Source organism: Paenibacillus sp. JJ1683, from assembly GCF_053006485.1.
Map to the genome: position 1 here is coordinate 3229043 of NZ_CM129820.1, position 57671 is coordinate 3286713.

The 57671-nt window shown below is 46.3% G+C and carries 48 protein-coding genes (2 of these 48 running past the window's edge); 9 read left to right on the forward strand and 39 right to left on the reverse strand.

The features are described 5' to 3' along the window. From ACUC6J_RS13750 to ACUC6J_RS13770, 5 genes are all read right to left on the reverse strand, one after another. Positions 1–417: the start of an aromatic acid exporter family protein gene (locus tag ACUC6J_RS13750; RefSeq protein ID WP_013371555.1), read on the reverse strand. 540 nt of this gene lie to the left of the window's left edge; 417 of the gene's 957 nt are visible here — the first part of the coding sequence; the start codon lies at positions 415–417; its stop codon lies off the left edge, out of view. A 117-nt stretch (positions 418–534) separates the two neighbouring features. Further along, positions 535–1368, reverse strand: coding sequence for an ABC transporter permease (locus ACUC6J_RS13755; RefSeq protein ID WP_016822103.1), 834 nt, complete (start codon positions 1366–1368; stop codon positions 535–537). Positions 1369–1376: 8 nt separating this feature from the next. Next, positions 1377–2189 (reverse strand): ABC transporter ATP-binding protein, encoded by an 813-nt coding sequence (locus ACUC6J_RS13760; RefSeq protein WP_090890250.1) that lies wholly within the window; start codon positions 2187–2189, stop codon positions 1377–1379. After that, positions 2186–3271, reverse strand: a complete 1086-nt coding sequence (locus ACUC6J_RS13765) for an ABC transporter substrate-binding protein (protein WP_340864907.1) — start codon at positions 3269–3271, stop codon at positions 2186–2188. The genes ACUC6J_RS13760 and ACUC6J_RS13765 overlap by 4 nt, the downstream gene beginning before the upstream one ends. A 143-nt stretch (positions 3272–3414) precedes the next feature. Then, positions 3415–4932, reverse strand: coding sequence for a carboxypeptidase M32 (locus ACUC6J_RS13770; RefSeq protein ID WP_017427606.1), 1518 nt, complete (start codon positions 4930–4932; stop codon positions 3415–3417). A gap of 173 nt (positions 4933–5105) precedes the next feature. On the opposite strand from ACUC6J_RS13770, the gene ACUC6J_RS13775 reads away from it, so the two are divergent. The 4 genes from ACUC6J_RS13775 (at position 5106) to ACUC6J_RS13790 (ending at position 7362) form a co-directional block, all read left to right on the forward strand. Beyond that, complete coding sequence (locus ACUC6J_RS13775; protein ID WP_016822107.1) at positions 5106–5669, forward strand: beta-class carbonic anhydrase; 564 nt, start codon at positions 5106–5108, stop codon at positions 5667–5669. A gap of 228 nt (positions 5670–5897) precedes the next feature. Further along, positions 5898–6464 (forward strand): PadR family transcriptional regulator, encoded by a 567-nt coding sequence (locus ACUC6J_RS13780; protein WP_016822108.1) that lies wholly within the window; start codon positions 5898–5900, stop codon positions 6462–6464. A gap of 160 nt (positions 6465–6624) precedes the next feature. Continuing rightward, on the forward strand, positions 6625–7080 hold the full coding sequence (locus tag ACUC6J_RS13785) for a hypothetical protein (RefSeq protein ID WP_016822109.1): 456 nt from the start codon (positions 6625–6627) through the stop codon (positions 7078–7080). Positions 7081–7083: 3 nt separating this feature from the next. Continuing rightward, complete coding sequence (locus ACUC6J_RS13790) at positions 7084–7362, forward strand: YxcD family protein (RefSeq protein ID WP_016822110.1); 279 nt, start codon at positions 7084–7086, stop codon at positions 7360–7362. A 95-nt stretch (positions 7363–7457) separates the two neighbouring features. Here the strand turns inward: ACUC6J_RS13790 and ACUC6J_RS13795 are convergent, their stop codons facing one another. From ACUC6J_RS13795 to ACUC6J_RS13840, 10 genes are all read right to left on the reverse strand, one after another. Next, positions 7458–8327, reverse strand: coding sequence for an STM4011 family radical SAM protein (locus ACUC6J_RS13795; protein ID WP_025365077.1), 870 nt, complete (start codon positions 8325–8327; stop codon positions 7458–7460). After that, a complete protein-coding gene (locus ACUC6J_RS13800; RefSeq protein WP_257125957.1) occupies positions 8324–9751 on the reverse strand; it encodes an STM4012 family radical SAM protein in 1428 nt (475 codons plus the stop codon). The genes ACUC6J_RS13795 and ACUC6J_RS13800 overlap by 4 nt, the downstream gene beginning before the upstream one ends. Positions 9752–9820: 69 nt before the next feature. Then, a complete protein-coding gene (locus tag ACUC6J_RS13805; RefSeq protein WP_447248995.1) occupies positions 9821–10603 on the reverse strand; it encodes an STM4013/SEN3800 family hydrolase in 783 nt (260 codons plus the stop codon). After that, the gene (locus ACUC6J_RS13810) at positions 10603–11937 is read right to left on the reverse strand and encodes an STM4014 family protein (RefSeq protein WP_257125958.1); all 1335 of its coding nucleotides are present in this window, start codon (positions 11935–11937) and stop codon (positions 10603–10605) included. The genes ACUC6J_RS13805 and ACUC6J_RS13810 overlap by 1 nt, the downstream gene beginning before the upstream one ends. A 67-nt stretch (positions 11938–12004) precedes the next feature. After that, positions 12005–12847: an STM4015 family protein gene (locus tag ACUC6J_RS13815; protein WP_447248996.1), complete on the reverse strand. Its 843-nt coding sequence runs from the start codon at positions 12845–12847 to the stop codon at positions 12005–12007. A gap of 223 nt (positions 12848–13070) precedes the next feature. Beyond that, entirely contained in the window at positions 13071–14537 is a 1467-nt protein-coding gene (locus ACUC6J_RS13820) for an efflux RND transporter periplasmic adaptor subunit (protein WP_016822116.1), read from the reverse strand. A 71-nt stretch (positions 14538–14608) separates the two neighbouring features. After that, positions 14609–16126 carry a DHA2 family efflux MFS transporter permease subunit gene (locus ACUC6J_RS13825; RefSeq protein WP_016822117.1) on the reverse strand — a complete coding sequence of 506 codons (1518 nt, stop codon included), beginning with the start codon at positions 16124–16126 and terminating at the stop codon, positions 14609–14611. A 15-nt stretch (positions 16127–16141) separates the two neighbouring features. Beyond that, positions 16142–16795 (reverse strand): HlyD family secretion protein, encoded by a 654-nt coding sequence (locus tag ACUC6J_RS13830; RefSeq protein WP_013371571.1) that lies wholly within the window; start codon positions 16793–16795, stop codon positions 16142–16144. Between the two features lie 358 nt (positions 16796–17153). Next, positions 17154–17966, reverse strand: a complete 813-nt coding sequence (locus ACUC6J_RS13835; RefSeq protein WP_016822118.1) for a hypothetical protein — start codon at positions 17964–17966, stop codon at positions 17154–17156. Positions 17967–17986: 20 nt separating this feature from the next. Next, positions 17987–18445 carry a flavodoxin gene (locus ACUC6J_RS13840; protein WP_016822119.1) on the reverse strand — a complete coding sequence of 153 codons (459 nt, stop codon included), beginning with the start codon at positions 18443–18445 and terminating at the stop codon, positions 17987–17989. Between the two features lie 448 nt (positions 18446–18893). Between ACUC6J_RS13840 and ACUC6J_RS13845 the strand changes: the two genes are divergently transcribed. Then, the gene (locus tag ACUC6J_RS13845; RefSeq protein WP_013371574.1) at positions 18894–19757 is read left to right on the forward strand and encodes a class I SAM-dependent methyltransferase; all 864 of its coding nucleotides are present in this window, start codon (positions 18894–18896) and stop codon (positions 19755–19757) included. Between the two features lie 8 nt (positions 19758–19765). Next, positions 19766–20512: an RluA family pseudouridine synthase gene (locus tag ACUC6J_RS13850; RefSeq protein ID WP_257125959.1), complete on the forward strand. Its 747-nt coding sequence runs from the start codon at positions 19766–19768 to the stop codon at positions 20510–20512. A gap of 94 nt (positions 20513–20606) precedes the next feature. Here the strand turns inward: ACUC6J_RS13850 and ACUC6J_RS13855 are convergent, their stop codons facing one another. The 24 genes from ACUC6J_RS13855 to ACUC6J_RS13970 all read right to left on the reverse strand — a co-directional run bounded on the left by ACUC6J_RS13855 (position 20607) and on the right by ACUC6J_RS13970 (position 54199). Continuing rightward, the gene (locus tag ACUC6J_RS13855) at positions 20607–22109 is read right to left on the reverse strand and encodes a DHA2 family efflux MFS transporter permease subunit (RefSeq protein WP_447250297.1); all 1503 of its coding nucleotides are present in this window, start codon (positions 22107–22109) and stop codon (positions 20607–20609) included. Continuing rightward, entirely contained in the window at positions 22093–22578 is a 486-nt protein-coding gene (locus tag ACUC6J_RS13860; protein WP_025365084.1) for a MarR family winged helix-turn-helix transcriptional regulator, read from the reverse strand. Before ACUC6J_RS13860 ends, ACUC6J_RS13855 begins: the two co-directional genes overlap by 17 nt. Positions 22579–22838: 260 nt before the next feature. Continuing rightward, a complete protein-coding gene (locus ACUC6J_RS13865; RefSeq protein ID WP_016822123.1) occupies positions 22839–23309 on the reverse strand; it encodes a MarR family winged helix-turn-helix transcriptional regulator in 471 nt (156 codons plus the stop codon). A gap of 275 nt (positions 23310–23584) precedes the next feature. Continuing rightward, on the reverse strand, positions 23585–26047 hold the full coding sequence (gene gyrA / locus ACUC6J_RS13870; protein ID WP_017427593.1) for a DNA gyrase subunit A: 2463 nt from the start codon (positions 26045–26047) through the stop codon (positions 23585–23587). A gap of 22 nt (positions 26048–26069) precedes the next feature. Further along, positions 26070–28049, reverse strand: coding sequence for a DNA topoisomerase IV subunit B (gene parE / locus ACUC6J_RS13875; RefSeq protein ID WP_017427592.1), 1980 nt, complete (start codon positions 28047–28049; stop codon positions 26070–26072). A 98-nt stretch (positions 28050–28147) separates the two neighbouring features. Next, the gene (locus ACUC6J_RS13880; RefSeq protein WP_016822125.1) at positions 28148–29137 is read right to left on the reverse strand and encodes an ABC transporter permease; all 990 of its coding nucleotides are present in this window, start codon (positions 29135–29137) and stop codon (positions 28148–28150) included. Further along, positions 29130–30206 (reverse strand): ABC transporter ATP-binding protein, encoded by a 1077-nt coding sequence (locus tag ACUC6J_RS13885; RefSeq protein WP_016822126.1) that lies wholly within the window; start codon positions 30204–30206, stop codon positions 29130–29132. The genes ACUC6J_RS13880 and ACUC6J_RS13885 overlap by 8 nt, the downstream gene beginning before the upstream one ends. Next, a complete protein-coding gene (locus ACUC6J_RS13890) occupies positions 30206–31153 on the reverse strand; it encodes a GDSL-type esterase/lipase family protein (protein ID WP_126666203.1) in 948 nt (315 codons plus the stop codon). The genes ACUC6J_RS13885 and ACUC6J_RS13890 overlap by 1 nt, the downstream gene beginning before the upstream one ends. Before the next feature lie 176 nt (positions 31154–31329). Then, positions 31330–32010, reverse strand: a complete 681-nt coding sequence (locus ACUC6J_RS13895; RefSeq protein ID WP_016822128.1) for a TIGR00266 family protein — start codon at positions 32008–32010, stop codon at positions 31330–31332. Between the two features lie 226 nt (positions 32011–32236). Continuing rightward, entirely contained in the window at positions 32237–32974 is a 738-nt protein-coding gene (locus tag ACUC6J_RS13900; RefSeq protein WP_016822129.1) for a CAP domain-containing protein, read from the reverse strand. 205 nt (positions 32975–33179) lie between these two features. Next, on the reverse strand, positions 33180–33641 hold the full coding sequence (locus tag ACUC6J_RS13905) for a GNAT family N-acetyltransferase (RefSeq protein ID WP_016822130.1): 462 nt from the start codon (positions 33639–33641) through the stop codon (positions 33180–33182). Beyond that, on the reverse strand, positions 33634–34818 hold the full coding sequence (gene purT / locus ACUC6J_RS13910; protein WP_016822131.1) for a formate-dependent phosphoribosylglycinamide formyltransferase: 1185 nt from the start codon (positions 34816–34818) through the stop codon (positions 33634–33636). Before purT ends, ACUC6J_RS13905 begins: the two co-directional genes overlap by 8 nt. Positions 34819–34947: 129 nt before the next feature. Beyond that, positions 34948–36786: an ABC transporter ATP-binding protein gene (locus ACUC6J_RS13915; RefSeq protein ID WP_447248997.1), complete on the reverse strand. Its 1839-nt coding sequence runs from the start codon at positions 36784–36786 to the stop codon at positions 34948–34950. Then, positions 36783–38558 carry an ABC transporter ATP-binding protein gene (locus ACUC6J_RS13920; protein ID WP_017427588.1) on the reverse strand — a complete coding sequence of 592 codons (1776 nt, stop codon included), beginning with the start codon at positions 38556–38558 and terminating at the stop codon, positions 36783–36785. The genes ACUC6J_RS13915 and ACUC6J_RS13920 overlap by 4 nt, the downstream gene beginning before the upstream one ends. Positions 38559–38814: 256 nt before the next feature. Then, the gene (locus tag ACUC6J_RS13925; RefSeq protein ID WP_447248998.1) at positions 38815–42480 is read right to left on the reverse strand and encodes a dynamin family protein; all 3666 of its coding nucleotides are present in this window, start codon (positions 42478–42480) and stop codon (positions 38815–38817) included. A 184-nt stretch (positions 42481–42664) separates the two neighbouring features. Then, entirely contained in the window at positions 42665–43210 is a 546-nt protein-coding gene (locus ACUC6J_RS13930; protein WP_019687820.1) for a glutathione peroxidase, read from the reverse strand. Positions 43211–43387: 177 nt separating this feature from the next. Beyond that, the gene (locus ACUC6J_RS13935) at positions 43388–43660 is read right to left on the reverse strand and encodes a hypothetical protein (protein WP_013310628.1); all 273 of its coding nucleotides are present in this window, start codon (positions 43658–43660) and stop codon (positions 43388–43390) included. Positions 43661–43727: 67 nt separating this feature from the next. Beyond that, positions 43728–44402 carry an endonuclease III gene (nth, locus tag ACUC6J_RS13940; RefSeq protein ID WP_025365090.1) on the reverse strand — a complete coding sequence of 225 codons (675 nt, stop codon included), beginning with the start codon at positions 44400–44402 and terminating at the stop codon, positions 43728–43730. A gap of 213 nt (positions 44403–44615) precedes the next feature. Next, positions 44616–45266, reverse strand: coding sequence for a GerMN domain-containing protein (locus tag ACUC6J_RS13945; protein WP_290409598.1), 651 nt, complete (start codon positions 45264–45266; stop codon positions 44616–44618). 49 nt (positions 45267–45315) lie between these two features. Next, positions 45316–46815, reverse strand: a complete 1500-nt coding sequence (locus ACUC6J_RS13950; RefSeq protein ID WP_447248999.1) for an N-acetylmuramoyl-L-alanine amidase — start codon at positions 46813–46815, stop codon at positions 45316–45318. Positions 46816–47109: 294 nt separating this feature from the next. Beyond that, positions 47110–48684 (reverse strand): N-acetylmuramoyl-L-alanine amidase, encoded by a 1575-nt coding sequence (locus ACUC6J_RS13955; protein ID WP_447249000.1) that lies wholly within the window; start codon positions 48682–48684, stop codon positions 47110–47112. Positions 48685–48915: 231 nt separating this feature from the next. Further along, complete coding sequence (gene leuD, locus ACUC6J_RS13960; RefSeq protein WP_016822140.1) at positions 48916–49518, reverse strand: 3-isopropylmalate dehydratase small subunit; 603 nt, start codon at positions 49516–49518, stop codon at positions 48916–48918. A gap of 21 nt (positions 49519–49539) precedes the next feature. Then, positions 49540–50964: a 3-isopropylmalate dehydratase large subunit gene (leuC, locus tag ACUC6J_RS13965; RefSeq protein WP_016822141.1), complete on the reverse strand. Its 1425-nt coding sequence runs from the start codon at positions 50962–50964 to the stop codon at positions 49540–49542. Between the two features lie 382 nt (positions 50965–51346). After that, positions 51347–54199: an alpha-amylase family glycosyl hydrolase gene (locus ACUC6J_RS13970; protein WP_044785175.1), complete on the reverse strand. Its 2853-nt coding sequence runs from the start codon at positions 54197–54199 to the stop codon at positions 51347–51349. Between the two features lie 338 nt (positions 54200–54537). Here ACUC6J_RS13970 and ACUC6J_RS13975 point away from each other — a divergent pair, with 338 nt between their 5' ends. From ACUC6J_RS13975 to ACUC6J_RS13985, 3 genes are all read left to right on the forward strand, one after another. Then, the gene (locus tag ACUC6J_RS13975; RefSeq protein ID WP_225164765.1) at positions 54538–55074 is read left to right on the forward strand and encodes a hypothetical protein; all 537 of its coding nucleotides are present in this window, start codon (positions 54538–54540) and stop codon (positions 55072–55074) included. Between the two features lie 129 nt (positions 55075–55203). Then, on the forward strand, positions 55204–57366 hold the full coding sequence (gene fdhF / locus ACUC6J_RS13980; protein ID WP_019687824.1) for a formate dehydrogenase subunit alpha: 2163 nt from the start codon (positions 55204–55206) through the stop codon (positions 57364–57366). 38 nt (positions 57367–57404) lie between these two features. After that, a protein-coding gene (locus ACUC6J_RS13985) for a 4Fe-4S dicluster domain-containing protein (RefSeq protein ID WP_256620844.1) crosses the window boundary here: on the forward strand, positions 57405–57671 show its 5' end (the start). Its footprint extends 321 nt past the window's final position; 267 of the gene's 588 nt are visible here — the first part of the coding sequence; it begins with the start codon at positions 57405–57407; its stop codon lies beyond the right edge, outside the window.

Here is a 57671-nt window from a genome sequence, read left to right on the forward strand (position 1 = left end):
ATAAGCTAAATTGACAACCATCGCAGAACCCAGTCCAATCACCAGCAGAGCCAGCTGGGTCAGCAGCACCTCCATATCAATCACACCGCCGCTGAATACTCGGAAAACTACGACTGAACCCGTGACAATGCCTTCCTTAAAGCCTACCCGTACAATGACCGGAAACGCCGTTAAAATATATAATGCAAGTACCCAATCATGGAATCCGAATACCACAAACAAAACACAAGCAAAAAGAAGTCCCACGACGGATGCAAAAAATCTAGCCGAAATGGTACGGAGACTTCTCTTGCGTGTGACATCCACTCCCAAAATTGCTAAAAGCCCTGCCGAGGTGGCTCCGTGAATGCCTACTCCCTCCGCAATAAGTACGGCCATTAATGCGGCAATAGCCGTTTTAATCGTACGAAAGCCCATGAAAAAATTCTGTCCCCTCTAGATGAAATCTGTTTTCTCATTTTCATAAATATTAAGTATTTCATTTTCATGGTACTTTATTTTCACGTTTTACACAAATATTCAGAAATTTAATAATTACCGATGAGGGCGGCCCGAAAGCAGGCGGTGCTCCACATACACGACTGCCTGATACATCAGTGTAGCTACGACAGCAATGATCAACAAACTGGACATGACCAGCGTGAAATTGAATACCTGAAAACCATAAATAATCAAATAGCCTAAGCCGTTTTTAGCCACCAAAAATTCACCCACAATCACGCCAACCCACGCCATGCCGACATTCACTTTTAGCGTAGAGACAATTGCGGGAAAGGATGCGGGTAAAATTACCTTTTGAAACGTATCACGGCGTGAACCTCCAAACGTGCGAACCACTTTGATCAAATTGGAATCGACTTCCTGAAAGCTGTTGTACACCACTAGTGTCGTAATGATAACCGTAATGGAGAGGGTCGTCATCAGAATCGCGGTAAAACCTGCCCCAAACATGACGATAAAAATCGGGCCCAGCGCTACCTTGGGCATACTGTTAAACACGACCATATACGGGTCAAGCACCCTCGACAAAAACGGCGACCACCAAATAAGTACCGCCAGCAGTGTACCGAGCAGTGTGCCAAGCAAAAAACCTGCCATTGTTTCTCCAACAGTGACACCTACATGCCCCCATAATTCACCGCTGACCGCATCCTTGCCAATCTGCGTGAGAATTTTGCTAGGGTAGCTAAACAACAGTACATCAATCCACTTCAAACGACCTGCAATTTCCCACAATACAAATAAAAGCAGCAAAATAGCTGTCTGCACACCTGTTACTAACCACTTTTGCAAACGCCTGTTACGTAAATACGTCTGATGCAGTCCTTGAATCCATCGTTGCTCAAGCTGATCAGCTTCGTTCTTCATACGTTAACTCACTCCTTTGCTCCCGAAGCCTCCAGTTCCCCCCATAGCTCATGAAAAAGCTCATTAAAGCCCGGCTGCTCGCGTGCATAAAAAGGCTGGGCTTCCCGGATGGAATCCGGAATTTCAAAGGTACGCCGAATATGACCAGGATTTCGCCCCATCACTATAACCCGGTCGCTGACTGCAATCGCCTCGGCCAAATCGTGCGTGACTAAAATCGCCGTTTTCTCTCGCTCCCGCAAGGTTTGCACAACGAGGTCCTCCAGCTGTAGCTTGGTTTGATAATCCAGCGCGGAGAAAGGCTCATCCAGCAGCAGCAGTCCCGGATTAGTCGCCAGCGTCCGTACCAGCGCCACACGCTGGCGCATTCCTCCTGACAACTGGGATGGATGCAAATGCTCCTTTCCTCCCAGACCCATGCCTTCCAGCAATAACCGTGTCCGCTCACGCGCAGCTTCATCTACTCTGTTGCTTAGTTCCAGACCTAACAATGCGTTATCCATTATCGTCCGCCACGGGAAGAGATAATCCTGCTGCAACATGTAACCGACCTCAGGGCTCGGGCCACTTACCGGCTGACCTTGCAGCATAACTTGACCTGCCGCTGGACGCAGCAGCCCGGCGATCATAGACAGGATCGTCGTTTTGCCACAGCCGCTTGGACCGACTAAACTGACAAACTCCCCTGTATTTACGGAAAAATCGATATTCTCAACCGCAAGTGAAGCTTCCCGATCTGTTACATACACATGGGTCACTTGCTCCATTCTCACCATCGGGATCGTCACATCCGCAGTGAGACCACTCTGTTCTTCCATCATGGTGAACCTCCAGCATCGACAGCTGTACCCGTAGCAGTTGCGCTCTTTTTCACATCTGTCTCAGTATTCCCGATAGAGTTGGAGGAGATCGCCTGTTTTGCAAAGCTTGAGTTGACCAGCTTATCTAGTGCAACAGGGCTTTTCAGCTCACCTGCCGAGGCCATGACATCCTGTAAATTCTTCCATTCCTTTTCCTCAATCATCGGGTTCATAGCATAGGTACTCTGTTCCTTGTAGCGCTTGATACTACTCGTCAAAACAGCTAATTCTGTATCTTTAAAATAAGGCATAATTGCTTCGGAGATCTGTTCAGGTGAATGCGCAGCAATCCACTCTTGTGCCCGATATATGGCATTTGTAAATTTCTGAGCTGCCTCGCCATTGGTGTTTAGATAGCTTTGCTTCGCCATATATACCGTATACGGCAACTCGCCACTCTCTACGCCGATGGAGGCAACTACCCGACCCCGACCTTCCTTTTCAAAAATAGATGCCTGTGGCTCAAACAGCTGTACGTAATCCCCTGTACCTGAGCCAAAAGCAGAGGCGACATTGGCAAAATCAATATTTTGAATCAGCTTCAGATCCTTATGAGGATCAATGCCGTGTTTGCGAAGCGTAAATTCAAGTGACATTTGTGGCATTCCGCCCTTGCGTTGTCCCAGAAAATTTTGTTGTTTCAGCTTTTCCCAGTCAAAGCTATCCTGCGTTTGCCGAGCAAACAAAAAGGTTCCGTCCTTCTGTGTCAGCTGGGCGAAATTAATGATAGGGTCCTCTGCTCCTTGCTGATACACATAAATAGATGTTTCTGCGCCGATCAGCGCGATATCCGCCTGATTGGACAACAACGCCGTCATCGCCTTGTCCCCCCCAGGGATCGTAGCCAGCTGAACATCCAGTCCCTCCTGAGCAAACATCCCCTGGCTCAAGGCTACATACTGCGGCGCATAAAAGACCGTACGGGCTACCTCGCCAAGTCTGATCTCAATCGTTTGTTCCCCTTTGGGGGCACACCCACTGAGCAACAGTAATCCGAGTAGTGCCGCAGCCACCACTGCTTTGAAACGAGTGCCGTTTTTCATCCTTGTTCCCTCCCCACCTTTTTGCATCGTTGACTTCATATATTGTTATGCGGCTGTCGATATAATGGTTAATCGCATACAAAAACCCCGCATTTGCCTAAGAACGCGGGGTTTTTGTGTGTGATTATATAACAACTTCTAAATCACAGCTTGTATATGGATGTATATTTCTCTTCCAGATAGTCGGCGAGATAATCGGGATTCAGATCCTCACCTGTAATGGCTACAATCAACTCAGACGGCGTCCGACTCTTGCCGTAACGGTAAATCCGTTCAGTCAGCCATTGCTTAATCGGCTCCAGCTCACCAGCAGCAATCAGCTCATCCAGGTTCGGCAGCTCTTTGCGCAGAGTCGCCAAAATTTGCGCTGCATACATATTGCCAAGCGAGTACGAAGCAAAATAGCCAAAGTCACCACCGGACCAGTGAACGTCTTGAAGTACGCCCAGCCCATCGCTCGGGGGAAGAAGTCCCAGGTATTCTTTATATTTTGCATTCCACACCTCAGGGAGACGCTTTACATCCAGCTTTTCATTAAACAGCATTTTCTCAATTTCATAGCGGACAATAATATGTAAATTATATGTCAGCTCATCTGCTTCAATACGAATCAATGAATTTTCCACGCGGTTGACTGCCCGGTAAAATTGCTCAGCCGTGACCTTCGCCAAACGATCAGGAAAATGCTTTTGCAGATCATCGTAATACCGATCCCAGAAAGCACGACTGCGTCCGATTTTATTTTCCCACAAGCGGGACTGGGATTCATGTATCCCCATAGAGGTTCCTCCGGACAGTAGTGATCCTGCTAGCTCAGGGGCAATATTTTGTTCGTACAGTGCATGCCCTCCTTCATGCAGGGAGCTGAAAATAGCACTGGTTACATCATCTTGCAAATAATGTGTTGTTATACGCACATCACCTGGATTTAACCCTGTCGCAAATGGATGCACACTCTCATCCAAACGACCTGCGTCAAAGTCATAACCCATCTGACCTAAAATGAACAGACTGAACTTTTCCTGCTGCTTTACATCAAATACACCGTCTAAAAAGCTTTTATCCGGCTGATTGGGTGAAGCCTGAATTTTAGACAATAGGGGTACAAGGCGCTTTTTGAGACGATCAAAGACCGCATCCAGCTTTTCAACCGTCATCCCTGGCTCATATTGATCCAAAAGTGTGTCGTACTCTGTATCCTTAACCCCCCAGTAACCGATAAACTCGCGCTTCATGTCTACGATTTTAGACAAGTACGGTTCGAATCCGGCAAAGTCGCTATGTTCCTTTGCTTCCTCCCACTTGCTTTCCGCCTGAGCCGCTAAAATGCTATACTCCCGGTAGCGGTCTGCCGGAACCGAACGATTTAGGTCATAATTTTTGCGACATTCCTCTACCAGTCTGCGATCATTGTCTTCCAGTTGCTCCAGCTTGTCTTTTGCGGCAAAAAATTGCAGCAACTGCCCCATTTCATCCGAGATCATCAGCTTGAACATTTCCGTGGACAGCATGCCCAACGTCTCCGACCGGATGTCAACGCCCTTGCGTGGAGCGCCTGTCCGTAAATCCCAGTGCAGCAAGCCGACTGCTTCGCCGTAACCACTGATTTTGTGTGCAATTTCCTTTAAAGCCGTCCATTGATCCAACGTTTGTTGCTCCATAATTAGGGACACCTCTTTAACTTAAAATGGTTAAAATTTTTAGATATCTATACTTGATGATAATTATATTAAAAAGTATAATCAACACACAACATGTACGACCAGCTCCTAATACCTGGATCAAACGTTGGGCGGTACATATTAAACTTTATTAGAATCTGGAGGGAACAATCGTGGATCACATCCAAGAAATTTTAGAGTACAATCGTGTTTTCGTAGAAAACAAAGAATACGAGGCCTATAGAACAGGCAAGTTCCCTAATAAAAAAATGGTTATCATAACCTGTATGGATACGCGGCTAACGGAGTTGCTCCCCAAAGCCATGAACCTGCGTAACGGTGATGTCAAAATCATCAAAAATGCGGGTGCAATTATTTCACAGCCTTTTGGAAGCGTAATGCGCAGTGTGCTAGTCGCTCTATACGAGCTTGGAGCAGACGAAGTGCTCGTTGTAGGTCATTATGAATGCGGTATGGCTGCATTAAACGCTGATCACATGGTTAATGAAATGCTTGATCGCGGAATTTCGCAGGAAGTGCTGAGTACATTGGAGAATTCAGGTATTAAGCTGAATAAATGGTTAAAAGGTTTTGACAACATTGAAGAAGGGGTACAGACTACAGTGAAGCTTATTAAAAACCATCCCCTTCTCCCTCCGAATACGCCCGTTCATGGCATGGTAATACATCCAGATACAGGAGCGTTAACACTTGTTGTTGATGGGAATAACCAGTAAACACTATATCTAGTTACCGGGGTAGTTCAGGCGCGTACATACGTGCTTAAACTACCCTGTTTCTATGAAAAAAAGCACATATACATACAGAATGCCCCCAGCTAATTTTGGCTAACCTGTGAACGACCAGTGTGAAAGTTGTCAAACCATACAGTTTCAGTGTACACTTTTTATGAAGCCGCAGAGCTGTTACAACCGTCACTAAGATGGATGAAGGAGATAAGATATATGAATTTACTATCGTATGGTCTGTTGGGGCTACTCGCCAGAGAGGAATCCTCCGGCTATGATCTGATGCTGCGTATACAGCCTTTTTGGCAGGCCAAGCACAGTCAGATCTATCCGCTACTGGCCCGTATGGAGAGCAAGGAACTGCTAGCCTCCCGATGGATTCAGCAATCCGACAAGCCTGATAAAAAAATGTATACCATTACCGACAAGGGAATCCATATGCTTCAGCAATGGTCTCAGGAAACGTTAGCTGCTCCGGTTACACGGGACGAATTAAGCCTTCGATTATTCTGTCTCTGGTTGACGGACAAGACGAGTGCCAATCGTATGCTGGAAGAACGTAAACGTTATTTTATTCAGAAAATCCAGCATCTAGAGGATATACTGAACGACATTCCCGCAGAAAATTTACACTTTGGCAGTAAGAATTTCGGTGACTATATTTTAGTGCAAAAAGGGCTTTTAAATGCTAGAGCAGGCCTGGAATGGTGCCAAATGGTGCTGCGCATGCTGCTTGCCGGTGATGTCAGAGCAGACACGAATCCGTTTTTACTTAAACCCTAAAGCTGAACGTTTTTATCAATCCGTGTATGGGATTTATGTACGTTATCGTTTAATTTTTTAAAATTTAAAATTCTTTGAAACCCTTTTCCATGCTATATCGTATTACGGGTAAGCGGTTGTTTGACCTATAACACAAATTACTAAGGGGGATTATATTTACATGAAAAAGACATTCACTTTGAAAAATATGATGATGCTGATGATGGCTTTCACCCTACTCATTGCTATGATCGCACCATCTACAGCTGATGCAAGGCGTGGTGGCGGATTTAAATCCGGACCAAAATCATACCAATCTACACCAAGCAAAGCGAATGACAGCAGCGGCATCAATAAGTCTGATAGTGGAACTAAATCTAGTGCTACTACGGGCAACACAAGCAGAACCGGTGGGTTCCTTGGTGGCGGTGGTGGGTTCCTCAAAGGTATGATGCTGGGCGGCTTGGCAGGTATGCTCTTTGGCGGATTGTTCGGCAACATGGGTGCATTGGGTAGCTTGCTTGGTCTGGTCGTTAACGTTCTAGCTATTTATGTTCTGATTATGGTTGGTGTAGGTATCTACCGAGCTATCAAAAATCGCCGTAGACCAGATGATTCTCGTGGAGGACGTTACTAAGTTATGATTTTAAGCATGGATGAGATTGTCAATGCCATTTGCCTGCATATGGCTGAACGCAAGGGCGTACAACCAACCGATGTGGTTGTGGAGCTAAGCTGGGATGAAGATACAGGCTATACAGCCGAAGTTCATGTCCAGGGACGCAGTCAATATCTAGTGGAAGCTAATATGATAGAAGCGATTCTGAGATATCTTCATTCCGAATACAATATTCGTGCCTATCGCGAGCAGGTCAGATTGGATCTGGATGAAGAAATTACTGCTATTGTCCAAATTTAATTAAATTGCATAGGCAATCGTACAAACTTATTTCCAAACAGAAGAACCGCTCTTTGCCTGATGGCAAGGGCGGTTCTTTTTTTTCTCTTTTTTGTCTAATGGATCATCATGGTTGTATGCGGCACCCTTTCGAGCAAGCCGTTACCGTACATTTCCCGAAATGGCTGCTCTTCCATATGGATATAACCGATATAACAACCGCATTCTTTCATCCGGCACGGACGCTGGGCGCTCAGCCCCTCCAGACCGTCTCTGTACAGGTGTCCAATCACACGGCGATCCTGATAGCAGTGTTTTACTCGTCCGTCACCTTGGACGTAAAATACATCTTCTCCCGCGCGACATGCTCGCCCCTGGCTACTATAATCCTTTAAATTCCATTGGAAATAGGGATCTATCGCAGTTAATTCGGCAACCTCAGCATCCGTATAATAATGGGGGCGGTCCTTGTAGGCGTTGACCCACATATATACTTCTTTTGGAAGTTGCGCCCGCAAAGAACGAATAGCCGGGAACGCCTGTCTCAATCCAACTGTACCGACACTATAGGAAATGCCAAGTTCATATAGCTTCATAGCCTGCGATATAAAAGCTTGCTCTTTGGTTTCTCCAGGATGATATGTAGCCCACAGCGCAGCCGTCTCTGGATTTAGTTCTTTTGTCCAATCCAGCTTAGCCGAAAGGTTCGTCTGTACGGCCACTTTTTCCACATGCGCCATATGGGAGAACTCAATCATGGTCTTACGATACCAGGAATGAATCAAGGCTTCTCCATATGGATTAAAAAAAATGGAGAGCTGGTGCCCCAAAGCGCCCTGCTCTCGTACCCAATCAGCAAAACGTTCCAACTGCGCCCGATCCTTGTTCAACGTTTCCCGACTATCGACGTTTTTACTGAATGGGCAGTAAGGGCAAGCATAGTTGCATGAGGTCAACGAACCACGATAATATAAGGTCGCTCTCATGCGCCTACATATCCTTCCATACGCTCACGTACAGATGTAGAAATCATCCAGTCCCCAATCGCATCGGAATAGGCCATTCCTTCCTCCGTAAGTCGAAGCGTGCCCTCCTCGACCACAGCCATACCCGATTCTAGCAGCAGTGACATTCCTGTAAAATCGTCTTCCAGGGATACACCGAAGCGCTCTGCATAGGCGCATAGTTCCAATCCTTCCCGATGAAGAAGTGCCTTCAGGATAAAGCGCCGCTTACGCTCATCCGCATTTAAAATAAAGCCGTAGTCAGCCAGATCATGACGCTCCGCCGCCACATAATCCGCGATAATACTACGTGTGGCTGCTGTACTGACACCATACCGGCTGGCATAGTGTACATCGCGTGTATAAGAGCGTGCTCCGCACCCCAATCCAGCCATGCCCTCCTCCTGGCAACTGTAGGGCAAAAGCTCTTTGCTGGATGTACCCTCATTTTTAGCAAAACGGCGCATGGAATATTGTACATATCCTGCCTGTTTGAGCCGTTCACGCGCTACTTCATACAAGCTAAGGCGAATATCGTGATCCAGCCCGGTATAGCCGGGCTTTAAAATCGTATTTTCACGAATATATAACGGGTAAAGAAAAATCTCTCCTGGCGAATAAGACAGAGCTTCCTCGAGAGAATACAGCCAGGTTTCCACCGTTTGACCAGGCAGACCATAGATCAGATCCACGTTGAGCAAAGGAAAATTGTATTCTACCAGCCGCTCAAGTGCTTCTCTAACAAGCTTTGGCTTCTGAGGTCGGTATATGGCGGCACTTTCTGATTCTACAAAGCTCTGGATTCCCATGCTGACACGATCTGTACCGCGGCGCTTGAGCACTTCCAGCCTATCCTCAGTTACAGTGTCTGGAGAGGTTTCAATTGAAATAGAAGCTCGCTTGGGGTCCAATCCCATAATATTTTCCGCAATGTCAAATAAACGCTCCACCAAAGGAGCCTCCAATAAGGTCGGTGTACCACCGCCAATCGCAAAACGCGAAAAAGGCCGCCCCCCCATAATTGGAGCCCATTGCCGAGCTTGTCTTTCTAGCGCATCCACATACTCCTTATGCACATCCTGACGCTTGTCCGGCAAAGTGAACAGGTTACAAAATCCACAGCGAGCTGCGCAAAACGGTATATGCATATACAAAAAATAGCTTTCCAACTCTTCTTTCTCCCACAATTCCTGCAATGAGAGCGGTGTATCGAACGAACGATAGGCCGTTTTATGCGGGTAAGAATACAGATAGGAGCGATAGGGAGCTTCTCGGATCGTACGTGCCCATTCTACAGGAGTATCCGGCCACTGAAATCTAGACGTTACTAAATTAGTGTCCATTCCCGGAGAAGTCTGGGTTGCTGGGCCCATTGGATGCAGGTGATTCAGATTCATGGCTTTCATTTCTGCTCCTTCCTCGCGCTGGATTGGATTGTTGATCATTTACCAGTGCAAACTACGTTTCTTTTTGTCCTACAGTATAAATTCGCGGTAAGGCACATTCCACACTACCTCATGCGCCAGGCGATGCCCTTCGTAGCCGTCTTCCCCATAAGCTGTACCATGATCGGAAAAAGCCATGCAAAACGTCTTGCCACGCTTCCGCAAAGCATCAAACAAGCGTCCAAGTTCACCATCCACATACCGCAAAGCTGCTCGTTGAGACCCTACTGAATCTTTTGAAGAGCCCTTTACAAAATAATGATTAGGCCCATGGATGGCTGATACATTCATAAACAAAAACAAGCGCTGTGCAGGGTCTGCCTTTTCTAACAGCTTCAAGGCATGATTCACCTGATGCTCTGTTGAACGAGGGTTGGTAACGCCAAAGTTCATGCGCCAGTAGCTCTCTTGAAAATATCCGGGCAGCACCTTGGCCAGCTTGTTCTTCTTCGTAAAAAAAATAACGCCGCCGATACAGATGGTCCGATAGCCCTCGTTCTCCAGCCCGGACACAATGTCCGGAGCATCGAACAGCCAGGTATGTGGATGCGTACGCAGTCCCGTATCTTTTGTGTGAAACAACCTGACATGTGAAGCCTTATCCGTATTGGCCGGAGTCGGTAAAAATCCGCCAAAAAAAGCATGGTGTGCAGCATATGTAAAGCTCCCTGGTGTATGGCGCTTTTCCCACGACCCGGAGCCGCATAAATTCGGACAGTTTTCTTCCTCCAGCTTGGCTACATCATAACGCAGGGTATCCAGCGTAATCATGACAATATCATGAGAGCCAACAATTTGATTCATATCAGTCATTATCTGTCTTTCCTTTCCAAAACTACGCTCCTATTAGCAAGGTGCAACATTTCCCATTCATATGGATTCCAACCCTGATGTTCAACCCGGTACAGTAAATCACCGAACGGATTAACATCCAATACGTAGGGACGAGCACCGTGAGCCGGAACAAGCACATCCAGTCCAGCAACCATCGACGCCGGAAAGACCCTCATGGCGGCTTTTGCAGTATGCTGAACCGATTCCACCGTACTTTGTGGTAGTCCGGCTTCCTCCAGCAAGAGTCGCTCATTACGCAAATGTAGATTTGTAATGGGGCTGTGGCTCAAACGTAAAACCGCATGACAAGCCTCTGATTCACACACGAGTTGACGCACATCATAAACACGTCCGTTCAAGGTCGCTTTGGGAATCCAGCGTTCCACATGTACCCCTTCCGAACATAGCCAGTTAAGGATGGCATGAATATCCTGCTTGTCTGTATAACGACGCAATCGTCCGGCATTATAATACACACGCTGTCCGTGTATGATCTCTGTTCCAATCGTAGTTACCGCCAGCTCTGCATGCGTTTTGGGATGTACCTGATAAGCCATGACACCAGAAGCGCCTGACCCGCAAAATATTTTCACAAATACGCGGTGAAACCCACTCTCTTTCATAGCTGCATGCAGATCAACAGCATCACGAAAAGCACCGCCTGAAGCTGTAAGCACAGGCGGGACCCTGATGTCTGCCTGGTCTAATACGGCGCTACAACGCCGTTTGTCAAACATGACGGCTACTTCCGCAGGATCGTTCATCCAGCGCGACGAAGGCCAGATCCGATCTACTTCATGCCGCAGCCAAGCCAGCAGTCGGCAATAGCCCCGGAACCATTGTGCCGGGTGCCAAATGCGACCACGCTGTTCCTGCAAACGGCGCGCTTCTGCCGCTAGTATACCTGTGCCATGTGCCCATTCCGGCCATGGTAACAGAGAATCATCTCCCTCGGCATCCGGGGCGCCCAGAGCAATCAACTCCCGCTCTACCTCAAAGTTTTCGCCCGGTGCATCCAGACGTAGCAGCGGGCCTCTGTCCACCCGACCTTTCAACAATTGATCAATGCTCTCTTGCAATTGGACACTGCCATTCACGCTATCTTGCGCAGCTTGTGCAGCTATCCTGACCATCAGTTCGCTCAGACTTTGCTTCTCTCGAATGGCCCCCAACACATCTGTATAGGAGACCTCCAGAGCTGACGGAAGCATTAATCTGCTTCGTGCTTCCTGCAGCCCCGTAGTTCGACGATTCCCCGAATTACCGAACAAGATAAACGGCTCGTTGACATTACTATCCCACATCTTCATCATAGAGCCGCCTCACTTTTATTCTTTTTAATTTTAAAGTCAATCCGTTTTAGAAATCCATTGGAGCAAATTACTCTGTCAGTGATGGATAGCGCCAATCATCTTCTTCATCTGCTTCTTGTTGATCTTCTACGTTCACAGATAAACCTGAGTTCTTCCAGCGCCCCATCATTTCACTAGACATATAATGATAGCTCAAATCCAGATGTTTCAGTCCTTTTATACTTTCACTAGCCAGCAACGCTTCTGCACCTTGATCAGACAAAGTACCTTGTGAGAGATCCAGCACTTCCAGTTGTCCAATCACAGGGGCATTAGCAGCAGCAATGGCAATTTCATCCTGTATCTCACTGTCTTTGAGTCCCAAGTATGTAAGTTTGGGAAAAGGATTGCTGTCCAAAAACGGTAAAATATCTTCCAGTTTACCGTCAAAACCATAATCCTCGACACCCAAATACAGCTCCAGCTTGCGCAGTTCAGGCAGTTCGGCATTACGGATTTGTCGAAGGACGCTCACAGGTAGACCGCCACAAATAATAACCAATTCTTGAAGATGATTATGACGAAGTGGTTCCAAGCTCAGATCCTGGCTTCCTTTAGTATGTAAGGATTCAAGCTTTGGAAACGCTTCTAACAGCGGGGACAGATTCGTTTGGTTAATCCATGATACCTCACACTCATCATATTCCATATCACCAATAAACAGCTTGCGCACCTTAGGAAATTGATCTTTTAGCTTCACTAACACTGGTATAAAATCATCTGGTGAATTTTCATAGGCGCCGCCCCAATCTCCAATGATCAGATCCGTAACTTGGGCACTCTCCGGCTTGGCTGCCAGTTCCTCAATAGATTTAGCCATCGTTTGGCCATTCTCATAAGCTTCATAATCTACAACCAATTTCACTTCCATCTCACAATTCCTCCGATCGCTTGTCTGAGATCTCGTAAACTATCTATTTCCAATTTAGTCTATCCTATTCTACCAATGTTCGTCAAAAAAAGTCCCAGATCGACATTAACCCTATGTAAAATGTGCAAATGAAATAAAAACAAGACAGCCCAATTGCGGGCTGCCTTGGAATGTATCCATAATAAATTTCTACTATTATAAAGAACGCAAGTTTAGAACCAAGTTATTGGGTAATTGTAATCGGTGAGTTATCGGACAGCAATGCCAGATTATTCACGATCACATTCTCTTCCTTGCTCAAGCCACTGGTAATGAGTGTTTGTGAGCCTGTCGTTTGAACAGTTTTCACTTCCTTGCGTTTCGCATGGTCGCCGCTTACTACATATACATATTCTTTACCTTGATCCTTTTGAACTGCCGCAGTAGGAACAACAATGCCTTCTTGCGCATTGGCAGCGACAAAGCTGATATCAGCCAACATGCCGGATTTCAGTTTCATGTCTGGATTGGCTACTGAGATTTTTACAGGATAACCTTTTCCGCTTGCATCCAACGGGCTTACATTTTTTACTGTACCTGTTGTTACAATGTTGGAGGCTGCAACACGAACCTGTACCTTGTCACCTGCTTTTACATTGTTGATCTGTTCCGCAGGGACATAAATCAATGTATTGACCGTACTCAGGTTAGCAATGACTAGCGCAGGAGACTGAGCGGATACCATTTCGCCCACTTCTGCATTTTTCGTACCCACAATACCGTTGATCGGTGATGTAACAACGGTGTCATCCAATGCATCCTGAGCAATGTTTACATTCAGTTGTGCCTGCTTAAGAGATTGTTGGCTAGACTCGATGCCAGCCGTATTTTGAGATACTTTAAGCTGATTCTGCGCATTGCTGTAGCCGCTGTTAGCATTACTGTAGCTATTTTTTGCTGTATCATAGCTGTTACGGGCTGTAGTTAGAGCCTTTTGAGCAGCTATCAATTGGTCTTTTGCATTAGCCTGCGCATTTTGTGCATTATTATAAGCCGCTTCCGCATTCACAACTGCGGTTTTTGCTTGTTCTAATTGTGCTTGGGTGCTCGCACCAGCATCAAACAGACTTTGTGTACGCGTTACATTCTTTTGTGCATCTGCCAAAGCTTGCTGTGTTTGTTTCACCGTATTGGCTGCCGAGGAAACACCATGTGTCGCTTGTTCTACGGCTGTAGTTGCTTGATTAATAGCCCCCTGAGCCTGATTGATTGCGCTTTGGGATTGGATCACACCGCTCTTGGACTGCACTAAGCCCGAAGTTGCTTGAACCATCGTTGATTCATGGGATGCTTGAGCGGTACTTACGCCAGCTGCTGCGGCTGCTGCTGCGGCGCGAGCTTTTGCAACATTGTTACGCATATCCTTATCGTCAAGCTTGAAGAGGACTTGGCCCTTTTTAACCTCAGAACCAATATCCACAGGCAGCTCAACCACTTTACCGCCTACTTTAGGCACAATATTGACGGTTTCCGAAGGTGTTACCGTACCTGTATAAATATTTCCCTGTCCGATAATCCCCTGCTGTGCTTGACTAATTTTAACTGGAACGACCATGTCCTGAGCCGCTCCGCTATTACTGGAGCAGCCTGCCAGCACTGCGCCGCCGAGGACTAAAGCCGCTAATGTACTTTCTACTCTCAATATTTTCATGATAATTCCCTTTCTTTCTGTCCGTGGAAATAATGTAAGCCATCCAGTCGATATTTTTGTGTTTCTCTTTATTAAGCTTCCGGCTGTGTCTTTGCTTTCTTCCTCTGAATAAACAAAAAGATGAGTGGAATCGTGCAAAACAGCGGTATAGATGAAATGAGGAACGTATCCCCAATTCCTCTCGATGTAGCATCCAGTGTGATTAAACTACTTATGGATGACATCCATGAGCTACCCAATGTTGCTTGTAGCGTATGAGCCGAGTCCTGCGTAATGGACTCCGAAATTTGCTGGGCATGAGCAGCTGAACGGCTTTGCATAATAGCGGTCAGTACCGCAATCGCCATAGATGCAGCCACAGTACGTACCAGATTGGACGCTGTAGACGCATTGGCTACCTTGCTCGGATGAACAGCATTCATGCCGACCGTGGACAATGGCATCATGCAAATACCAATTCCCAGACCTCGTAATGCCATTACGGTTTCCAACCAGGCATGCGAAGTATCTGGCGTAAGCTGATGAAGATGATAGGTCATAAAGCTGGTTAGTGTCAGGCCTACAAGTCCCAAAGGCACAATGCCGAACTTATCAAACAGCTTCCCGGCGATAGGCATCATGGCCGCCATGGCAATGGCCTGTGGAATGAGGATAATACCAGTATCAATCGGTGACACGCGCTGAATATTTTGCAAAAACAACGGTGTAAGGAACGTTCCTCCGTACATCCCCATCATGACCAGACTGGAGGCGATAACACTAATCGTATATTTTGAATTTTTGAATAATGAAATTTCAATTACAGCATTATCCTTGCCGCTTTCTACATAGATGAGAAAGACAAGTGCCCAGAAAGAAATAAACAGCAGAGATACAATCCCAAAAGAAGTCCAGCCATCACGCTGGCCGTTTGTCAGTGCGTACAAGAGTGTTCCTGCACAGGTTGCCGCTAGTAAAAATCCTGGCAGATCAAACGGTTTCGGCGTTACCTTAGGCGGCTCCTTGATGAGAAGGATGACCATTAAAATGGCAAATAAAGCAACCGGCAGACTGACAATAAACAAGAAACGCCAGTTAAACCATTCAATTAAGTAGCCACTCAGCGTAGGCCCTACAGCTGGTGCGGCCATTGCGGCGATCCCCCATATACCAAGGGACATCCCGATTTGTTCACGCGGCATGATTTTGTAAATAATCGTCATACTCAGCGGCATAATGACACCGCCGCCCAGACCAGCCAGTACACGCGCTGCAATCAGGGAAGAATCACTCCATGCAAAAATACATATTCCTGTTCCCAACGAGAACACGCTGAGCGCAAGAATCAAAAACTTTTTGTACCCGATACGCTGCTCCATATATCCGGTAATCGGGACGATTACGCCGGATGCAAGCGTGTAACCTGTAATAACCCACTGAATACGTGTCGTCGTTGACCCTAAATCCGTCGTCAATCGTGGAATGGCGACGTTGATCAGACTGTTGTTCAGAATGGCGACAAAGGCGCCTAAAACGATAGCAAAAAAGGCAAGCCAGCGTTCTTTGGAAGAATCTGTCGAAGGAGCAGCAGCAGTTTCATTGGCAGCCACATGGACCCCTCCTTTTTAAGATGTATGAATTTTTACTTCCACGTTCGTCCCAGGGATAAGCTTCATGTCCTTCGGCTTGTTCACAGCAATTTCTACAGGTACACGTTGAGTCACCTTATTAAAGTTACCACTTGTGTTCACAGCAGGAACGAGCGAAAACACTGCATTGGAAGCTTCGCCCACTTTACGAACCTTACCCTGAATGACCTGATCGCCTGCTGCATCAAGCGTAATGTCAACAAGCTGTCCTGGTTTAATACGGTTAATATCGGTTTCTTCAATATTCGTGGATACATACAGGTTGTTCATATCAACCATAGTCGCTACAGCACTACCCGGTGTTCCAATTTCATGCTCTTTCGAATAAATCTTAATAACAGTTCCGTTAATCGGCGCACGCAGTACAGACTTGCTGATCATGCTTGCATCCAGTCCTGATACATCTTGCTCGGCAATCGGTTCATTGCGTTGCAGCACATCGCCTTCTTCAACATCAATGTGGCTAATCTCACCGGAGATTTGCGGCATTACCTTATACTGATCGGCTTGAATGCGCGCATCGTCACTTTTGACAAAGTGTGTTGCCTGATACCAATAATAGTAGCCAATAGCTCCACCACTCAGAATGAGCAGCACGATGAGAATCGGCAATACAGTTTTCTTACTCACTTGTTCCACCCCTGTTGTCCAAAAAATTTTTATTATTCAACGCTAATATTTTAAAATTGAAATATTAGGCCATTAAACCAAATGTAGAGCATAAATAAACACATGGCAGCAAGCCATGCACAAGACAGGACTTATTTATGTACGTAGGACAAGCTGATCCATAGTCCACAAACCGTCTTCATTATATTTAAATATTTTCATATAACTATTGTACATTGAAATATTATAGATATATTTATCTATTCAGGCAATATATATTTTCAGTTTTTTCAGAATTTTTTTTCACAAAAAAGAACCTTGTTTCCAAGGTTCTTTCATGAAAAGGGATAGTTTACATTTAAAGGTTCACACAATAATCCTAAGAGAAAAGCGTAGGTCCAACTGACCGATCCCTACAGTTTTTCGCCTCCCGCTCTTCCTTCTTGTCCTTATTCGCTCTGTTCTGCTGAGAAGCTTGCTGCCCCATACATCCCCTGCAGCGACAGCGTTCTGCCGTACCATGCATATCCTCTCTGGAGTCTTTTAGTAGTCGTACGTAATCCAAAGATTGCTGTAAAGAAGCCAAACCAGGAAGAAAACGAACCTTCTTCCCTTCTAGCAGACAGTAAACTTCGATAAGCTGAGGAAGAGCTCCAAATGCATAATAACAAAATACATTTGTTAAATGATGAAATGTACTAATAACGTTAGGGTTGTAGTCCACCATATACTTTTGAATCAGCAATGAATCCGCTTGTTCTGATTGTTGCCAGGCTGCCTGAACAATCAGCGAAATATCGACCTCCAACTCAGGTACCACTGTACAAAATTGTTCATACAACATCACAGGCACCAATAAGTCATTATTTAAGGCACATATTTTTGACAACTCGCCTGACACTTTATTTTTGACATCCCAGTAATGGAACAAAGATTCAAAACTGTTCGACTGCTTAGGCCACCACTTCTCCAACACATACTGAACAGGGACTTCTCGCCGTACCTCTACTTCCATTCCAAAGTATTCGTTCAGCGCATGCCCTATCGCATATTGAACCCTTTGCCGCCAATTCCAACCCTCACGCCCTCGTTTTCTCTGTGATTGATGGATTGACTGCGGAGTTCTCCACATCTCTTCAAGCTGATAGTCGTGCAGAAGAGGAAAGCCGCTTAAGCTATCGCTATTGCGCATACCTATCCCTCACTCTCTTCTCAGGACACTCCAATGCCAGCCTGCGCAAATTGTCTTCCGTAAGCTCGGCAATTCTCCTTCTCATCATCGAGTGGATTGAATTCAATCTTCAAACTCTCCTGAATGACTGATGCGCCGCGTTCTTTGACTTTTTCCTCTACCAAGTCCACTGCGCCACAGAATTGTGTATAAGATGTATCTCCACTGCCAAATACAGCAGTCTTTTTACCAGACAGATCAAGCTCGTCTAGTTCCTCGTAAAAATCTAAAAATTCATCAGGAAGCTCACCATCTCCCCATGTATATACACCCAACAGGAATCCGTCATATGCGAGCAATTCTTGCGCGCTGCAATCATACGAAGCCTTCAACTCTGCCTCATGCCCTGCCTGACGAACACCCTCGGCGATCAATTCCGCGATTTCCTCTGTATTACCGGTCATGCTAGCATAAGCAATCATGATTTTACCCAAGTTCATCCCTCACCTTTATTTGAAATATGGGATGCTTTCACTCCCTATTAATCAAATAATATTTGATAATGATTCTCATTGTCAAATAAAAATTTTAAGCATGAAATGTATTTTGTTAAACATATACGTAAAAAAGTCGCATTATATGCGACTGTTCACTATTAAAAAATTATGGATTGTTGTAAAATATTATGTACGTACAACCAATTCTTCTTTTCATAAATAGAATGAAAATCGGGAGAGTTGTACGTACAAGTGGGATTGATTTCATTTTAATATGGAAGCGCTCTAATTACAAGTGTATTCGAAAAAATATTTTTGCTCCTTCTAACTACTTACTTATTCATGGAATCATTCGATTGTTGCTAAGGTTTGTTGTACAATAGACTCCATGTGGGGATTTGCGCAGCTTGCTGCCTAAATCCCGAATTGACTGCTGAAGGATGGATTGTACATGTATGTAGCACAAGAGTGGAAAGACTATGAAGTAATGGATACAGGCGGTGGTGAAAAGCTGGAACGTTGGGGTAATATTGTCCTGCGTCGTCCCGATCCGCAAATCATATGGCCTTTGACCCAGGAAACAGCCGAATGGCGTAATGTTCATGGGCATTATCACCGCAGCTCTTCCGGGGGCGGCCAATGGGATATGAAAAAGCCTATCCCCGAGCGTTGGACGATTAGCTATGGACCGCTTAAATTCCACATTAAACCGACCAGCTTTAAGCATACTGGTCTTTTCCCAGAGCAAGCCGCCAACTGGAGCTGGATGATGGATAAAATTAAAGGCGCAGGTAGACCCATTTCCGTATTGAACCTGTTTGCATACACGGGAGGAGCCACTACTGCCGCAGCGTATGCCGGAGCCAGTGTAGTTCACGTGGATGCAGCCAAAGGTATGGTGCAGTGGGCAAAGGAAAACGTTCAATTGTCCGGTCTGGCTGACCGACCGGTACGCTTCATTACAGACGACGTGTTCAAGTTCGTGCAACGGGAACAACGTCGGGGCAACCGTTATGATGCCATTATTATGGACCCTCCTTCTTATGGACGCGGACCTAACGGAGAAACCTGGAAGCTTGAAGAAAGCTTATATCCATTTCTCGAATCCTGCATGAGCATCATTTCGGACCAACCCTTGTTCATGCTGATCAACTCCTACACGACAGGTATTTCACCTACTGTATTGCGTAACATGCTGAGTATGACGATGCAACAAAAGTATGGCGGACAAATTAGCGCCGGTGAAATCGGATTGCCGATCACACGCTCTGGATTGAATTTGCCTTGTGGTATTCTCGGACGCTGGGAGGCTTAATTCCTCTTATGAATCAAGATGAACTTACTCGGCAAGAGCATGCACAGCCGAATATTCCCGTCCTGTATGAGGACAATCATGTCCTGGCGGTTGTAAAGCCTGTCAATGTTCCGACACAGGAGGATGCCAGCGGCGATCCCGATCTGCTGTCTTTACTCAAGGAAGATCTGAAAATCAGACACAATAAGCCTGGTAACGTCTTTTTGGGTTTAGTGCACAGGCTGGATCGACCTGTAGGTGGAGCCATGATTTTTGCTAAAACGTCCAAAGCAGCTTCTCGTTTGTCAGAATCGGTTCGAAGCCGTCATTTTCACAAGCTGTATACAGCTGTTCTGAATGGCGTTCCTGAGGCTCTCCAAGGCCGTCTAACCCATTACCTGCTTAAGGACAGCCGTACCAACACGGTCAAAACGGTTCGACCCGGCACGGCTGGTGCCAAGGAAGCCATTTTGGAATACCAGGTTGTCGGACAAACTGCTGGACTCAGTCTTGTGAAAATTAAGCTGCACACCGGACGCTCGCACCAAATTCGTGTACAGATGCAGGCAATCGGCTGTCCCCTCTATGGGGACCAAAAATATGGCGGTAATCTGAGCCGCCCCGGTCAACAACTGGCCCTCTGGTCCTTGCTCGCTGGAGCACCGCATCCGGTCAGCAAGGAAGCAATGAGCTTCCACTCACTGCCTCCTGTCCAATTTCCTTGGAGTGAGTGGCCCTTGTCGCTTTATGATAAAATGATTACTTCGGATAATTGAGTAGACTTACCACAAAGAACCCGCACTGCATGTAAACAAACATGCAATGCGGGTTCTCTTTTTGCACAAAAATCAAATGAAAATGTATCCATGCTTATGATGAGGAAGCCATGGTCTTCCCCTTCTCGCTGTTCACCAGCTGTTGACGGGCACGAGCGTTTTGTGCATTCGTATTTTTGATAAAAAACGCCAATACCAAAGCTGTCACGCTCAATAGTGTTGCAATGATAAATGCCGAGTTAATACCGTAGATCGTAGCTTGATTGCTAGCAGCCAGCATTCCCGCTTTGTCCGTAACGTTCAGTCCCTCGGATGCAACCATCGTGGTCAAACGATTGCTGGTTTGAGTAGACATCACCGTCACTAGAATTGCTGCCCCAATCGAGCCCGAAATCATACGCAGCGTATTGCCCATCGCCGTACCATGGGCATTTAATCGTTGTGGAAGCTGATTCAGTCCGGCCGTTTGGATCGGCATCATCAGCAATGACATCCCGAACATTCGTACCGTATAATTGATTAACAGTGTCATATAGGTGGTTGATTCGGTTAAACGTGTAAATTCCCAAGTCGTTACAGTCATGATCAACAACCCAATTACAGACAGCCAGCGCGCTCCAATTCGGTCAAAAATAGCCCCCGTCACAGGAGACATGACCCCCATCAGAATCGCTCCTGGTAACATTAGCATACCAGACTGGAGCGGTGTAAATCCGCGAATATTTTGCAAATAAATTGGAAGCAATATCATACCGGCGTACAGAGCCATCGTCACAATAACATTAATGATTGTCGTCAAGCTGTACACATCGTATTTAAAGATACGAAACTCCAGCATAGGCTCATCTACCTTCAGTTGTCGGACAATAAATAAAATAAGCGCAATCGTCCCGACGATGAGTGTAGACAGCACTGGAATACTCCCCCAACCCGATGTTCCAGCATCACTAAAGCCGTATAACAGCCCACCGAAACCGAGTGTAGACAAAATAACACTGAGAATGTCCAGCTTAGGCTTGGACTGCTCGGTTACATTTTTCAGAAAAATAAATCCGATCACAATCGAAATCACGGAAATCGGCAAGATGATCCAGAACAATACTCGCCAGTCATAATGCTGGACTATATAACCAGATAAGGTTGGTCCAATGGCTGGAGCAAACCCCATCGCAAGTCCCAGCGTTCCCATTGCACGGCCACGACGCTCTATTGGGTAGATGTTCAAGATAACGACCATCATTAATGGCATCATAATCCCTGCACCCGCAGCCTGAATAAGCCGACCGATCAGCAATATACTAAAACTCGGCGCTATTGCACATAACAGCGTGCCGATTGAAAAAATAGTCATTGCACTAATAAACAATTTACGAGTAGAGAAACGGGCAATCAGGAATGCGGTCACCGGGATCAATACCCCATTCACGAGCATAAAGCCTGTGCTAAGCCACTGAGCTATATTGGCATCTACATTCAGATCACTCATCATTTTCGGTAAAGCCACACTTATCAATGTCTGGTTTAAAATTGCAACAATTGCGCCAATCAACAGAGCGGCCACAATGGGTGCTCTGCGGACATTACCTGGTAGTGTCATTTGAGGACTGCTCAAGTTGATTCATTCCCTTCGGTGTTAATTTCATGATCATTTGTTTATGAACATCCAAGAGCAACTCTAGCTGCTCCTCCGGGATATCCAGAATTGGCAAGACGCGCTCCATCCACATGGCGTCTACCTTTTGCATTATATCTTTTCCTTCTGTCGTAAGCGTCAGTACTAAAGATCTGCGATCATGCTCATGCCGTCCGCGAGCGATATATCCCGCCTTGGTCAAGCGGTCAACCACCCCGCTCATAGAGCTGCTTCCCACATGAGCTATCTCTGCCAGCTCGGATAACCCAATATTGGGGCGTTTATTCAGAATGGCCAAAGCCATGTGCTGAATGGCCGTTAGATCCAAATGCTGCTCCTCGTTCCAGAAAGCATAAAATATCGTCTTGTTAACCTCCCTTACCGATTGAATAATCCGATACACCTCTAGTCTGTCTTCCTCTCTGTCGCTCACTAGAACCATCCTTCTTCCCCATACATATTCATTACCCATATACATAAACTAGTAACTATTTGTATACGAATTGTTATTTATTTATAACTATTATTTTATCATCTCTTATGTAAATGTCAACATTCCCCCAAACACTACCTATACTTGCGACACAAAAAAGCGCGGAAATGATACCAGGATCGGCATCTATCCGCGCATTTCTATTCTCTTAGAAAGCTAATCTGCTGTGTACAGCTACATTCCATGTATCCACTAATTAGCTATTCTGCTCGCTCTATTTGTTCCTTTATTCCCTCATCTTCACTGGCTGATACAGCCGCTTTCGTCTTCGTTGTAATTTTACCCAACAAATAAACCAGCAAATTCTGATTGTGCTGAGATATTCGGTTAAGCGCAGAACCCAGAAAATCGTCGCGAATTTGCAATCCGCGCTCCACTTCTTCTCTGCCTTGATCTGAAATAACAATCCATACAATTCTACGGTCCTTTACGTCTCTGAACCGGGTGACCAGTCGATTCCGCTCCATCCGGTCCAATAGCATCGTAACTGCCGCAGGTGTGGTGGCGAGATATGGGATTAGTTGAGACGGCTTCATGCGTCCGTATTCGTTCAGAACCTCCAGCACCGTGAGTTGAGCCTCCGTTAGTGATGGAGCTAGTTGCTGCTCCATATGAACCTTGTAATCCTTAGCCATTCTGGACCAGATTTTTGCAAATTCGGTCGTTTGCATTTTGCCTCACTCCTTTGAATAACAGGGTCAGTAAAAGCATCAAAGTTACCATATGGGCCACCGTCCGGATTGTATTTCATCACATTAAATTTTCGCCATTTCCCCTCAGTTTCCTGCCGTTTTTGGAGCATCAAATGAAAAGGGGAAGGAAGTCTCACTTCGGATTTGGAGACAGGTCAAGGTTCGACAGCATGACGGCAAAAAGGTCCTCATTCGTGCTGGAATGGCACGTGAGGACCCCTCTTTTTCGAGCTAAAAAACGCTTGACTTTACAATTATTCTACTGTCTGCGAACTCTGAGGCTCACTACGCGGCAGCACATTTACAATTTCGTCCTTCTTCTCCACCGGAGCCAGCAGTTTGCCTGTATCCTTGCGATCGGTTAAAGGAGCTTTTTCCGAAAGGAAGGACATCGTCTGTCCTTCTGATGTGATGACAAATAATTGAACAGCTTCACGACAGTAGAAGGCAGCCACAATTCGAGTTCCGTTCGAACGCACCCGCTTGCCTTCCTTGAATTCGAAGGTGCTGATTCCTTTACCGCCTCTTCCCTGAGAAGGATAATCCAGCAGAAGCGTACGCTTACCATAACCGGATTCGGTTAGTACCAGCACCTCTCCTTCGTCTTCTTCTACCCATAGTGCTGCGACAATTTCATCGCCTTCCGCCAGTTGTATACCTTTGACCCCCGCTGAAACGCGGCCCATGGCATTAACCTCTTGCTCCTTGAAGCGTATGCTCATCCCCGCACGGGTAATCAACATAATATCTTTGCTATTGTCGCTTAATGTTACTGATAATATCTCATCGTCGCCAGCCACCTTGCAGGCTGCTACAGCACTGGAACGCTTTGTGGCATATTCTGTAAGTTCCGTTCGTTTGACTTGCCCTTTCTTTGTTACAAACACCAGGCTTTTGCCGATTTCCTCTATATTTTTGATCGGAATAACACTTACGATTCGATCTTCCTTCGATAGCGAAATGACATTAACGATTGGAGTGCCCGGCTCTTTCCACTTATACTCCGGTATCTGATGCACAGGCAGCAAAAAGTATTGTCCACGCTGGGTGAAGACGAGCAGCACATCGAGTGTATTCACGTCAAGGAACTGAGTAATGTAGTCCCCTTCTTTAACTCCGGAATTTGAACGATCCCCGCCAGAACGAGTGAACGACAGCATACTCGTACGTTTCACATAGCCATCTTTCGAGAGAGTTAGCAATACATCCTCTGCCGCAACCATGACCTCCAGATTTACCTTAATCTCTTCTACTTCACCCTGTATTTCCGAACGACGGTCAATGCCGTACTTTTCACGAATTTCCAGCAGCTCCTTGCGGATCAGACTGATCAGCTTGCGGTCACTTTCCAGAATAGAACGGTATTGAGTAATTTTCTTCTGAATGTCAGCAAGTTCTTTTTCAAGGGTGGTAATTTCAAGATTCGTAAGACGGTACAATTGCAGAGTCAAAATGGAATCCGCCTGCCGTTCACTAAAGCCAAACATCCATTGCAAATTATTTTGTGCATCCTGACGATTTTTGGAAGCTTTAATAGCCGCAATGACTTCATCCAGAATGTTCAGCGCCTTGACCAAACCTTCCAGTACATGTGCGCGGTCCTCCGCCTTTTCCAGCTCAAACTTAATGCGATTTGTGACAACTTCACGCTGGTGAGCAATATACGCTTCTAAAATGGATTTTAGTCCAAGCTGGTGCGGCGCTTTGTTTACGATGGCTACCATATTGAAGTTATAAGCCACTTGGAGATCGGTTTTTTTCAGCAGATATGCCAAAATACCTTCGGCATCCGCTTCCTTCTTCAGCTCGACAACAATACGCAGGCCATTTCGTCCACTCTCGTCACGAACTTCGGCAATCCCTTCTACCTTTTTCTCCAGACGGATGTTCTCCATAGCGGTTACGAGCCTGGATTTAACAACCTGGTATGGAATCTCTGTAATAACCAGTTGCTGCTTGCCTCCACGCAAAGACTGAATTTCCGTTTTGGAACGGATATAAATGCGTCCTTTGCCTGTTCTGTATGCATCCTTGATGCCTTCGCCACCCATAATGAGTCCGCCAGTCGGAAAATCTGGGCCTTTTATAAAGGTCATAATCTCTTCCAGTTCGATCTGCGGCTTTTCCATCACTGCGATGGTGGCGTCAATCACCTCACGCAAGCTATGAGTTGGAATTTCCGTTGCAAACCCCGCTGAAATCCCGCTAGATCCGTTTACCAACAGATTAGGATAACGGGAGGGCAGCACGACGGGTTCCTTTGCCGAGTTATCAAAGTTATCCTTGAACAAAACCGTACGTTTTTCGATATCACGTAGCATTTCCATTGCAATCGGAGACAAACGTGCCTCCGTGTAACGCATAGCTGCCGCAGGATCGTCGTCCTGAGAACCCCAGTTGCCGTGGCCATCCACCAGTACGTGGCTCATTTTCCAAGGCTGCGCCATCCGTACCATCCCATCGTAAATAGATGAATCACCGTGAGGATGGTAATTACCCATAACGTCCCCAACGGTTTTGGCGGATTTGCGATACGCTTTTTCCGGGGTATTACCCGAATCGTACATCGCGTACAGAATCCGGCGTTGTACGGGCTTTAATCCATCCCGTACATCAGGTATCGCCCGATCCTGAATTATATATTTGGAATATCGGCCAAAGCGGTCACCGACCATTTCCTCCAGATAAGCTGGCAAAAATTGCTCCGATAAGCTCATGTCTACACCTCATTTAATAGCACTACTCTACGTATTCCGTGAAATCCACGTTTTCCACGATCCAGCGCTTACGCGGATCCACCTTATCACCCATCAATGTGGACACACGGCGTTCAGCTTTGGCAGCATCCTCAATCTGAACGCGCAACAGGGTGCGTGACTCGGGATTCATTGTCGTTTCCCATAACTGATCAGGGTTCATCTCCCCGAGTCCTTTATAACGTTGAAGCTCGAAATTCCGTCCAAACTCTTTTAAGTAATTATCAAGCTGCTCGTCAGTCCAGGCATAACGAACTGTTTCGAGCTTACCCGACTTGCGGGTTATTTTATACAATGGCGGCTGAGCAATAAATATGCGTCCTGCATCAATGAGTTCTTTCATATACCGATAAAAGAACGTCAACAACAGTACTTGAATGTGCGCGCCATCCGTATCTGCATCGGTCATAATGATGATTTTGGAATAATTGCTGTCTTCCAGCGTGAACTCTGTTCCTACCCCCGCGCCAATCGCTGCCGTAATAGCACGGTACTCATCATTTTTCATAATATCCGCCAACTTTGATTTTTCCGGATTCATCGGCTTGCCCTTTAGTGGCAAAATCGCCTGAATTTTGGAATCCCGTCCCTGTTTGGCCGATCCTCCAGCCGAATCGCCTTCCACGATAAATAACTCATTACGTGTAAAATCTTTAGACTGCGCAGGCGACAGTTTGCCATTCAAATTAGAACTTTCACTACGTTTCTTGCCAGAACGCATTTCGTCCCGAGCCTTACGTGCAGCTTCACGCGCTTTGGATGCTTGAACTGCCTTTCTGATCAAGGTTTGCGCTATCTGTGGATTTTCCTCCAAAAAGCGCTGCATTTGTTCAGACACGATGGCATCCACTGTACTCCGCGCCGAAGCACTACCCAGCTGATCTTTTGTCTGACCGACAAATTCAACCTCGGCCATCTTGACACTGATTACAGCCATCATACCTTCACGTAGATCGTTGCCCTCCAGGTTTTTATCCTTTTCCTTCAACATCGCTGTTTTACGTGCATAGTCGTTCATGATACGAGTGTAAGCGGTTTTGAAGCCTGTTTCATGCGTACCCCCGCCACGTGTCGGAATGGAGTTAACGAACGAAGCAATCGTCTCTGTGTAGCCGGCATTGTATTGGATGGCAATCTCCACTTCAATGTCTTCTTTCTCGGCATTAAAATGAATGACATCATGCAGTACATCCTTGCCCTCATTCAAAAAAGAAACAAACTGACTTGCTCCACCCTCATAAAAATATTCATCTGACTTTCCGCTGCGTTCGTCTTTAAGCTGAATACGAAGGCCGGAATTCAGAAAAGCAATTTCCTGAAGACGCTCAGCCAGCGTATCATAGTTAAAATGAATTCCTGACTGAAAAACGCGAATATCCGGTTTAAATGTAATTTTCGAACCCGTCTTGTTAGTATTGCCCAGCACTTCAAGGCCTGTGGTCGGTTCACCGACATGCTCCACGCCCTTCTTGTCCTGCCAATATTCAAACCGCTGACGGTGAATCTTGCCGTCCCGGTAGATTTCCACTTCAAGCCATTCCGAAAGAGCGTTCGTTACAGACGCACCTACCCCATGCAGACCCCCGGACTTTTTATATCCCGAACCGCCAAACTTACCTCCGGCGTGCAAAATGGTGAATACAACTTGAGGCGTAGGGATTCCCATTTTGTGCATTCCCGTAGGAATACCGCGCCCGTTGTCTGATACTGTTACAGAACCGTCCTTATGCATTGTGATATCAATGCGAGAGCAAAACTTGGCGAGATGTTCATCCACCGCGTTGTCTACAATTTCCCATACCAAATGATGCAGTCCCGAAGAACTGGTGCTCCCGATGTACATGCCCGGCCGTTTGCGAACTGCCACAAGCCCTTCGAGCACTTGAATGTCGTCCGCGCCATATTCTGAAGCTCCGTTCTGTGTACTGGAAGCTCCCGCAGACAAGTCGATTTTGTCGACCATTCATGCTCCCCCTTTGTCTAATCATAACCGTGTTTTGCCTTATTCTTGATGGTTTTCACCAAAAATGCAAACAGATGTTTTCTTTTACCTTGTCCATTTTAATTCAATATATCCCGTTTCGTAAAGACGGCGAATGAAACAATCAACGCCGCAGCCCCCCAAATGCCCAGTACAACTAAAGAAAATGGCAGGGTCATTCCCTCAATCGGGGCAGGGCTTCCAGATAAATAATCGGTTAATCCGAGGTTAACCATAAATAAATATTTGGCGCTTTGCCATGATGAAGCCATGTTGGTCAGTATAGTGCCCGAAATGAGCGCAGCCATCATGACCACAATACTTGCTGCTGTACTACGTACCAGAACAGATACCATAAAGGCTAATGAAGCAACCACAAGACTGACAAACCAAATCAATCCGGCTTGCAGCATCAGGTAATGCCATTGTGGAATGGCATGTACAGCAGACAAATCCACCGTCGATCCAACAATTTGAAAGCCGGTAAATACCGGAACATTAAAACCACGAAAACCAAAAAACAAGCCTGATATGAGATAACTTATGACAAATACGGCCAAAATGATGAGCGAAACGAACATATACAGTGTCAGCAGCTTGCTCAGCAGTATTTTCCACCGCCTGACCGGCCGAGTTAGCAACATTTTTATCGTGCCTGTTGTCCGTTCTCCTGAAACCAGGTCCGAAGCAATGGCCATGATCAACAACGGAACGAACAGATTTATGGAATTATCCATAAACTCTCTGGTAAAAGTGACGCCACTCGGCTCATTAGGATTCACGTCATTTTCCAGATAATATTGCATCTGTTGCACAAAGACGCGGCGGTAGGTCTTCCATTCCTCGGGAACCCTATCGCTGCCGAGCGAGTTTTGGTTATCAGTAATGGCCTGACGCAGTTCCAGACGCCAATCGTTACCGAATTTTTCGCGATTGTTTTCTGCCACTTTCATCTGAGCGTACGTAAAAATCGGCACAAGCACAAGCAAAACAAGTAAAATGACATAAAATCGTTTCTTCTTGATAATTTTCAGGGTTTCATTTTGTACGAGCGGTAAAATATTATTCAAGTATCTCACCTTCCGTCATTTTCAGGAATAGTTGCTCCAGTGTAGGATTGATTTTGGTTACACCTTTAACGGAAATACCGGAAGCTGTCATGTGTGCGACCAGCTCCGCAATATGCTCTTCGTCCATTTCTGTAAAAATAGCATCGACTCCGCTACCTGCAACAATGCTGTCATCAATTAATTCATCGGCGTTCGTAATGATTTGCACATACGGAGAATTTTGCAATAGGGCAAGGCCCTGATCGCGGGGCTCCAGCTGCCAGACAGCCATGTGCGAGTGAGTCTCAACCAGTTCCCGTACCCCACCAACAGCTAGCACCTTGCCCCGACTTATAATTGCCACACGATCACATAGCAGCTGGATCTCGCTAAGCAAATGGCTGGAAACAAATACAGCCATGCCTTCGGCCGCTAACAAACGGATAAAAGCTCTCATCTCTTTGATTCCCTTGGGGTCTAGTCCGTTCGTCGGCTCATCCAAAATGAGTAGCTTCGGTCTGCCGAGCAAGGCTTGAGCTATACCAAGACGCTGACGCATCCCCAGTGAATATGTACTTACCTTATCATGGATGCGACGATCGAGCCGAACCAACTCAACCACCTCGCGAATGCGCTGTTCATCTACACCAGGCTGCATCCGGGCAAAATGCTCTAAATTTTCCCATCCTGTCAGGTAGCTGTACACCTCTGGATTTTCCACAATAGAACCAACATGCCGTAAAGCCTGCTCAGGGTCACGATTTACATTATGACCGCATACGGTTATTGTCCCTTCAGTAGGCTTAATTAAATCGACCAGCATACGAATAGTCGTCGTTTTTCCAGCTCCATTGGGGCCGAGAAATCCGAAAATTTCACCTGCGCGAACGTCGAATGTTACATCATGAATGATCATTTTGCGTTTAATACGTTTCTTAACATGCTGAACAGAGAGCACGATTTCATTATTGCTGCTGTCTCTGTCTGCGCTACCAACCTGATTGGAGGAGTGAAGACTGGACACTGCATCTGTGGATGTCGAATCTTGGGTCACGCCAGCCTCTGTCTTGTCAGCAGATTGGATGCTCATTACTTGTTCCCTCCCTTTTTCGCTTCTGCAGGTTGGCTATTTGTAGACTGTTGTTTAGGATTTACATGATCGGTATCCTTCGTCGCGGTAACAGCAAACCCTTGTGCGATACGTTCAGCGATGGCCTGATAGCCCTGTCCGTTGGGATGAAAATGATCGGATGATAAATAGACGGGCAAATTTTGCTCGAATAAATCGAAAGTTGGAACCAGCGTCATGTTACTGTTTTGGTTGGTAATTGCCATGGCCGCCATATTCCATTCGGTTACCACAAGATTACCGGGAATTTTCATTTCCTGCAGATCACTGAATGGATTATACAATCCAACATAGACAATTTTTGCATTCGGATTGATTTTTCCTACCTTTGTCAGCACCTTTTGCAAACGTTTGGCTGCATCAGGCAGAGCTTTGCGCAAACCACTGAGTGTAGGTGGCTCTTTGCCGGTTTGAGCCGCCTGCGCGCCCTGAAATAAATCATTACCGCCAATCGAAACTATAATCACATTAGCCTTCTTCAGTACATAAGACACACCAGGCTCATCCAGCTTGGTTAATAGTCCTTGAGTCGTCAGTCCATTAATCCCCAGATTATTTATGAGCTGAGCTTTATGTCCTTCCTGATTATTTAACAAAGTCACCGACCGGCGCACAAAACCACTTCCGGAATCATCCCCCGTTCCTTTGGCTAGCGAATCGCCAATGGCAGCTACGCGCAACTCTCCCGTCTGAGCAGTAGCCGATGGTGCAGTTTGTGTCTGCGATGAACCGGATTGTACAGGTTGAGTACTTACCAATGGCTCTGGAGCCGTGATACTTCGTACTGCTGCAATAAATCCGTACAATAATAGCAGTGTGGCGGCAATGGAAACGGAACCGACAGACCGCCAAATCCATTTTGATGAATTCACTCGTGTTCCCTCCTGATAGCTTGGTGAAATAAACATAAAGCTTCTCCTGTCATTTTGCAAATAAACCGTTCTGGTTCAAGCGAAAATCAAGGTTTAGTATCCCTTATATAAATTTCCATAAACATACTGAAAAAGGATGGAAAACTCCCATCCTTCTGTCATACTTTTTGTGCGAATATCTCTTCTTATCATCAGCAGTCAGACGAAATAAACTATTTGCTATCAGGGATGAAACTTCTAATCCATTGTCCAAAACTACCCGGATTTCGGCTTTGAATCAGTACCGTTCCTTCACCGCGAAAACGACATACAAGAGCTTCCCCACTCGTTACGCTGGACAACCAGCCTTTAGATGCCTTTTCAATTCTATAATCCATATAATCCGGCCATGCCACTAGATGAGCATTATCAATAATACGCTCCTCTCCTGGCGCGATATAAATGGGGTGAATGGCTCCATATGAGGATAGGAATACTGTGCCGCGGCCACTGATTTCTACAATAAAAAAACCTTCACCGGAGAATAAACCTTTCATCAGGTTTTGCATTTTGGTACTAACCTCAATCCCTTCCGTACAGGCCAAAAAACCGTCCTTTTGGACCAACAGCCTGTACGTGCCATCCAGTTCCACTGCTTGTACATCACCTATGCTTGCAGGGGCTAGCAGTACTTCAGCGGGTCCCCGGGCTGCTCTCAGCTCTTGAAAAAAGAATTTTTCTCCGCTCAGCATTCTGCCTAAACCACGTAACAGCCCACCGTCTACCGTCCCCTTTATATCTACACTGGAAGACATGGAAACCATCGCTCCCATTTCTGCTTTAATGGTTTCTCCGGGGTTCAACTGCACCTTAAGCATAGCAAAAGCACCTTCATGCACGATTTCGTAGCTCATTTGTTCACCTAGCTTTCCAAAAGTAGTCTGTTATCCATTCAGCTTACTGTCATCATACTATAAGCACGTCCCTTATGTCTTTTCTGGTATAGAGCAATGGTTTATGCCTGAAGTGACATGAGCGACATAAAAAGACCCGCTGAACGTTGTCAGCGGGTCTCTAAATTACGTACGTCACTATCTTTTTATAAACAGAAATGACGTTTAGAACGTTTTCTCTATCAACTTAGTTACGTGTGAACTCTTGTACCCAATATCCATTGTAGTAAGCCACACCGATTTGTGTATATTCTGCCTTCAAAATATTTTCACGATGTCCCTGGCTGTTCATCCAGGCCTTCATCACTTCTTGTGGTGTTTTTTGTCCCATTGCAATATTCTCACCCGCATACGTATAAGTTACACCGAATTTTTTCATCATATCAAAGGGTGAACCGTAAGTCGGAGATGTATGGGAAAAGTAATTGTTCGTGCTCATGTCCTTCGCCTTCGCTAAGGCTACTTCTGTAAGCTTCGCATTAGATGTGAGGGGCTTCAGACCTTTTTGACTGCGCTCATTGTTTACAAGCTTTACAACCTCAGCTGCAAATTGAGACTTGCTGAGTTGTGCATTAGAATCTGTAGACTGACCTGCACCTGAGTTGGTGTTTTGTGTTTGGGTCTGTTGCTTGTTAACAGACTTTGAAGCCTTTTGGTTACCCTGATTCGTCGTTTGCTTGCCAGAAGAAGGATTTGCTGTTTTTGTTTTAGCCTTGTCCTTTTCAGAATAATCCTTAATGACCGTCTTTGTTATTGTCGTCGTCCCGTTGGACATATTGACTGTGTATCCGTTATTTTGAAACCACTGTTGTAATTGAGCAGATAAATCGTCAGCTGGTGAAGCTGATGCCGGAACGATGAATCCTGCGGATAAAATGGCGCTTAGGCTTCCCATCACCAGTGTTTTTTTCAACATATTCTTCATTTCGTCATCTCCTTGTTGTATAAGTGCCTTGGTGTGAACGTCTCAGGTTACAACTTTGTAATCTTTACTCTAGCAGTATATCATGTTTTATAGCATCATCAATGGTATAAAAGTTGGAAAAAAAATAGTCCTGCTCGGCAATGGCGAACAGGACGAAGTTAAAAATAGTGAGGCTTTAAGTATTAGATTGTTTGTTGCAAGCTGATTATCTAAGCTTTTTGCTGAAACGGTAGCCTTGCTTCTCAAAGCCGATTCGGTTGTAGAAAGCACGGGCCTCTACTTGTTTGATGCGGTTATTCGCTCCAGTAATGAATAAATGATAGCATCCTTGCGCACGCCCCCACTCCTCACCACAAGCAACCAACCGCTTGCCAATGCCTTCGCCGCGATACTCCCCGCTCACGACCAGCATGGTGATTTGTACAGCAGGATCAGGATAGGCCAGGCTTTGAGCCGTATGCATGCCGATTACTCCGACTACACGACCATCCATTTCTGCAACCATCATATTCGCTTGACTGTCCTCCTGCGCTGTTCCCATAACTTCTTTCATAACACCACAAGTCATCGGGTATCCGACTTCTCTGAGTAGTCCAGTTACGGCTTCACAATCGCCAAGCTCTACGGAACGAATTGTCAGTACTGGAATCATCACACTGTTAGACATGATTTACCTCCACTTTCAGCATATTGGCAGCTTCTTTGGCTGTCTTCCGTGCTGTTTCCACATCTTCTGCAGCGCTAAGCGCTACAGCCATCCGGCGTCCCGGCTTGGTTTCAGGCTTCCCGAACACTCGCACCTGTGTCCGGGGTAGCAATAGTGCATCATGCAGACCGCTTATTGCGAAATCGCGCGTAGCCACTTCTGCCTTTAAGGTAGCTGAAGCTCCTGGTGTAAGCAGCGTGACGGATGGCACCGGGAATCCAAGAATTGCCCGTACATGAAGCGCAAATTCAGACAAATCCTGCGTAATCATGGTCACCATACCTGTATCATGCGGACGCGGGGATACTTCACTGAATATGACGCTATCAGCCGTTAAAAACAGCTCTACGCCAAATAATCCGTAACCACCCAGTTCATCCGTAATCGTACGGGCAATGTCCTGCGCCTCCGAAAGCTGCTTGTCCGTCATGCCATGAGGCTGCCAGGATTCGACATAATCCCCATCTTTTTGAATGTGGCCAATCGGTGGGCAAAAAGTCGTGCCTGATTCCGATCTGACGGTCAATAAGGTGATTTCGCTCTCAAACGGGACAAAAGCTTCAACAATGACACGTGTCGTTTTGGCACGTGCGCCTTCCAGCGCCGTATTCCAGCAGGATTCTGCGTCTTCGAGTGTCCGGCATACAGACTGCCCTTTACCCGACGAACTCATTAAGGGTTTGACCACGCATGGCGTGCCCAGCTCTTGAACCGCCGACCGTAACTGCTCAAAATCATCTGCAAAACGGTAGGCAGCAGTCGGAAGCTGTAATTTCTCGGCAGCCAACCTGCGGATACCCTCACGGTCCATCGTAAGACGAGCGGCCCGTGCCGTTGGTACTACGTGAAATCCCTCTTGCTCTAATTCTTCCAAAGCACCCGTAGCAATAGCTTCGATTTCAGGTACAATTATGTCGGGCTGTTCCTTGCGAATTAGTGCCTTCAACGCCTCAGCATCCTGCATATCCAGACAGTGAGAGCGATGGGCCACCTGCATTGCTGGAGCCAGCTCATAGCGATCTACAGCAATACATTCCACGCCAAGCCGCTGAGCTTCAATAATGACTTCTTTTCCCAATTCGCCGCTACCCAGCAGTAGCATCTTCTTAGCCTTGGCAGAAAAAGGAGCACCCCACATCTTGAACTCTTCCCCCTCTGACGATATTGCTCTGATCTCTTTTCATCTTTATTTTCAGGGTTTAGCTCCAAGAATGCAATAGTGCTCGGCATTTTAATTTACAAAAAACGCGATTTTTTGATCTTTTTTTTACAAAAATCTGAACTGTGCTTCCACCAGCCCCCGATATATTCCATGTTTTTTCATCAATTGTTCATGATTACCACTTTCTTGGATCTCCCCATGGTCCAGTACAACGATATGATCAGCATTCCGGATGGTGGACAAACGGTGAGCGACCATAAAAGAAGTTCTGCCTTCCAATAGAACCTGAAGGGCCTCCTGAATTTTCAACTCCGTTTCTGTATCAATGCTGGCTGTGGCCTCATCCAGAATAAGAATTCGCGGATTAGCCAGTAAGGCACGGGCAAAGGATAAGAGCTGGCGCTGACCCATGGACAGCATCCCCCCACGCTCCTCTACCTCTGTTTCATAGCCATCTGGCAAATGAACAATAAATTCATGAGCATTGACCGCCTTCGCAGCCGCTTCAATCTCCTCATCCGTTGCATCCAAACGGCCAAATCGGATATTATCACGTATCGTTCCCGAAAAAATAAATGTATCCTGAAGCACGATGCTAATCTGGCTGCGCAAGCTCTCCACTGTGACATCTCGCACATCATAACCGTCAATAGTAAGTCGCCCTGACGTAATGTCATAAAAACGGCTGAGCAAATTAATAATTGTACTTTTACCTGATCCAGTATGACCTACAAGCGCTATAGATTGACCTGCCTTGACAGAAAGATTAATACCTTTAAGCGCCTGACGTCCCTTTTCATATTCAAAAATGACTTTATCAAATTGAATATCACCCCGAATAGGCGGCAAGGCTTTTGCTCCTGGTTTGTTTGCAATATTCGGCTGTTCATCCATGAATTCAAAAATTCTTTCTGACGAAGCCATCGCAACCAGTAGCTGATTATACATTTGACCTAGCCGATTAATCGGCTCCCAAAAGTTCCCTACATAGTTGGCAAATGCAACCAGCAAACCCACCGTCAGCTGATCTGTCTGAATTAAATGCGCTCCAAACCAGAACAGCACAAGCGTACCTAATCCTCCGGTAATATCAATAAGTGGGCCAAAGACCTGATTCATGGCAGAAGCCTTATCCCACGATTTTTTACTGGAGCTGTTCATATCGTCGAAATAAGCCATGTTTTCCTGCTCCTGCGTATACGCTTGTGTCACACGAATTCCCTGAATAGATTCATTCAAATGAGAATTGATACGCGAGTTCTTCATGCGTACTTCTTGCCAGGCGCGACGGATGCGTACTCGCAGCTTGGTCGAAATGAAAAACATGATCGGAACAGTCACAATCACTGCCAAACCGAGCTTCCAGTTAATAAGCAGCAAAATGACAATAATTCCGAAAAGCTGTACGCAGTCAATCAGGACGTTCACTGCACCATTCGTAAATAAATCCTGTAGCGAGTTAATGTCATTCGTTACACGTACTAATACAGAACCTGCTGGTCTTTTATCAAAAAAGTTGAAGGAAAGCTTCTGAATATGCTTGAACAAATCTTCACGCAAATCGTAAATAACCCGCTGACCAATAATATTGGTGAATTTAATACGGTACGTGCTGGCTGCCCATTGGATTAAATATAACAAGAGCACGGCACCCGTGATGAGCAACAATAACTTTACGCTAGGTAGTGCAGGCGATGCAGGAGCAATGGCCTTGTCAATAGCCAGACTGATCAAATATGGAACCGTCAGCTTAGTAATCGTGCCTAGAATCATCATGACCAGAAGAATCGGTAGAATCTGACGGGCATAAGGTTTCATGTATGCTAGCAAACGTTTGAATTCCGCCCAGTTAAACGGTTTATCAATAACCTCATCATCTTGATAGACAAAGCGCTCATTGGTCGGCTTCTTTAACGGTTTGGCTTTTTCTACTGGAATATTCATGGTCTCACCTGCCCTTCGGATACACCGTCTGGAGCCTCCGCTATGTAATCGGCGTATTGAATATGATACACATCTTGGTATGGACCTGGAGTAGCAATGAGCTGTTCATGTGTTCCACGTTGGACGATTCGTCCTTCCTCAAGCACCACAATTTCATTGGCATGACGAAGCGAGGAGATTCGGTGAGCTATAATAAACGTTGTGCGTCCACGCATAACCTCTTGAAAACCGGACTGAATTTCATGCTCCGTCTCCATGTCGACCGCACTGGTAGCATCATCCAGAACCAGAATTTTTGGATTTTTGAGTAGTGCGCGTGCGATGGCAATCCGTTGTTTCTGCCCTCCGGACAGTCCCAATCCACGTTCACCGACGACAGTGTCGTAGCCAAGCGGTAATTCAGTGATGAATTCATGCGCCTGAGCCAGCTTGGAAACGCGTATGATGTCATCCATACTGACATGACTTAATCCATATGCAATATTATTGCGTATGGAGGACGAGAACAGAAACGTCTCCTGAAACACGGAAGAAATTTGAGCACGTAAATCACGAATTTTCAAATGACGTATATCCGTCCCATCCAGCTTGATGCTGCCTGCATTCACATTGTAGGCTCGCATGAGTAGTTGAATTATGGTCGACTTCCCGGACCCTGTTCCTCCTAAAATCCCAATGACCGATCCCGGTGGCGCATCCAGATTGATGTCAACAACAGCAGGTAGCTTATTTCCGTAAGCAAAGGTAACATGTTCAAACGTCACATGTCCCTTCACCTGATCGGCGTTGAGTGTAAGTGCATTAGCTTCATCAGTTACATCTACAGACTGGTTTAGCAACTCCAAAACCCTTTCACCGGAAGCTTTGGACTGCGTATAGTTATTGATATGAAAGCCAATGCTCCAGATGGGACCGATAATATACCAAATTAAGCTAAAGAAGGCGACGAGTTGCCCCAAGGTCATTGACTTCTGTATAACCAGATATCCACCCATCCCCAGGAGAAGAACCACACTGACCGAGGCAATCAGTTCCATCGCGGGGAAAAATCGACTCCATAAGGAAGCAGCCTGAATCTGGTTGCTCTTGTACTGCTCATTACGTACGGAGAATTTTTCAACTTCATAGGATTCGCGAGCAAAAGATTTAACGGTTCGCACACCTGTAATATTTTCTTGTACCGCTGTTGTCAGGGCGCTGAGAGCAATTCGCATTTCCTGAAAGGTGGGATGAATCCGTGATTCAAATTTGAATGTGACGAAGAGTAGCAATGGCATGCTGATCATCGTAAAGAGGGTGAGCTGCCAATTAATATACAGCATCATGATAGAGCCGAATACGACCATCAGTAGCACATTGAGGAGTTGCGCAAAGCCAAACCCGATAAAGTTGCGGATCGCCTCCAAATCACCAGTCAGACGGGACATAAGATCCCCCGTTTTGGCAGTGTCATAATATCTGAAGGATAGAAATTGCAGCTTTTCGTAACAGGCATTGCGAAGTCGATACGCCAAGTAGTTACCTAGCCGTCCACCAAAAAAACCATGTAAAAATTGCATAAACCCTTTGATGATCACGACTCCCAGTACAGTCAGAGCCAGAACCGGAACTTTCTCGAAGTCGCCGGGAATGATAGCGTTATCAATGAGCCGTTGGAGCAGGTTCGGATACACCAGTCCCAAGGCCGTCGCTATCGCAAGGCATAGAATGGAAAGAAATAGATAATGTCTCCTCTCTCGAAAAAAAACTTGCAGTTGCCTGAGCACTTCCATGTCAAGTCCCTCCATTAGTTGCACGACGTTGTTATATGGCTTAGTGAAGTTTACCATCCGTGTTCCAAGGCGGCAAAGAGGATAATGGGCCGTTTTCAGGCAGGTTCCCAATTGGTAGGTGATTAGACAAATTAAATCGCTTTCTTATCATTGAATATGGCTATTTCCTCAGTTTTCCTTTCTTTTTGAAGTATGCTTAAAACACCGGATTGTCCCGCAACCCGGTGTCCTGACCTTAAAGCAATCGTGAACATATTTATATGGACTCTAAATTCGCGAGCTGACCAGCAAGCTCTTCCCAAACTTGTGGCTCCTCACCGCCCTTAAGTGCATGCTCCATGCCACGAGTAGTCTCCAGCACTTGCTCTCGTAGCTGTGCTTTCTGCCACGTTTGTTCCTCTTGCATCATAGCAATGTAAAAAGAAGACAATCGTTCTCGCTGCTGATCCACAGCTTCCCCGATTAGCTGGCGTAATATGGGCTCCAGTCTAGTTTGTAAATTCGCACGACCCGTCCCTTCGAAAAATAGCTTTGGATTTTTAAAGCTATTCCAATAATCCTTCCACTGAATGGACTCCTGCAAGGAAATACCCATCAGCTCGGGAACAGCCCATTCTCTGAATTCAGGAACTGTACAATCTAATCCATTCAGCTGATGGTTCATGTGATCTACGCACTGTTGTATAGCCTTACGCACTAAAGCTTGCCCGGTTTTTTCCAGTCTGAGTGTGGTTGCTAGCAATTCCTGAGACAGCTCCAGTTCGATCAATCGCAGCAGTTCACGACCACAAGATGCAAAAGCCGAACGAAGATCACCTACTCCTTCACGCAGAACAGATGGATGAAACGCTTCTGCCATAAATTCACCCGTTCGGTAGGCTAACCTTTGACGTACATGATACAGCAGTTCATCGGTTTCGTCCGACAACACAGATCCACCATTGCTACCAGTCGAACCAAGGAGCACCTCCTCCAGCTCCCTACGGATTCGATTTAATTGCTCTATTCGGATCTCTCGCTCTTCAGCGCTGTACCGAGCATCAGCAGCATGTTGTTCTATTCGGTTCCGCAGCCGTCCCAGCTCCTGCATAGCAGCTGCAATGGACAAACCTGCCAGCTCTTCGGCTGCAAATGCCGAAAAATCATCTTCAAACGCATCAAACCGTGAAACTGAACGCAGCGAAACCTCTCCCCGCTCGGCTGCTTCCAACGCCAGCATGCTGGAAAGCGGATAAATACGCGGCTTGCGGATTCCGTTCGCTTGAAGTTGTTCCTGTACATGCTGAGTCACAGAATGTAATTCTTCTTCAGAAGAAGCCAAATCAGATGCGTTGACAATAAAAAATGTCTGATCCAGCGCCAATGTCTCTTTGACTCGGCCCAATTGATTTAAGAACTGTCGGTCCCCTTGTGTAAACGCATGATTATAATATGTCACAAATACAAGGGCGTCTGCATGCTTCATATAATTGAAGGTCACGCCCGTGTGCCGCGCATTCACAGAGTCGGCACCTGGCGTATCTACTAGCACGATGCCCTGACGAGTCAAAGCGCAATCATAGTAAAGGTCGATATGCTCTACGAAGCATGATTTACGCTCGGATGCGACAAAATCCCGATACTGTTCTAAATTCACCTGAAGCTGTTGCCCTAGCAAGCTTTCAGCTTCTTTCCATCCAGCCGCAGCAGCCTTCAAAAAGCTGTAATGAGGCCTTCCCGCAGGATGAATGCCTTCCGGTGATAACGCATTTACGGCTTCTTGCCAGCCCACGGACGCTGGCTCTCCCAATCCTAATAACCGAAAAGAGTATTTAAGATCTTCCCGTAATGCGTCCACTGATTTCATGTGGACGTCAGCCGTGGCATGGCGCTCATGACTTGTAGGCGCCATAATGCGGTTAATCGCTGCTGTCGTCGGATGCGGCGATACGGGCAACACCGCTTCGCCCAACAAAGCGTTGGCAAAGCTGGACTTCCCGGCGCTGAACGCTCCGAATAGCGCCAATGTAAAGCGCCCGTCCTCCAGTGCGGCGGCACGCACATGCAAATCCCGAACAGCCGCCTGCATGGCAGGGTACGGGCTTATTAATGCAGCGGCGGCCTTCAATCGTGTCGCTGCTGCATCCAGTCGCGTAAGGCGGCCCCCGGCGGCAGACCGCGCTGTCGTCGTACTTGCTTGTGACTGCACCGATCCGTTGCGCGAGCCAGCAATGTCTGGACGCACGGCACCTGTTGATGCCGTATCTATCGGGGCAGCGGCGGTCTCAGCCGCAGGAGCAGGCGTGCCCACCCGGGGCAACCCGCCAGGCGCGGAAGCCTGCGGCAGCAAGCTACGCAGCAGGTCGGCGTGCGAAGCTGAGGCTTGCACGCGAGTGCTGTAGCGGCTCGCCGCGTCCGCCTGCGCCAGCAACGCTGTGCGCGCATCCGCGAGAGCCTCGCGGTGGGAGTTGACCCGAGCCGCAAGCTGGGCCAGCAGGCGGTCTACCAGCGCCAACGCCTTATGGCGGCAATCAGCGGTCACCGCAGCGCGTAGGTCCTTGCAATAGTTCAACGTGTACTCAGGAGACAAAGCATTTTCCTTTACTGTCTGCTCTACCAGTTGCCGATCCATTACAGGGCGGATGTCATCCAGCTCCTGCTCCATCGCAGCGGTCCACAAACCTTGACCTTCTCCCCATGACCTCAGTAACTCACGCACATGAGGCAGCAGCTGTCCCTCCACCTGATCAGCCAGCATCTCTGCCAGCCGATCCAAACGGCGCTCCTTTTCTCGCTCTGTCTTGCCTCCGGCAAACCATAACCCTGTTTTAAAGCCCGGCTTACGGCTCTCTAAATATTCGCCAGCCGCTTCACGTAGCTCCGCAGGCGTGAGGTGAGCGTGTTCTAATAGATGATCCAGCTCTTGACGCAGCCGTTTATGCTCCTGTTCTGGAAGCATCATCCAGTGTTCATCTTCTTGCTGCAAGGTTTTCTGCTCTATGTCCAGGCGCAAAATGGCTTCTTCTCCACCTGCTTCTTTGAGCAGTACGTTCAGTTCCTCTTCTTCAGCAGCCTGCACTGTCTCCACATGCTGATCTACCAAATGGTGCATAGAGGACACTAAACTATAAGCCAAAAGCTCAGCTTTGCGCTCCAGCAGTTTCGGAATTAAGCACGTCAACTGTTCCCACTGGTTCCAGGGGTGATTTTGCTCCTTCAAGGAAGTAAACAGGATGTCCGTGTAATGTACCTGCCAGGCATGAAAGCTGCTTTCCACCTCATTACGATAACGTGAAAATGATAGCTCCCGCTCTCGATGCTTATCGATTTGATTGATGATCAAATATAACGGCTTGCCCCAATCCGACAAACTTTTGGCAAAGGACAAATTATTTTCAGATTGGACATGATTGTAGTCCATCACATAAAAAACAATATCAGCCCAATGTAAAGCTGAATGCGTCGCCATCGCGTGTCCGTGGTCTGTGGAATCTACGCCGGGGGTATCCAGCAGCACTCCTCCGCCAGATAATATCGGGATATCCTCCCATACTTCAACGGATTCATAGGCCCCACCATTTTTACAATACTCAGCAAGCTCAGATAGGGAAGCTTCCACGATTTCCGGCTTCGGGTTTTCTGCCGATCGGGCTGGATGAATAAGCGCTCTCGAACGTCCATGACGGATGGACACTACATTAGCACTCGTAGGTACCGGTCCAGATGGCAGCACGGTTTTACCGCACAGGCTGTTAATCAAGCTCGATTTACCTGCTGAAAAGTGTCCGCAAAAGGCAATGGTCAGCTCTTGTGCATGCGCTTTTTCCAGCAAATCCCCTACTGCCTTCGCTCCCGTTTCATCCCCCGCTTTACGCAAGGTATCCTGTATTTGTTCTATCGTACTCAACCACTTTTCCGCATCTCCTGTAATCGTTTGCATCATAAGCTACGGTTTCACTCCTTGTCTTATCTGCACCAAATAGCTATATTGTAGCATTCCTAAGCCACTGTGAGAATCATCACATTAAAAAAACTAAAAAAGCGCTCCCTGCCTGTACCTGGCTTTCGGGAACGCTGTTCTTGTAAATGGAAACCATAAGTTTATTAATAATATCCAAAACAGATCATTACAGTAATGCTTCAATATATTCTTCCATATCCAGAGGGTCAGTCGTTGCTTCAAATCGTTTGATCACTTTCCCGTTCCGATCAATCAGGAATTTCGTGAAATTCCATTTGATCGAATCTCCTGGTAAGTACTCAGGATGACGCTCATGAATTAAAGGAATAAGTATTTTGGCAACCGAATGCGTTTCATCAAAGCCCTCAAAGGGCAACGACGAAGCAAGATATGTAAACAACGGGTGAGCCTGCTCATCACGTACATTCACCTTTTGAAACATAGGGAACGCGACACCATAATTCAGAGTACAAAATGTTTGCACACTTTCATTGGAATCCGGCTCTTGATCGGCAAATTGATTGCATGGAAAACCGAGAATCACCAAGCCTCTATCCTTAAATTGATCATATAGACGCTGCAAATCCTGATATTGAAATGTAAATCCGCACTGGCTGGCCGTATTTACAATCAACACTACTTTATCTTTATAATCACTAAGGACAATCTCCTTACCGTTCATCGCAATGGCTGAATAATCATAAATGCTCATTTAAGAAACTCCTCTGAAAATGTAATTGAAGATTTCATATTTAAACATGTGAAATCGTCCATATCCAGCGTTTTATGACGTTCTTCAAGGTTTGTGTTAATATGCGCCTACAGGCTGGTTAGACCAGCCGAGCCGCCTACACCGGAACATGCAACGCATGTCGTCCGCAAATTGCACTTAATTAGCTGCAGTCTCAAGCACTGGCAGCAAAATTTCAAATACTTGACCATGCTGTAAAATCGTAATCCCACGGGATTTATCCTTCATTACAACCACTTCTGGCTTTTGTGACATACGCTCCAAGTAATGCTCGGGTACATCACCAGAATGACTAACTGTGATTCCCTCTAGCTCGCGCTCTTCGTTTTCAGCAAACTCTGTTGTTACAATTTGCTCAAAAATATCGGAGAACGCCTCAAAATTGTCTGTATATACCGAAATGCACTTCATTACTCTTCATCCTTTTCTACACATAAATGGTTAAACCCTCTATTACCTTTATAGGTCATTCGGGTCTTTAAGCTCTACGTTTCTTATCTTTTCTGATAAGAGACGTTTTCATACGTTTCTTGCCTTCCCTGCACACATCAAGCAATGGACATACCTGACATTGAGGGTTTTGAGCTTTGCAATGGTAGCGTCCGAAAAAAATGAGTCGGTGATGGGTCACAGACCATTCATCCCTAGGTACCCTTTTCATCAGCTTTTTTTCCACCTCAAGCACTGAATCATCCCACCCTGCAAAGCCGAGCCGTTTGGAAACGCGCTCTACATGCGTATCTACCGCAATAGCTGGTACATCAAAGGCAGTAGATACTACGACATTAGCCGTCTTGCGGCCAACACCAGGTAGCTTGACCAGCTGATCATGCTCCGAAGGTATCTCTCCCCCGTACTGGTCTATTAAAATCCGGCAGAGGTTATGAATATGCTTGGCCTTGTTTCGGTACAAGCCGATTCTACGAATATCCTGCTCCAGTTCCTCAAGAGGAACTGCCAAATAATCCTCAGGTGACTTGTATTTTTGAAACAGGTCTGCCGTTACTTTATTGACCATCTGATCGGAGCATTGAGCAGACAATAACACGGCAATCGTTAATTCAAAAGCATTGTCATGGTTCAGCTCACAATGGGCATCCGGAAACATCGTACCGATGGTGTCCAATATATGACGTGCGGTTGCTGCATTCACGGAAATCCTACCTCCTAGCAAAAAAAACGTCTTGATACGGGATAGCCCGCATCAAGACGGTCACTCTAAATAATCATCCGGAAAGAAACGAATACTATTTGTGCATGACTGCCTGCATAGGCGAGAAATACACTCCTATATTATCATTATCTGTCACAGATTGCACGTGAAAAGTGTGTAAATTCCCAAGAAATTTTCATACAGTCTGATCGATTAGCGACTCATAGGATGCTCCAAATCTACATGTCCCATTAAGGACTCTAGAGATTGACCATCTACAAGCAAATCCAGCGTTTTGACTTCCTTGAATTGGAACATCGTTTGCTTCAAGGCATCGATAGCCAATTCCTCACCGCCAGCTCCCAATCGAGCCTCATCCGGCAGGGAAATATCAAAGGTCAATGCACCGTTATCCAATTTGATCTTATGCACGGTAATTTTCTCGGACCACAACGGAACCAGAGCAGAATCACCGCTCTTTTGTAGAGCTTCAAACGATTTTTGGAATTTTTCCAGCTCGCTTGGATAGGTAATTTCCTTTTTCTGTTCTTTTAAGCCGTTCTCTTGTGTATCCGTGTAGTACACCGTGATCTGCTGTGTTTGACGATCTCCTGACTTTTCCGTGTCTGTCTTGGTCTTTGTAGGCTCCGTCGACGGAGATGCAGGTGTTTGACTCGCTCCATTATTTTCAGCAGACTGAGCTGATGGATCAGGGGTCGTCTGTTCGGGTGTACTATTTTGTGCAGCTGAAGTTTGTGTTTCCTGAGATGGAGTCGCAGGAGCCGATGTTTGCTTAGAGGCACACCCTGCACCTGCAATGGCAAACAGTGCCAGCAGACCTGCAATTACGATTTTTTTGTTCATATGTCTGTCCCCCTCCTTACTTGACGTTGGCAAGCGATTTGTTGAAGATTTATTTTACGTCGAGATACTCTGTGATTCCATCTGCAATCCCTTGAGCTACCCGGTTTTGAAAATCTTCATCAAACAGTGTTGCTTCCTCTTTTGCATTACTCAGATATCCTACTTCAAGCAAAACAGCTGGCATCGTCGTTTCCCGAATTACATGGAAATTCCCATAACGAATGCCTCGGTCTGTCAGACCCGTCGCAGGAGCAAAGTACTTATGCATAACGTTGGCGAACGCTTTGCTTGCACTACGCTGGTAATACGTCTCTGTGCCGTTGGAAGCTGAGCTACCGCTACTGTTAGCATGAATGGACACAAACACGTTGGCTTTAAGATTTTCAGCCACTTTTACGCGCTGTTTAAGCTCCAAAAATGTATCATCGCTACGTGTTAACACAACCTCAAGTTTGGGGTTTTGTTTTAATATGCTTTCTACTTTCAGGGCCATCGCCAGGTTGAAGGTCTTTTCATAATTTTTTCTCGAAATACCAACTGCCCCGGAATCTTTTGCTCCATGTCCAGCATCAATAACAACGACCTTTTTACCATTGCTGTTAACCGGGGATGTCTGTGTGTCATCAGGCTGTGACCCATCCGGTAACGTTGCATCTGGCGTTGTATTCACTGAATCCTTGGAAGCCAGATCGACGATAACACGATTCGATCCATCATTATATGCGGTATAATTCATGGCATGTTTCAAATCAATAACAACGCGCACCGTTGATGGTTCCTTTTGGAATAAAGCATATCGGATACCGGACACATCCGCTTCATTCTCAATGTCCAACGAACCGTTTAAGTTGCTATCCAGCTTCTGCTGATCTCCGAAATTGTCTGCAAACGCAGTCGCTGGCAAATCTACCACTACCCGATCGGGGCCTGTCATCGTAAACGCTTTCGGCTTGACGGCACTCGCTGTTGTGATCGTTAAGCGGTTTTGGCTGAAACTGACTCCCTGCACCTGTGTCACACCTGAACTCGCATTATTGGTTGGCGCAGTTATACTTCCTGTACCTGTACTGTTATTTCCGGACTTGGGAGGTGTAAATTCCCCGTTTCCAGACCCACTACTGCGGGTATATAATTTTACGGACTTGGAGCTGCTGTCCCATTTTACGTCCAGTCCCATTTGCTCGCCGATAAAACGAAGCGGTACAAGGGCATAATTGGAACGCAGCAGAGGCGAAGCATCCAGACTAATGTCGCTTCCATTGACAGTCGCCGTCTTACTTCCGATTATCATTCGGATCGAGGTACTGTCCTTCTCAATCGTTATGGTTCGCGCCTGCTGCTTCCATGTCACGTCATATCCCAAATTTTCAGAAATTACGCGCAGCGGAACCATCGTACTTCCGCCAATTACTTGTGCCTTAGCACCACTAGGGACACTTAACTGTTGATCGTCGAGATAGATTTGTGTTCCACTCGAAGCCGCATGTCCATAACCCGGAACCGCCCACATGAAGACAAATAATAACAACAAAAAACCAAATTTCTTCATTCGTCACCCTTCCATTCATAATTTTTTTGCCACATGCTCCGGTGCGGCGACCTGATATACGCGCTTATGTAATATCAGACAACCTTATAGACGTTATCTCACACCAAAAGTTGCGAATATATTCCATCATAACAGAAATATACGTGCCAAAGAACTATTTTTGTCGAATTTTGACTAAAAATATGGACCATTCGCTTCCCGTCAAAAGTCACAGTCCGAAAAATGAAAAAAGCTACTTTTCACCCTTATGAATTTCCATCAAAAGGTAAAAATAGCTTATGTCTCAAGCCTTCTTTAGTTGAGTGTTTCAGTTATTCTTGTGCCTGTTCCAAGGTACTCCTTCAGGCCATCGACAATACCTTCGGCAATCTTCTGCTGTGTTTCTTCTGTGAACATGGCCGCTTCATTAGACGGATTACTAAGGTAGCCACATTCCAACAGTACAGCAGGCATTTGTGATTTTCTTGTCACCACATGGTTTGCCACCTTAATGCCGTTATCCTTAAACTCAGTTGCTGCTACAAGATGCTTATGCATGATCGTGGCCAGGCTTAAACTTTCCTGACGTGCATAATAGGTTTCAGACCCATTAGCTTTTCCGTTATTGGAGGTCGGCATACTGTTACCATGAATGGAAACAAACACGCTGGCCTGTTGATTATTAGCGAGCTGTGGGCGCTCATCCAGTGTAGGATACGTATCTCCATTGCGAGTCAATACAATTTGAATGTCAGGATCATTTTGAGCAAGCTGCTGGACCTTTAACGCTACAGCCAATGTAAATTCCTTCTCATGTCGTCCAGTCACGCTGCCTGCTCCAGGGTCCTTACCACCATGTCCTGGATCTATTACGACGATTCGCCGTCCTTCGACATTCGTTGGTGCTACCATCTCTGGATTCGTACTACGTTCACGCAACTGAAGGGTGATATCGCCTATGCTATTAGTCGAAAGATCGTAATCACGTGTCTGATTCAAAGCAATGACAATACGTGCTCCTCCTTTTGTTCCATCCGCAGGAGCAAATCTGATTTCCTGTACATCCTCACTGTCACTATTCGTCAACGCCCGCGTGCCATCCTTGCGAACCGGGAACGAATGGAGAAGATCTGTCGACAGTGAAGCCTCCGGTAAATCTACAACTATACGGTCAGGTCCCGTCATTTTGGATACTTTAGGAGTTAGATCTTTGTTCAGAGAAATCTTTAGCGTTTCACTATCAAAAGAAATGTTTTGTACAAGCACCGCATTTGCAGTGGTCTGTTCTACATTTTGCTCCTTGGATGTTGATGGTACGACTTCCGTATGCTTGTCTGCTTCAACTGGATTTATTGTCGTCGCTGTGGCTGTAGACGTTTTATTTGTGCTTTTTGGACTCTGTGTTGACGTTTGCGACGGTTGTTGGGATTGAGCCTGTTTATTAGCTTGTTGAGTTGCAGTCTTCTGACTGAGATTTACGGATTTATTTTCATTATTCCAATCCACCTTTAACCCCATTTGCTCCCCAACAAAACGCAATGGAACCATGGTCGAGCTGCCTCGCAGCACAGGTGGTGCATCCAAACTAACTGTTTTTCCGTTCACATCAGCCGATGTACGGCCTACATACATAGACATATCGGTACTGTTTTTTTGTATTGAAATTTTATAGGCTTGAGGTTCCCACTTAAACTGATATCCAAGCTGCTCCCCAACCACCCTGAGCGGTACCATGACTTTACCATTGACCATTTCAGGCTTGGCATCTGCGGGCGCTTCCACCCTTTTGCCATCCAAAAACAATTCTGCTCCAGCCGCATTCACATGAGGGGAGGACGGCCACAACCAAATCAAAATAGCCGCTAATATCACCCAACCATATTTCTTCATCCTCATTCCCCTAACTTATATATGTATTTTTTGTGCTACTTACAGACATAGTCCTTCAACCATTTTACATTTACAATACCATGATGAGTTGAACCGTCAACCCCTTATTTACCAATTTATTTTCTAAACATGATAAAAGCCCGCAGGCAAAAGAGTTGCCAGTACGGGCTGTTTGTCTATCAAATAAATCAACTATATTTCTTCATAATGAAGCTGGACTGGAGATGAACATTATGCTCCTTGTTTCGCAGCACGTTTTTGCTCATAAGCCAGAATTTCAGACTCATGCTGGAGGGTCAAGCCAATATCATCCAAGCCTTGCAGCAGGAATTGACGGCGATGTTCATCCAGATCAAATTCAATACGCAGACCGTAATCGTCAGTGATCGTTTTTTCATTCAGATCTACGTTTAATTGGTAATTATCATGCTTCGCCGTGCGCTGGAACAATTCCTCTACTTGCTCTTCAGACAGCTTGATCGGCAAAATACCGTTTTTAAAACAGTTATTATAGAAGATATCCGCAAAAGACGGTGCGATTACACAACGGAACCCATAGTCCATGATTGCCCACGGCGCATGCTCACGGGAGGAGCCGCAACCAAAGTTGGCGCGAGAGATCAGAACAGATGCCCCTGCATAACGAGGCTTGTTCGGTTCAAATTCAGGATTAATATTGCCCGCTTCATCAAACCGCCACTCATAGAACAAAAACTGCCCAAAGCCTGTGCGCTCGATTCGTTTCAAAAATTGCTTAGGAATAATAGCATCCGTATCCACGTTCACCCGATCCACAGGCGCTACAATTCCTTTTAAAGTTGTGAAAGCTTCCATCGTTAATTCCTCCTCCGTATCCTAGCGGACAACTTCTTCCTGCTTGAATTTCCAATCCCGTACATCGACAAAATGTCCATGAATCGCCGCAGCGGCTGCCATTGCTGGAGATACAAGGTGAGTACGTCCTCCGCGTCCCTGACGACCTTCAAAGTTGCGATTAGAAGTTGACGCACAACGCTGTCCCGGTTGAAGCACATCTGGATTCATCGCAAGACACATGCTGCAACCCGCTTCGCGCCATTCAAATCCTGCTTCTTGAAAAATGACGTCCAGTCCTTCTTCTTCAGCCTGAATCTTCACACGACCCGAACCTGGTACGACGATTGCCGTGACTTTGTCAGAAACCTTGTAGCCTTTAGCTACCTCGGCCGCAGCGCGCAAATCTTCAATCCGACCGTTGGTACAGGAGCCGATAAACACGTAGTCAATCGCAATATCCGTGATCGGTGTGCCTGGCTTCAAATCCATATATTCAAGCGCTTTTTCAGCTGCTTTACGTTCGTTTTCTGTCGGCAATTCTGCCGGAGTCGGTACGGTTGAGGAAATATCTGTCCCCATACCCGGACTGGTGCCCCAGGTTACTTGTGGTATCAAAGCATCGACGTCAAACTCCAGTACGACATCAAACTCGGCGCCTTCATCGGTGACAAGTGCTTTCCATTCAGCAACTGCTTGCTCAAAAGCAGCTCCTTGCGGCACATGCTCGCGTCCACGCAAGTAGTTGAAGGTCGTTTCGTCCGGTGCAATCATACCTGCTCTGGCTCCGCCTTCAATGGACATGTTGCACACTGTCATGCGCTCTTCCATGCTCAACTCGCGGATGGACTCACCTGTGTACTCAATAACATAGCCTGTAGCGAAATCTGTACCGTATTTGGCGATGACACCCAAAATCATGTCCTTTGCCGTCACACCAGGTTTGCGACGCCCTACGAAACGAACTTCCATCGTTTTTGCTTTTGCTTGCTGGAGACATTGCGTTGCTAGTACGTGCTCTACCTCACTGGTTCCGATACCAAAAGCGAGCGCTCCGAACGCCCCGTGTGTGGAGGTATGGCTATCACCACAAACAATCGTTTTTCCCGGATGAGTCAGACCCAGTTCAGGCCCCATAACGTGAACGACACCTTGATCCACCGTATCCAGATCATATAGTGTGACACCGAAATCGCGGCAATTTTGAGTTAATGTATCAATCTGCTGCTTGGAAATCGGGTCCGTAATGTTGTAACGATCTTTTGTCGGTACATTATGATCCATTGTGGCAAACGTGAGCTCTGGACGACGCACCTTGCGCCCGCTAAGACGTAGTCCTTCAAACGCCTGCGGCGAAGTTACCTCATGTACGAGGTGAAGATCAATGTACAAAATACTCGGCTTGCCCGCTTCCTGATAGATGACATGGTTATCCCAAATTTTCTCGAACATGGTCTTTTTACTCATCAATATTCACCCCTGTGTTTTTCGAACCTAGTGGAGAGAAGCTGTACGGCTCTCTCTTGGATGTCAACAATATACCACGACGTGTCTGATTGGTCTAAGATATGATATCTATAGAAGTGATAGTCTTGACCTATAAGCGTGCTAGAGAAAATATTGAGGCAGGGAGTGAAGTTGGTAGGATAGAAAAATATATCCCTCTAGTTTTCTAACCAACATTTGCCCCGAGAGCTATGTATCTTGGAAGATTAACACACCAAAGGCCGAAGGTTATTTTTCCTTTCGACCTTTGGTATGACTCTATTTTTATATCATTATAGTTTTCTGTTAAACCTTGAGATTCAGTGTTTCTCCATATCGTACAGCGTCAACCTCCGCTGACAGTTTACTTCAAATAGGTTCCCGTTTCTCCAATTCCACCCCTGCCATTCAATACATATACCCTTGCATTTCCTTTACCGGAGCAAGTCAAGGTGATTTTGCCATCCGTAACGGTTTTGGAATCACCGGTCACTGCATCCACATAGGTTCCGTTCGGAATCCCGGAAAATGTTGCATTTCCTGAAATGGTGACCAACGCAAAACTGTCAATGCCTTTGGCGCTGTCGGTATATCTTCTCTTAAACGCAAGATTGCCCGTTACATTCTCTGTAGAATACTGGCCTTTTTGCAAGGCAGGAACAGCTCTTCTAATTAAATTTAGCTGTCTGATATGTTTCGCCAGAGGATGGTTGAGTGATTCCGCAAGCGTGCCAGTAGCGTTTGTGTATTTGCCATAATCTTGTACCATAACACTGCCTTCTATGTGATCCCCGTAATAAGCCCGTCCCGTTTTGCTTAACGGTGCGTTTGGACCCGGATCAATGACTGCCCCCTTTTGAAATTCGATTTCGGAGCCATAGAAGATAGCGGGTATTCCGCGGAAGGTGAACATCAGGTCAAGATTCTCGGCCCAAGTATCTTGTGTGCCCGCAAATCTTTGATTTTCCGGAGCCTGATCAGGCGCATAGTCATGCGAGTCGACATAGGTTACATTCCACGTAGCATCATTATAGTATTGGTCGCCACTTCTCATATTAAAGGCTTCATGCGCGGTCTTGAATGCCCAATGCATCGGGAAATCAATCACATCCATGCCCGATTTCCTCGAATAGTCAGGTGTATGATAGGTATTGCCGATTAAGAAAGCATTGTTCGAGGTTGGCTGTCCTGCTGTAGTAGAGTTATCCGCCCACTCTTGTTCAACCGACATTTTATTAGAGGCATAGTCATTTTTCCCATCGCCCGGATACGATTTTGAAGCCTTCCAAGTATAGAATGGTGTTGAGATCGCTGGAATTCCGCTGTTCCAAACATCTCTGTACCGGGTGGCTACTTCTCCAAAAACATAGAAATCCGAGCCTCCTCTTGTCTTCCAGGCAGGAATATAGTATTTATTGAAAATATACCGGCTCACATGCTTCACTGTATCGACACGGAAAGCGTCCACACCCATGTCTATATAGTGATTGTAAGTATCAATTAAATATTTGTTAACTGCAGGGTTTTCTGTATTCAAATCCACGCAATCTCCCGCTATCTGACCAGTCTGAACAGTATAGGATTCCCAGGAAAGACTTTTCTCTGTATGGTAAATGTTATTGTTCGTTTCCGTATTCTTCATTAAAGCGAGTCTTGCCTGATACTGCTGATCGGGTGTCATGGAATCATAGTTTGGCGGCAGCTTATCCGTAGTTTTCACCAAGTTGTTACCGGTATCCGGTTTAGCCGGATCTTTCTTAAACATGGGGTACAGATTCTCTTCACCAAAATTGCCGGTATGATTGACGACGATGTCCTGAATAACCTTCAGCCCTTTGGCATGGGCCGCATTGATCAAATCCTGATAAGAAGCTCCCGCCGATTCATACCTTGGGTCTACTTTGGCAAAATTTATAGCATGGTAACCATGATAATCATAACCGCTGGCATTCTGCACAACAGGTGTAATCCAGATGGCACTAAATCCGAGGGCTTTGATATAATCGAGTTTCTGAATCAGCCCCTTAAAATCTCCTCTCCAAGCAGGGTCCGAATCTGGATTACGCGCCTTGGCATCATCCCATGCGTGCACATTGTTGCTTGGATCACCGTCATAGAACCGGGAAGTAATCACGAAGTAAATAGTGTCTTCCCGAAAATCACCTTTGTCTCCAATATTATAAACAAAGCTCTGTTTGGTTTGATTTCCAGCACCGTCTATAACAAGAAATTTTAATGTCGTGGTCTTGGAGATAAGGATGGATGGTCCGGTCAATCCGGCCAATGCGTTACCGAGGATGTAGACTTTTGAGCTTGTGGTCGGTTCCGTACCATCCTCCGTGTAGTATGCCTTGGTCGTTGCCGCCTTGTTATCTTTCAGGTTGAAGGATACAGTCACAGAGGAACCGGAATGCCCGGCAGGCAAATTCGCTGTGATTGTCGGAGCTTGCAGATCGGCATTCAGGTCAATTACATAATCGAAAGAGGATGCATTTCCGGTTTGACCGATTGAATTGACGGCGATGGCCTTGATAGTCAAAGAGGAAGCAACCTGAATTGGAGTGGTATACAAGGTCGAGGAGGTCGTAGGTGTCGAACCGTCTACCGTATAATAAATCTTGTCGCTACTGTTAGTGCTGGAAAGCGTTACCGTTTGAGCCGAATCGTATGTTTTCGGCACGGGAGAGATGGAAACCGCCGGAATTTTTGGAGTTTCCGGGTTGGCATCATACCATACATTATCCGTGTAATACCAACCCTCTTTCACACTGCGAGACAAGTCGGCCGTCTGTTTGCCACTACTGTCATTAAAAATGAGACTTGAGCCTGTCGCCTCGGCAATAGTATAGCTATACCAGTCGTTTCCGTCCGACTTCATCAGAATTCCTGGCCACGCCCCACTAATCGGAACGGTTGACGGATTCAAATTCCAGTAATGGATTCGAATTGTTGAATTCCAGTTTGAAGGCTTCTTAAAGTGAACCGTTAATCCGTTTTGAGTTGCTGTAGGTGTTGCTAAAGGTGCATATGTTGCACTAACGGTAGAAGTAGCAGCCGATGCGGTTGGCAATGGAAGAGCATTCACTGTGGAATTCATATAGGTTGCTGTATAATCTGTATTACTGGCCGAAGCACCACTAGGTAAACCGAAGAAGTTCAAGCAAAGCGACAATATAATTAACCAAGAAATAAAACTCCCTGTTTTTTTTCTTAGCAAGTTAACACCCTCCTGATAAAATTTAGTGGGTAAATCGTGCAACCGGTTGCATAAAAAACAAAAAAAAAGAAAGACACTTATTTGGATAAAATGAATCTATTGATCGCCTCCTCCGTGTTATGTAGGGAAAATAATCATTGTACGCGCTTACAAAACTAGCACTTAGAAAAGCCCATTTAAATACGGCTCAATAATACCCAATGATTTTTCCTTTTTTGATTATATCATCCATACTTTTCCTCGGTCAATGTATTTGCTAGTGTGTAGATTTCCTCGCTCGCTAAATTCCCAGCACACCTATCTCCAATCTAAACTATGTAAAATTTTGGTTAGGTGTAATGAATTTCACATCTTTCCGGGTCAACCTGTTCTACCATAGAAGAGTGATACGCCGTGCTGGGCAGACCATTTTGGTTGGGACGTCTACTTCCTTTTCTAAATTAGCTACAGAGGCTGTCTGGCATGTGCGGCAAGTACGCCTTTATTTTGATTCGAAGCGGAGTGTCCAGATGTTGAATACCGAATTGGAATACCGTGAGCGCATCAGGAAGCTGGCCGTATGTATTGTCAAGCATTACCGAGGAAAAGGACCGGACAACGTTAAGGTTTCTCTCAACTCACCACTCCGAGTTACAGTAGAGATCCAGGGTACTTTGTCTAATCTGTCCGAAATTCTCGTTCATGAAGGCGCTGTGGAAAAGGTCAGTGATTACTGGAACGTCCTTCGTCCTTATCTGGAAAAGGAGTTTATGAGGGAAGCCGAAAAAACACTTGGCAGTCCCTTCACTTACACTTGGGAGGTCTGCCCCTCCGTCCATGGAGACGGACATATTATCATTACTCTTGAACTACAACACATACCCCGGTTGGATTAGCGGGAAGGAGATTATCTCCTCGCTCGCGGATAAGCCAGTACAGGATGCAGCGTGAAGCGGCATTTTTGTATTGGCTTTTTTTCATGTTACGAGTTTCATCTATTTCATATAAAAAGAGGTGCTGCACACATGGCAGACAAGGTATTAACAGTATGTCCTTACTGCGGAAGCGGTTGTCAGCTTCATTTGCTAGTGGACAAAGGACAGGTAATTGGCGCAGAGCCGGCTAATGGTCGTACAAATGAAGGAACATTGTGTTTGAAAGGACATTATGGGTGGGATTTTCTGAATGATCCACAGATTCTGACTGCACGCTTGCGCAAGCCCATGATTCGCAAAAATGGAGTCATGGAGGAAGTGGAGTGGAATGAAGCCATTCAGTATACTGCCGAACGACTGTCAGCAATTAAGGAAAAGTATGGTCCTGACTCTATCATGGGGACGGGCTCCGCACGCGGTCCGGGAAATGAAGCCAATTATGTTATGCAAAAATTCATGCGGGCAGTCATTGGCACCAACAATATTGATCATTGCGCTCGTGTATGCCACGGCCCTTCTGTAGCAGGTTTGACTTACTCGCTCGGGGACGGGGCTATGTCCAACTCTATTCCTGAAATTGAACACTCTGATCTCATATTCGTATTTGGATACAACGCGCCCGAAACGCATCCAATCGTCGCAAGACGCATCGTAGCAGCCAAGCAACGAGGTGCCAAAATTATTGTATGTGATCCACGCATGACTGAAACGGGCCGCATTTCAGATATGTGGCTACCTCTAAAAGGCGGCTCGAACATGGCTTTGGTGAACGCTTTTGGTCATGTGCTAGTGCATGAAGGGCTGTATGACAAAAGATATGTGGAAGCAAACACAGAAGGCTTTGCCGAATACGTAGATAGCATTAAAAAATATACGCCCGAATATGCAGAAGGCATCACAGGTGTCAAGGCGGCTGACATTCGGGCGGCTATGAGGGAATATGCCAAGGCTCCTACCGCTACAATTCTGTACGGAATGGGTGTATGTCAATTTTCACAGGCTGTTGATGTGGTAAAAGGGCTCGCTTCCCTTGCCCTACTGACCGGAAATCTGGGCAAGCCAAATGTAGGTATTGGACCTGTACGTGGACAAAACAATGTTCAGGGCTCCTGCGACATGGGTGCATTACCTAATGTGTATCCTGGTTACCAGGATGTCATTGACACCGCAGTTCGCAAAAAGTTTGAAAAAGCATGGGGTGTTGAGCTACCGCGTAAAAAAGGATATTCACTTACAGAAGTACCGCATCTCATTCTGAAAGAGAACAAGCTGAAGGCTTATTATATTTTCGGCGAAGACCCTGTACAAAGTGATCCAAACGCTGCCGAGCTGCGTGAAGCGCTAGAACAATTGGAATTTGTCGTGGTGCAGGATATTTTCATGAACAAAACGGCGCTGCACGCGGATGTCATCCTCCCTTCTACCTCTTGGGGCGAGCATGACGGGGTGTATTCTTCGGCAGATCGGGGCTTTCAGCGTATCCGTAAGGCCGTCGAGCCGCAAGGTGATGTAAAGCCTGACTGGGCCATCATTAGTGAGGTTGCTACCGCCATGGGCTACCCTATGTCCTATGCGAACACAGAGGAAATTTGGGATGAAATGCGAAGCCTCAGTCCTTTATTCGCTGGTGCCAGCTATCAGAAAATGGAGGAACAAGGCGGCGTGCAATGGCCCTGCCCTACAGAGGATCATCCAGGTACACCGTATTTGTACAAAGGCAATCAATTTTCCACACCTAGTGGTAAAGGACGATTATTCGCCTGCGAATGGCGTCCGCCGCAAGAACAGCCGGATGCAAAATTCCCGCTTGTCTTATCTACAGTCCGTGAGGTAGGCCATTATTCGGTGCGTACGATGACTGGGAATTGCCGTGCATTACGCCAGTTGTCTGATGAGCCTGGATTTATTCAGATTAGCCCAGAAGACGGAGCAGATCTGAATATTCTGGATGGCGAAATTGTTGCCATCTCCTCCCGTCGGGGACGCATCATGGCGCGGGCACAAATTAGCGACCGTGTGCAACAAGGTGCGACCTACATGACCTATCACTGGTGGGTCGGAGCATGTAACGAGTTAACCGCCGATTTTCTCGATCCGGTATCCAAAACCCCAGAATTGAAATACTGCGCCATCCGGTTGGAACGGATTGCCGACCAAGCGCAGGCTGAACGTGATGTACATGAATCGTACCAAAAGATTCGCAGACAGATGAACGTCCAGGAAGCCATTCTAGCTGACAAGGTGACAAGATGAGCGGCGTACGAAACACGCTGAACCGTTCGACGAGCAGAATGGGTTCAGCCAATAGAACAAGTGCTGTTGCCTCCTCTTTCGTCGTTGCGGATGGCGGGCAATGTATTGGCTGCAAAGCCTGCGAACTGGCGTGCTTTGCCGTTCACGGTCAGGCGAGCGGCATAGGCGCTTCGATCGGAACCGTCAGCGTGCCTGTGGTGCCCAAGGTGTATGTAGTGCGAGCTGGGGATACGTACGTGCCGGTGCAATGCCGGCATTGTGAGAATGCCCCCTGTGCACATGCCTGTCCGGTGCAGGCCATTCGT

What these genes read in the sequence shown, in the direction of transcription:
- ACUC6J_RS13755 (WP_016822103.1), bottom strand. Translation starts at nt 1,368, where the DNA reads ATGAAGAACGAAGCTGATCAGCTTGAGCAACGATGGATTCAAGGACTG.
- ACUC6J_RS13760 (WP_090890250.1), bottom strand. Translation starts at nt 2,189, where the DNA reads ATGATGGAAGAACAGAGTGGTCTCACTGCGGATGTGACGATCCCGATG.
- ACUC6J_RS13765 (WP_340864907.1), bottom strand. Translation starts at nt 3,271, where the DNA reads ATGAAAAACGGCACTCGTTTCAAAGCAGTGGTGGCTGCGGCACTACTC.
- ACUC6J_RS13770 (WP_017427606.1), bottom strand. Translation starts at nt 4,932, where the DNA reads ATGGAGCAACAAACGTTGGATCAATGGACGGCTTTAAAGGAAATTGCA.
- ACUC6J_RS13780 (WP_016822108.1), top strand. Translation starts at nt 5,898, where the DNA reads ATGAATTTACTATCGTATGGTCTGTTGGGGCTACTCGCCAGAGAGGAA.
- ACUC6J_RS13785 (WP_016822109.1), top strand. Translation starts at nt 6,625, where the DNA reads ATGAAAAAGACATTCACTTTGAAAAATATGATGATGCTGATGATGGCT.
- ACUC6J_RS13790 (WP_016822110.1), top strand. Translation starts at nt 7,084, where the DNA reads ATGATTTTAAGCATGGATGAGATTGTCAATGCCATTTGCCTGCATATG.
- ACUC6J_RS13795 (WP_025365077.1), bottom strand. Translation starts at nt 8,327, where the DNA reads ATGAGAGCGACCTTATATTATCGTGGTTCGTTGACCTCATGCAACTAT.
- ACUC6J_RS13800 (WP_257125957.1), bottom strand. Translation starts at nt 9,751, where the DNA reads ATGAAAGCCATGAATCTGAATCACCTGCATCCAATGGGCCCAGCAACC.
- ACUC6J_RS13805 (WP_447248995.1), bottom strand. Translation starts at nt 10,603, where the DNA reads ATGACTGATATGAATCAAATTGTTGGCTCTCATGATATTGTCATGATT.
- ACUC6J_RS13810 (WP_257125958.1), bottom strand. Translation starts at nt 11,937, where the DNA reads ATGATGAAGATGTGGGATAGTAATGTCAACGAGCCGTTTATCTTGTTC.
- ACUC6J_RS13815 (WP_447248996.1), bottom strand. Translation starts at nt 12,847, where the DNA reads ATGGAAGTGAAATTGGTTGTAGATTATGAAGCTTATGAGAATGGCCAA.
- ACUC6J_RS13820 (WP_016822116.1), bottom strand. Translation starts at nt 14,537, where the DNA reads ATGAAAATATTGAGAGTAGAAAGTACATTAGCGGCTTTAGTCCTCGGC.
- ACUC6J_RS13835 (WP_016822118.1), bottom strand. Translation starts at nt 17,966, where the DNA reads ATGCGCAATAGCGATAGCTTAAGCGGCTTTCCTCTTCTGCACGACTAT.
- ACUC6J_RS13840 (WP_016822119.1), bottom strand. Translation starts at nt 18,445, where the DNA reads ATGAACTTGGGTAAAATCATGATTGCTTATGCTAGCATGACCGGTAAT.
- ACUC6J_RS13845 (WP_013371574.1), top strand. Translation starts at nt 18,894, where the DNA reads ATGTATGTAGCACAAGAGTGGAAAGACTATGAAGTAATGGATACAGGC.
- ACUC6J_RS13850 (WP_257125959.1), top strand. Translation starts at nt 19,766, where the DNA reads ATGAATCAAGATGAACTTACTCGGCAAGAGCATGCACAGCCGAATATT.
- ACUC6J_RS13855 (WP_447250297.1), bottom strand. Translation starts at nt 22,109, where the DNA reads ATGACACTACCAGGTAATGTCCGCAGAGCACCCATTGTGGCCGCTCTG.
- ACUC6J_RS13865 (WP_016822123.1), bottom strand. Translation starts at nt 23,309, where the DNA reads ATGCAAACGACCGAATTTGCAAAAATCTGGTCCAGAATGGCTAAGGAT.
- gyrA (WP_017427593.1), bottom strand. Translation starts at nt 26,047, where the DNA reads ATGAGCTTATCGGAGCAATTTTTGCCAGCTTATCTGGAGGAAATGGTC.
- parE (WP_017427592.1), bottom strand. Translation starts at nt 28,049, where the DNA reads ATGGTCGACAAAATCGACTTGTCTGCGGGAGCTTCCAGTACACAGAAC.
- ACUC6J_RS13885 (WP_016822126.1), bottom strand. Translation starts at nt 30,206, where the DNA reads ATGAGCATCCAATCTGCTGACAAGACAGAGGCTGGCGTGACCCAAGAT.
- ACUC6J_RS13890 (WP_126666203.1), bottom strand. Translation starts at nt 31,153, where the DNA reads ATGTTTATTTCACCAAGCTATCAGGAGGGAACACGAGTGAATTCATCA.
- ACUC6J_RS13895 (WP_016822128.1), bottom strand. Translation starts at nt 32,010, where the DNA reads ATGAGCTACGAAATCGTGCATGAAGGTGCTTTTGCTATGCTTAAGGTG.
- ACUC6J_RS13900 (WP_016822129.1), bottom strand. Translation starts at nt 32,974, where the DNA reads ATGAAGAATATGTTGAAAAAAACACTGGTGATGGGAAGCCTAAGCGCC.
- ACUC6J_RS13905 (WP_016822130.1), bottom strand. Translation starts at nt 33,641, where the DNA reads ATGTCTAACAGTGTGATGATTCCAGTACTGACAATTCGTTCCGTAGAG.
- purT (WP_016822131.1), bottom strand. Translation starts at nt 34,818, where the DNA reads ATGTGGGGTGCTCCTTTTTCTGCCAAGGCTAAGAAGATGCTACTGCTG.
- ACUC6J_RS13915 (WP_447248997.1), bottom strand. Translation starts at nt 36,786, where the DNA reads ATGAATATTCCAGTAGAAAAAGCCAAACCGTTAAAGAAGCCGACCAAT.
- ACUC6J_RS13920 (WP_017427588.1), bottom strand. Translation starts at nt 38,558, where the DNA reads ATGGAAGTGCTCAGGCAACTGCAAGTTTTTTTTCGAGAGAGGAGACAT.
- ACUC6J_RS13925 (WP_447248998.1), bottom strand. Translation starts at nt 42,480, where the DNA reads ATGATGCAAACGATTACAGGAGATGCGGAAAAGTGGTTGAGTACGATA.
- ACUC6J_RS13930 (WP_019687820.1), bottom strand. Translation starts at nt 43,210, where the DNA reads ATGAGCATTTATGATTATTCAGCCATTGCGATGAACGGTAAGGAGATT.
- ACUC6J_RS13935 (WP_013310628.1), bottom strand. Translation starts at nt 43,660, where the DNA reads ATGAAGTGCATTTCGGTATATACAGACAATTTTGAGGCGTTCTCCGAT.
- ACUC6J_RS13945 (WP_290409598.1), bottom strand. Translation starts at nt 45,266, where the DNA reads ATGAACAAAAAAATCGTAATTGCAGGTCTGCTGGCACTGTTTGCCATT.
- ACUC6J_RS13950 (WP_447248999.1), bottom strand. Translation starts at nt 46,815, where the DNA reads ATGAAGAAATTTGGTTTTTTGTTGTTATTATTTGTCTTCATGTGGGCG.
- ACUC6J_RS13955 (WP_447249000.1), bottom strand. Translation starts at nt 48,684, where the DNA reads ATGAAGAAATATGGTTGGGTGATATTAGCGGCTATTTTGATTTGGTTG.
- leuD (WP_016822140.1), bottom strand. Translation starts at nt 49,518, where the DNA reads ATGGAAGCTTTCACAACTTTAAAAGGAATTGTAGCGCCTGTGGATCGG.
- leuC (WP_016822141.1), bottom strand. Translation starts at nt 50,964, where the DNA reads ATGAGTAAAAAGACCATGTTCGAGAAAATTTGGGATAACCATGTCATC.
- ACUC6J_RS13975 (WP_225164765.1), top strand. Translation starts at nt 54,538, where the DNA reads ATGAATTTCACATCTTTCCGGGTCAACCTGTTCTACCATAGAAGAGTG.
- fdhF (WP_019687824.1), top strand. Translation starts at nt 55,204, where the DNA reads ATGGCAGACAAGGTATTAACAGTATGTCCTTACTGCGGAAGCGGTTGT.